A 55,253-nucleotide genomic window follows, 5' to 3' on the forward strand; every position below is an offset into this window, starting at 1 on the left:
TTCGGCAGCGCCTTGAACTGTTCGTACGTCAGGCCCAGGGCGTTGCCCGAGCAGGTCAGGGCCACGGTCCACATGCCGGCGCTGCGGCCTTCGAGGATGCCCGGCCAGGTGTCGTCCACCTTCACGCAGGCGGCGACGTCGTCGATGCCGAGGGCGATCACGTTGGCCAGAGACTGGGCCGGGTACGGACGGCCGTTGGGCACTTCGTCGGTCGCCACCACGTGGTCCGGCGTGTAGCCGTTCTCGCGGGCCAGTTCCACCACCTTGGCCATCACCACCGCCGGGTAGCCGGAGCAGGTACCGATCTTCAGGCCCTTGCCGCGCAGGGTGGCGATGGCGTCGAGGGCGCCGGGGATCAGGGCCGAGTGCAGGCCGATCTTCTCGATCTGCAGCGGCATGAAGCGTTCGTAGATGGCGGTGACGTCATCGTCCGTCGGCAGGCGGCCGAAGGCAGCGCGGTAGCGTTCGCCGATCGCCGGCACGTCGCAGAGGGTGCGGATGTGGTCCCACTTGCCCATGCCCATCGGGCCGCGGGCTTCTTCCAGGGAGACGGCGACGCCGAACTCACCGAAGGCCTCGACGAAGATCTGGGTCGGCGCGAAGGAACCGAAGTCGACGACGGTACCGGCCCAGTCGAGGATTGCGGCTTTCAGTTGGGTGGGTTGCTTGTAATGCATGGTGAGGACTCCAGCGGATTGCAGGTTGAGTAAGGGAATTCAGGTTCTGGCCCCGGCGATTGCCGGTTGACCGTTGGCCGGGAGGTTTTCCGGCGCTTTCAGGGTTTGCGGGCGGCTGTTCCAGAAGGGCACCAGCATCAGGCTGGCCAGCAGCGCCGCGGCGGTGAACACCAGGAAGACGGTGTTGGTGTCGAAGTAGCCCGGCAGCAGGCCGCCGAGGATGGCGCCGACCGAGCCGCAGCCGTTGACGAAGCCCGCGGCGGTACCGGCGGCTTCTTGGGTGCCGAAGTCGATGGCGGCGGAGCTGCTGATCATCGAATCCGGTCCGTAGAGGGTCATGCCCATCATGAACAGCAGGCCGACCACCAGGTACAGGCTGCCGCTCTGCATGGCCGGGACGAACAGCGCCAGGCAGACGGTGAGGGCGATCAGGCTGAACACGCAGGCCGGCATGCGGCGGGCGCCGAAGAGCTTGTCCGAGGCGATGCCGATGAGGATCGGACCCACCAGACCGGCCAGCTCGAAGGCAGTGGGAACGATGGCCGACGCGACCTTGCCGATGGCGGGCATGCGTTCGTAGACGATCACCGGGCCCCACAGGAGGATGGCGTAGCGGGCGGGCTTGAGCAGGAAGTAGGCCAGGCCCAGGACCAGCACGGTGCGGTTCTTGACCACCTTGCGCAGTGCATTCCAGTGGCTTTCACGCGGACCGCTGCTGGCAGTTTCCACTTCAACCGGGGCGTGGCCCACGTCTTCCGGCTTGTTGCGCTGCAGGAAGAAGAACAGCACGGCAACGGTGCCAACCACCAGGGCGGAGGAAATGAACGCCATGCGCCAGTCCTGGAACACGTCGTAGGCCCACCAGCCAGCGAAGGGCGTGGCCACCAGTCCGCCGAAGGCGTAGCAGGTGCTCCAGTAACCCAGCACACGGCCACGTTCGCGGGTGGCGAAGAAACTGCCGATGTTCTTGCACAGCCCCGACCAACCGGTGGACTGGGCCAGGCCCTGGACCACCATGCAGGTGGCGAAGATCGGCAAGGTGGCGAAGGTGCCCATGACGACGGCCACCAGGGCCGAAATCACCAGGCCGCCGAGCACCACGACACGTGGGCCGAAACGGTCGGCGAAGATGCCCCAGGTGAACTGGCCTACGGCGTAGGCGGCGAGGTAGAGGGCGTCGAGGTTGGCCATCGCGGCCTTGTCGAGGTCGAAGCTCGGGTCTTCGCCGATGCCGAGCTTGGCGACGGAGAAGGCTTTCCGGGTGAAGTAGAAGGCGGCGTAGGCCAGCCAGGTGATGAGGAATATCTGGACACGCCAGCGCTGGAGGGATTTCCAGCCGCTGTGCAAGGCGCCTGCGTTGTTGTTCATGGTTTTCTGACCCCGTGTGGGTATGCCGGACAGTGCAAATAGGGAGGTTGTTGTTGTTTTGCTGCTGGGCTGTCTAAACGCACGACCTTGGTCAGATGGCAGCGGTCGTGGCGTCAGGCTGGTGAATGAGATTCGGCGTTGGTCTTGGCTCCTGCCCGGCGTGGCCGAGCGGTCGGTCTACTACGGAAATGTTTCAGAAAAAGGTCACCGCACCACGGCCCCGCTACCCGCAGCGGGAACCGTCTCAGGACGGTGGGTGACCGGAATGGGGCTGCCTGTCGACTCAGGCAGACCGTTTACTTCATGTCCACGCCCATCGCTTCCAGCGAGTCGGTGATGGCGCGCAGCAGTTGGCGGACGATGTGCTCGTCGATCTGCCCGATGCAGCCGATGCGGAAGCTCTCGGCGACGGTCAGCTTGCCGGGGTAGATGATGAAGTTGCGGGCCTTCAGTTCCTCGTAGAAGCGCTTGAACTCGAAGTTCGGGTGCTCCGGGCTGAAGAAGGTGGTGATGATCGGCGACAGCCACTGGTCTTCCAGCAGGGTCTTGAAACCGATCTCGCGCATGCCGGCGACCAGTACGTCGCGGTTGCGGCTGTAGCGTGCCAGGCGGCCCGGTACGCCACCCTCGGCGGCGTGCTGTTCCAGCGCCGTGCGGAAGGCGACCACGCTGTGGGTCGGCGGGGTGAAGCGCCACTGGCCGGTGCGCTCCATGTAGAGCCACTGCTCGTAGATATCCAGGGCCAGGGAGTGGGCGCGGCCCTTGGCTGCTTCCAGCACCGAGCGACGGATGATCACGAAGCCGAAGCCTGGGATGCCTTCGATGCATTTGTTGGCGGAAGACACCAGCACGTCGAAGGCGATTTCATTCACGGTCAGCGGTACGGCGCCGAAGGAGCTCATGGCGTCGACGATCAGGCTCTTGCCGTGGGCCTTCACCACGTCGGCGATTTCGCGCAGCGGGTTGAGGATGCCGGAGCTGGTTTCGCAGTGGACCAGGAAGACGTTGGTCACGTCCGGGTGGGCCTTCAGCAGGGCGTCGACTTCATCCGGTTGCGGCGGCAGGTAGTCGCCCTTGTCCAGGGTGATGTAGGCGCGGCCGAGGTAGTCCAGGGTCTTGGCGGCGCGCTGGCCGTAGGCACCGTTCATCAGGATCAGGCACTTGCCGTCGCGGGGGATGGCGGTGGCGAGGGCGGCTTCCACCGAGAAGCTGCCGCTGCCTTGCAGGGGAACGCAGGCGAAGCTGTCGTCTTGCACGCCGGCCATCGACAGCAGTTCCTGGCGCACTTCGGCGGTCACCAGGTTGAAGGCGCCATCCCACGAGCCCCAGTCACGCAGCATGGCTTCCTTGGTGGCCTTGGAGGTGGTCAGCGGGCCGGGTGTCAGCAGGTAGGGCTCGCCGAGGGCGGGGGTCGCCAGCGGTTGGGTGTTGGTGGGGAATTCGGCTTTGGTCATGGTCGTCTCCAGCGTTGTTCTGGTGAGGGCGCGTTGCGATGGAGAGATAAAACCAATTCCCTAGAAATAAAAAAAATCGATTTATAGTATTTCAAAAATAAGTTGAGCTTATTTATCGAGGAGCAGGCGAATGGCGGTTTCCCAGGCACAGCTGAAGGCCTTCCACGCCGTGGCGGTGCACGGCAACTTCACCCGCGCGGCGGAGGCGCTTTTCCTCAGCCAGCCGGCGGTTTCCGACCAGGTGCGCAAGCTGGAGGAGCGCTTCGGCATCCTGCTGTTCCACCGCAACAAGCGCTCGGTGCAACTGACCGACCTTGGCGAGCGTTTGCTGACCATCACCCAGCGGCTGTTCGCGGCGGAGTCCGAAGCGCAGGAGCTGTTGTCCACTTCGCGCGCCCTGGAGACTGGCAGCCTGACCCTGGCGGTGGACTCGCCGGTGCACCTGCTGGGGCATATCGCGCGCTTCTGCGAGCGCTATCCGGGCATTCGCGTCAGCCTGGTCACCGGCAACAGCGACGAGTGCCTGCGCCGGTTGCAGGAGTACAAGGCGGACTTCGCGCTGCTGGGGCGCGTGGTGGAGGACGACAGCCTGATCACCCATGTACTCAGCGCCGACCCGCTGGTGGCCTTCGTGGCACATTCGCACCCCTGGGCGGCGCGTGAGTCGATCGTCCTCGCCGACCTGGAGGACATGCCGATGGTGCTGCGCGAGCGCGGTTCCATGACCCGGCAGATACTCGAAGAGGAGATGCGCCGCGCTGGCATCGCCATCCGTCCGGCCATCGAGGTAGAAGGCCGCGAGGCCACCTTCGAGATGGTCGCCGCGGGCCTTGGCGTCGGCCTGGTGTCTGCGGCCGAGGTGGGCGCCAGCGCCAACGTCCATGTGCTACCGATCCGCGATTGCCTGCAGCGCATGACGGAGACGCTGGTGTGCCTGCGGGAGCAGGGTTCGCGGCGCATCATCGAGACCTTTTTCGCCATTGTGAGGTCGAACGGCGGCTAGCCGGTTCGCTTCATCCTTGTAGGGGCGAATTCATTCGCCAAGGACCGCGTAGCGGTCCCTAGGTCGTGCATGGCAGGCCGTTGGCCTGTTGGCGAATGAATTCGCCCCTACACCAGTCTTCTGGGGCTGCCGGGGAGGCCGCTGTGCTAACCTGCGACAAGTTTTTTCCGGGCCGGGGCGGCCCGTTTCAGAGGTCATCCATGCATATCCATATCCTCGGCATCTGCGGCACCTTCATGGGTTCGCTGGCGGTGCTGGCCAAGGAACTTGGCCACCGTGTCACCGGCTCCGACGCCAACGTCTACCCGCCCATGAGCACCCAGTTGGAGGCCCAGGGCATCGAGTTGATGCAGGGGTACGAACCGGCCCATCTGGAGCCCGCTCCGGATCTCGTGGTGGTCGGCAACGCGCTGTCCCGTGGTAACCCTGCTGTGGAATACGTGCTGAACAAGGGCCTGCCCTATGTCTCCGGCCCGCAGTGGCTGGCCGATCATGTGCTGCAAGGCCGTTGGGTGCTGGCAGTGGCCGGTACCCACGGCAAGACCACCACCACCAGCATGCTGGCCTGGGTGCTGGAGCATGCCGGCATGAGCCCGGGCTTCCTGATCGGCGGCGTTCCGCAGAACTTCGGTGTGTCGGCCCGTCTGGGCGGCACGCCTTTCTTCGTGGTGGAGGCCGACGAGTACGACAGCGCCTTCTTCGACAAGCGCTCCAAGTTCGTCCACTACCGCCCGCGCACTGCCATCCTCAATAACCTCGAGTTCGATCACGCGGATATCTTCCCCGACCTCGCCGCCATCGAGCGCCAGTTCCACCATCTGGTGCGGACCATCCCCGGCGAGGGGCTGGTCATCCACCCGACCTCCGAAATCGCCCTCAAGCGCGTGCTGGACATGGGCTGCTGGACCCCGGTGCAGACCACCGGCGAAGGCGGTCAATGGCAGGCGCGCCTGCTGGCCGAAGACGGCTCGCATTTCGAAGTGCTGTTCGAAGGCCAGGTCGCCGGCACCGTCGACTGGGAGCTGACCGGCCAGCACAACGTCGCCAACGCCCTGGCCACCCTGGCTGCCGCCCGCCATGTGGGCGTGGTGCCGGAACTGGGCGTCGCCGCGCTGTCCGCCTTCAAGAGCGTCAAGCGGCGCATGGAGAAGGTGGCTGAAGTGAACGGCGTGACCATATACGATGACTTCGCCCACCATCCCACCGCCATCGCCACCACCCTCGACGGCCTGCGCAAGCGCGTGGGCGATGCCTCGGTGATCGCGGTGATCGAACCGCGCTCCAACTCCATGAAGCTCGGTGCCCACCGTGACGGCCTGCCGGACTCGGTGAAGCTGGCAGACCAGGTGTTCTGGTACGCACCGCCGAATCTTGGCTGGGATCTGGCGGCCACAGTCGCCGGCTCCACTGTGCCGACCCAGGTGTGCGAATCCCTGGAGTCCATCATCGAGGGGGTGAAGGCCATCGCCGCGCCCGGCACCCAGGTGGTGATCATGAGCAATGGCGGTTTCGGCGGCCTGCACGGCAAGCTGGCCTCGGCCCTGGCGGAGTGAGGCCATGAACGGACCGTCCCGCATCACCCTGGCGATGACTGGCGCATCCGGCGCCCAGTACGGCTTGCGCCTGCTGGACTGCCTGATCCAGGAAGACCGCGAAGTGCACTTCCTGATTTCCAAGGCGGCGCAGTTGGTAATGGCCACGGAAACCGACGTCACCCTGCCGGCCAAGCCCCAGGCCATGCAGGCCTTCCTCAGCGAATACACCGGCGCCGCGCCGGGACAGATTCGCTGCTACGGCAAGGAAGACTGGATGTCCCCGGTGGCGTCCGGCTCGGGCGCGCCGGCGGCCATGGTGGTGGTGCCCTGTTCCACCGGCACGCTTTCGGCCATCGCCACCGGCGCCTGCAACAACCTGATCGAGCGCGCTGCCGACGTGACCCTGAAGGAGCGCCGCCAGCTGATTCTGGTGCCGCGCGAGGCGCCGTACTCCAGCATCCACCTGGAGAACATGCTCAAGCTGTCCAACCTGGGCGCGGTGATCGTGCCGGCCTCGCCGGGCTTCTATCACCAGCCGCAGACCATCGATGACCTGGTGGACTTCGTGGTCGCGCGCATCCTCAACCTGCTGGATATCCCCCAGGACATGCTGCCGCGCTGGGGCGAACACCATCAGGGCGTCGATGACTAAGCGTCTCTCGCTGGCCGTGCTGGCGCTGGCCCTGCTGCAGGGCTGCGCCAGTGTCGGCACCCTCAACGCTGCCAAGCCCGGGGCGCCGATCATCTATTCCGGCACCCGCCTGGACTGGTATTCGCTCAATGGCGGCTGTTGCCCGACGGACCGTTTCGGCGTCGAGCCGCCGGCCTATCCGGCCCTGGACCTGCCGGCCAGCGCCCTGATGGACACGCTGCTGTTGCCGTTCGCGGTGGCGGCGGAGATGGGTGTGAGCCTGGGGGTAACGGGCGGGTATTGAACCGGTCCGGGAGCCTTGTAGGAGCTAGCTAGCTTGCTAGTTAGTAGGATGTGGTGGAGCGAAGCGATACCCATCGGCTCTACAGAACAGCATGGGTATCGCAGGCTCAACCCATCCTACGTTGCTGTAGGAGCTAGCTTGCTAGCGAAAAGGGGCTATTCGCTGGCAAGCCAGCTCCTACAGGGCACTGCAGCTACTTGCGACACTTCAAGCGGGCTCCTGGCAGACATCCACCCACTTCGCTTCCACCAGCTCAGCCATGTAGTCCGGGGCGATGCGTACGGCGCTGTGCACGGCGCCGGCCGCCGGCACCACTTCATCGAATGCCTGCAGGGAACGGTCGCAGTAGACCGGCAGCGGGGTTGCCAGCCCGAACGGGCAGACGCCGCCCACTGGGTGACTGGTCAGGGACTCCACCGTCTCGGCATCCAGCATCTTGGCCTTGGCGCCGAAGGTTTCCTTGAACTTGCGGTTGTCGATCCGCGCGTCGCCACGGGCCACCACCAGCACGGCGTCCTCACCGACGCGGAAGGCCAGGGTCTTGGCGATGCGGCCAGGCTCGACGCCATGGGCTTCAGCGGCCAGTGCCACGGTGGCGGTGCTGGTATGCAGTTCGATGATGTCGATTTCCGGCGCCTTCCCGGCAAAGAAGGCGCGGACCGATTCAAGGCTCATGGGCGATCTCTTCTGGTAAAGGTACGAATCCTTGTGCAGGCGCAGGGCCGGCGTCAATCCAGATTCAGCGGCCCAGGCGGCGCAGGTCGTCCGACTCGATAATGCGAATGCCATCTTCCTCTTCCAGCGCCAGTCGCCAGAGCGCGCGGGCCAGGGTGCAGACGTCGATGCCCCGGTACTTGCCCGGCAGCCAGCGCATGAAGGCGGCAGCGAGGCGTTCGCCGAAGCGGAACTCGCTGCGCGGCCCCATCAGCAGGGAGGGGCGGGCGATGGTCAGCTGCGGCCAGTCCATGGCTTTCAGGGCTTCTTCCATCTCGCCCTTCACCTTGTTGTAGAAGATCGGCGACGCCTGGCTGGCGCCAAGAGCACTGATCACGATGAAGTGCCGTGCCCCCAGTTCGCGGGCGCGCCGGGCAGCGGCCAGGACCAGGTCCAGGTCGACGGCGCGGAAGGCTTCCTGGGAGCCGGCCTGGCGGATGGTGCTGCCCAGGCAGCAGAAGGCGACATCTATCCGGCCTTCCAGTTGCGGCAGCATTTCGACCAGGGGGCCGACGGGATTTTGCAGGTGCGGGTGCTCGGCCAGAGGGCGACGGGTCGGCGCCAGGACCCTGGCGACGGTGGGTTCGTTGAGCAGGCGGTCGAGCAGGTGCTCGCCGGTCAGTCCAGTGGCGCCGGCGAGCAGTATGTGCTGGGGCGTCAGATGCATATTGTGTCTCCGCTGATACACGCTGAGCTTAGTGGTTGCGCGCGGTTTTGTCGGCGTTCGCGCTGCTCTGCGCGGTCAGGGCCTGCTCCGCCTGGTGTTCCCGCAGCGCACGCCAGCGGGCGGTGACGGCCTTTGGCGCCCAGATCTGCGGTTCCGACGCTTCGAAATCGTCGGCTTTCTCTCGCTCGGCGACTTTCTCCTGGGCGATGCCGAAGGCGCGTTCCAGGTCATCGGTCTCGCTGAAGGCGTCGGCGAACAGGGCGCGACCGAAGTAGGTGAAGTCGTTCTCTTCGGAGCAACCGAAGGACACGCGATCGGAGCGGGCGGCGGTCATGATCAGGGTCTTCTCATCCTTCAGGGGTGGAATGAAACCACCGGAGTAACAGGCGGAAATCACCAGCACCTTGTACCTGTCCTTGAGGGGCGCGAGCAGGCTCGCGAATTCCTGTGCCGGCAGGTGGCCCAGTTGCAGGCCGGGTTGCTCCAGGGCCAGTTCGTGGGTTGGCGAGCCGTGGCTGGTGAGGTAGATGAACACCAGGTCTTCTGGACCGCTGCGCCGGGCAACCGCCTGGATGGCCCGGGCAAGGCTTTCGCGGGTGGCCAGGGGGCGGTCGGCCATGTGCTCGCGGTGGTTGACCAGGGTGATCTGGCCGTGGGCGCCGAAGCGTTCGGCCAGGAGCTTGGAAACATAGTCTGCTTCGCGCAGGAACACGCTCTGGCGTCCGTCGCCGGCGAGGCTGATGGAGTAGAGCTCCACGTCCGGGGTGGAGGCCGGTACGGCGTCGATGGCCTGTTGGAGCAGGTCGCCCTGGGCCAGCAGGCCAATTTCCAGGGGATCGGGCAGGGCCTTGCCCTGTTCGTCACGAATGCGTGTGCCGTCCTGCCAGACGCCTCCTTCATGCTTGCCGTCCACCAGCGTCAGCTTGCCGGTGCCGCTGTAGAGGCCGTCGTTGAAGTGCCCCTGGTAGCGGCTGCCGTCGGCCAGGGATAGCTTGCCTTCACCCTGGTAGCGCCAGTGCTTGAAGTGGCCCTGGTAATGACTGCCGTCGGCGCCGATGAATTCGCCTTCGCCAACCAGATTGCCTTCCTTGAACCGGCCGCTCCAGACATCGCCGTCGCCACTGCTGAAACGGCCCTTGCCATCGAACAGGCTGTCCTTGAACTCGCCGATGTAGTGGGAGCCGTCTTCGCCCTGATAGGCGCCCTGGCCCTGGAGTTGGCCGCGCTTGAATCTTCCGCTGAAGCGGTTGCCGGCCTCGTCGGTGCGGACCCCTTCGCCGTCCGGCGTGCCGGCACTGAAGAGGCCCTGATAATTGCTGCCATCGGGCCACTCAAGGCTTCCGAAGCCCTGGTACTTGTCATTGCGGAACTGACCGCGATAGGTGACGTCGCCCTGGCGCAGGGTGCCTTCGCCATCGAACTGGTTATGGGCGAAGCCGCCCTCGTAGGTGGTGCCATTGCCGTAGGCGAGGCGTCCCTGGCCGTGGAACAGGCCGGCCTTGAATTCGCCGCTGTAGACCAGGCCATTGGGGCCGTGCCATTCGCCCTGGCCATCCGGTTGGCCATCCTTGAACTGACCTTCGAACCAGGTGCCGTTGTTGTAGTCCAGGCGCCCCGGACCTTGCAGCAGGCCGTCGACCAGATCGCCGCGATAGCGGGAGCCGTCCGGCAGGCGAGCGTCTGGCGGGGTCAGGGGTTCTCCTTCGCCGCAGGCCGCAAGAAGCAGTGCGAGCGTGAGGGGCAGAAGCGGCTTCATCGGGTGTCCTTTTCCTTGCATCTGCCCTTCAGTTTGGCGCAAAAAAGCCCGCTGCTGCGGGCTTTTTTGTGGCCTGGCTACGGCTTAGACGAAGCAGAGGCTCAGGGATTCGGCGATGTAGGCGGGCTTCTGCTGGCCTTCGATTTCCAGGGTGCAGAGGGCCTTGATCAGCCATTGGCCGGGGTTCTTCTCGTTGACGTCGATGACCTTCACGGCCAGGCGCACGCGGGAATCCACCTTCACCGGCTGGATGAAGCGCACGCTGTCGAGGCCGTAGTTGACGACCATCTTCGCGCCTTCAGGCAGAACCAGCAGGCCGTCGATCAGTTTCGGAATCAGCGACAGGCTGAGGAAGCCGTGGGCGATGGTGGAACCGAAGGGGGTCTGCTTGGCGCGCTCAGGGTCGACGTGGATGAACTGGTGGTCTTCGGTGCATTCGGCGAACTGGTTGATGCGGTTCTGGTCGATGCTGATCCAGTCCGAGTGGCCCAATTCCTTGCCAACGTAATTCTTCAGTTCCGCTACTGGTACGTACGCCATACGTCATCCTCCGTGGATGCAGTGTTGTAATTTTTCTGGTCCGGGGGGCTTGGCCCCTCGTTTGCGTGCCCGGCGTAGATCAACACGCCGGAGGAGGACGGTCAAGACGGCATGCCCCCTGCGAATGGCGGGTTATAGCGCGGCGGCGGGCAAGCCTATAATGCCCCCCGTCCCGGCCGAGGCTCGCCTGGCCGGACCTGACCCGTGGAGAACCTCATGCTGTTGCGCGGACTGACCTGGCTGGTGCTGTTCCAGCTGATCGGTAGCGGGCTCAATGCCCTGTTCCTGTCCATGCTGCCCGGGCCCATCATCGGCCTGGTGCTGCTCTTCCTCTATCTGCTGGTGCACGGCGAAGTGAGCGAGCCGCTGAGCCTGGCCGCCAGCAGCCTGCTGCGCTACCTGCCGCTGCTGCTGGTGCCGCCAGCGGTAGGTGTGATGGTCTACGCCCAGGCCATCTGGGCGGACTTCTGGGCCATTGTCGGGGCGCTGGTGCTGTCCCTGCTGACCGCTTTCCTTTTCTGTGGCTGGCTGATGCAGAAGCTCATCGATCGTCAGGCGCGCCGCAAGGAGGATGCATGAACCTCGACTGGCAAGCCGCCGTGCAGGCGATGGTGCATCACCCTCTGTTCGGCTTCGGCGTGACCCTGGCGGCCTACCAGTTGGCCCTGGCCGCCTACGAGAAGACCCGCTGGGTGTTCCTGCAGCCGGTGCTGCTGTCCATGTTGCTGCTGATCGGCGTATTGCTGGCGTTTGGCATCACCTACCAGGAGTACCGCCAGAGTACCCAGCTGCTGACGGTGTTCCTCGGCCCGGCGACGGTGGCGCTGGCGGTGCCGCTGTTCCTCAACCTGCGGCGGATTCGCCAACTGTTCTGGCCCACCCTGCTGACGCTGGTGTTCGGCGGGCTCTTCGCTACGCTGTCGGTAGCGGCGCTGGGCTGGTGGTTCGGCACTGAGCACATGGTGCTGATGACCCTCTTGCCGAAGTCGGTGACCTCGCCCATCGCCATGCTGGTGGCCGAGCAGCTCGGTGGGGTGGCCGCCCTGGCGGCGGTGTTCGTGCTGATCACCGGCGTGCTCGGCGCCATACTCGGGCCTGAGCTGCTACGCCGTTGTGGTGTGCACCATCCGGCCGCCCAGGGCATGGCCCTGGGGCTCACCGCCCACGCGGTAGGTACTGCGCGGGCGTTGCAGGAAGGCGAGGAGTGCGGTGCCTTCGCCGCCCTGGCGATGAGCCTGATGGGCGTTGCCACCGCGGTACTGCTGCCGCTCGCCGTTGCCATGATTGCCTGAGGTCGATGCATGAAGCTGCCGCTGTTTCCGCTCAACACCGTGTTGTTTCCGGGCTGCACCCTGGATCTGCAGATCTTCGAGGCGCGCTACCTGGACATGATCGGACGCTGCATGAAGCAGGGCGAAGGCTTTGGTGTGGTGTGCATCCTTGAAGGCCAGGAAGTGGGCGAGGCCGCCAGCCGCTTCGCCGCCATCGGCTGTGAGGCGCTGGTCCGCGATTGGCAGCAGCGTCCCAACGGATTGCTGGGCATTCGCGTGGAGGGCGGCCGGCGCTTCCATGTGAGCAAGGCGGAAGTGCTGCGCGACCAGTTGACCCTGGCCGAAGTAGAGTGGCTGGATGATGAACCCGAGCGCCCGTTGCGCCCGGAACACGCCGACCTCGCGGCCCTGCTCAATGCCCTGGCCGAGCATCCGATGGTCCAGGGGCTGGGCATGGGTGGCGTGGTGCACGGGCAGCAGGCGCTGGCTAATCAGCTGTCCTATCTGCTGCCCTTCCATATCAAGGAAAAGATTCACCTGCTGACCCTGAGCGATCCGGACGAACGCCTGGATTTCCTCCAGGGGTTGCTGGATCAGCTGCAGGGCGAATCCATCGCCTGATGTGGGATTCAGCAGGTCAGTAGCTGTAGCGCGCCAGGGCCTCGGGCAGCGCCCAGACAGCGGCACCGCCCAACAGGGCCAGGCAGGCCGGCAGTACCACCAACCAGATACGCGGCGCCATTGCAGTGAGTGGTGCGGCACGCTGCATCAGCGCCAGGCCCGCCGCTGCGATGCCACCCGCCAGCAGGGCGCCGGCGAGGATGTCGGTGGGCCAGTGCACGCCGAGGTAAACCCGCGATAGCGCGATGGCCAGGGCCGGCAGGCAAGCCAGCAGCAGCCAGGTCAGGCGCAGGCGTCCTGGCTGCCCGCGACCGGCAAGAATCCCCAGTACCAGGAAGAAGGCGAAGGCCGCCGAGCTGTGCCCGCTGGGGAAGCTGAACGTGGTCAGGGGCTCGGCGAGCACTTCTGGCCGCGCCCGCGCGAAGAGCTGCTTGAGTCCGGTATTGGCCAGCGCGGTCGCCACCAGGGTGCCGATGGCGAAGCAGGCGGGGCGCCACTGGCGCAGCAGCAACAGCAGACCGCCGAGCAGGGCGCCGGCGAGGAGCTGGGTCGTGAAGTCGCCTAGGCGGGTGACCAGCACCATCAACTGGTCGAGGCTGGCGTGGCGCTGTTCCTGAACCAGCGCCATCAGGCCCTGGTCCAGAGCCTGAAGGTGCGGCCAGCCAACCAGCAGGGCGCCCAGCGCTATCAGGCTCAGGCCTGCCGCCAACGGGTTGGCCCAGCGTTTCTCACGTAGCGTGCTGTGGACGATCAGGCCGAGCATGGCCACCACCGTCACGATCACCACCCCGGCTTCGCCCCAGAAACCTTCCGGCAGCGGCAGGCGCAAGGCAGCACCGGTGGCCCAGCCGGGTACCAGGTAGGCCACGGCCCAGCCGGCGGCGGCCAGCATGCTTACGGCGACAAAACGCGGGAAGGGCATGTCCAGCATGCCGGCGACCATCGGCAGCATGGGCCGCAGCGGGCCGATGTAGCGGCCCACCAGCAGGCTGGCGACGCCATAGCGCTGGAAGTAGTTCTCGGCGCCGCTGATCCATTCCGGGTGGTCCCGCAGCAGTGGCAGGTTGCGGATGTTCTGGTGGAAGCGACGGCCCAGGCCGTAGGAGATCATGTCGCCCAGCAGTCCGCCGGTGTAGGCCAGCAGCAGGGTTTCCCAGAGCTCCAGCGCGCCGCTGCCGGCCATCACGCCAACGGCGAACAGCAGGGCGACGCCCGGTACCACGATGCCGGCGATGGCCAGGCATTCGATGCAGGCGATCAGGAAGATGGCCAGGCCCAGCCATTCCGGATTGGCGCCGAGCCAGGCGGTGACCTGGTCGAACCATTGACTCATGGGTGAATGTCCTCGATCAGCGTGAAGTCGCGTCCTTCGACTTGCCCGCGGCGCAACGGATTGCGCGTGCAGTGGCGGGCGTAGGCGGCGTCGACGAAGCGGTAGGGCAGGTGTTCGTCGCGGCCGTGGGGAATTCCCAGGCGCGCGGTCTGGATGATGGTGGCGGGGCGCTCGTCGACGTCTTCGACGAACAGGCGCTGCCAGTCGAAGCGCTGACCGTCCCAGTCGGGCACCTTGAGGCCGAGGGAGCGGCACAGCAGGGTCTGGCCAGCGCAGAGGCGTTCGGCCGGGCGCGGCCCGCCCTGGGCGTCGGGGTTGTTGCCTTGCATGGCGGCCAGCGCGTCGGTGGGGGAGATGTCGTCCACCCAGGGGTGGCCGGACTTGATCAGTACTGCGTTACCGGCCCCGTGGGCGCTGAAGTTGAGCGAGTCGCCGCCCCGGGCGTAGTACATATAGATGTGCCCACCATCGAGAAAGAGTGCGCGGCGCTTGTGGGTGTAACCGAGGGAAGCATGGCTGCCCTTGTCCACCAGGTAGTAGGCCTCGGTCTCGATGATGCGCGCGGACAGCCAGCGACCGTCGACCCGGTGGCGGATGACCTTGCCCAGCAGCTCGCGGGCCACTTGCTGGGCGTCGCGGTCGAAAAAGGCATCGGTCAGCGGGCGGGCACCAGGCCAGGGCAAACTAAGGATGGGATCGCAGGACATGGGGCTGTCGCAGGGTTACGGGTCGGAATAGGCTCGCGATTATACGGAAGCACGCTGAGCCGAAGCTGAATGCCGGCGTCGGAATCGTCACGCAAAATAACAAGAGCCCGTTGCCATGTCCCGAGCCGCCCGCGTCGACAGTGCCCACATCACCCCCAGTGCGCACTACACCGGTTATGTCTGGTATCGCCACCAGCTCGCCGAGGAGCCCTTCGTCACCCCCTTCGGACGCTTCGCCCACGGCGTGCTGGCGCCGGTCAGTTGGGGCGCGCGCGTGGCCTTTGGCCTGGATGTGGAGCGCTTCCTGCTGCAGCGCCACCTGCTGATCGACGCCCTGTTACGCGAGGCCATCGAACAGCGCGGGGTGCGCCAGGTGGTGGAAATCGCTTGCGGCCTGTCGCCTCGGGGGCGGCGTTTCTGTTCCCGTTACCCGCAATTGCGCTACCTGGAAGCCGACCTGCCGCCCATGGCCGCGCGCAAGCGGCTGCTGCTGCATGAAGAGGGCTGGCTGAATGCGCGGCATCAGGTTCGTCCTGTGGATATCCTCGCCGAGCAGTGCACGAACGACCTGCAGGCACTGTTCTCCGGGCTGGACCGGGAAGAGCCGGTGCTGGTGATCACCGAAGGGCTGGTGAACTACTTCGAGCTACCGGTAATAGAAGGCTTCTGGGCTCGCCTTGCGGCGCAATTGCGCCAATTCCCGTCCGCCACCTACCTCACTGATCTCTATCCCGACCTGCGCGAGCACCCGCGCTACCGGCAATTGCGCTGGGGCATTGACCTCGTGGGCCGATTGACCCGTGGCCGCTATTACCTGCACTACCGGGGCGACGACGCCATTGTCGCGGGCTTCGAAGGTTGCGGCTTCGGCGAAGTCCGGGTGCATGACCCGAAGGAGTTGGAGGCAGCGCCGGCGGATGCCTGGCCGGCGCTGGTGCGGGTGGTGGAGGGGAGGATCTGAGGCGTCAATCAGGGGCGACCCCACAAAAGAAGCGCGCCGCGTCAGGCGCAGGACAGAGCGCGGGTTTCCGTCTGGACCACCTGCGCCGCCAGCGCCTCACTGGCCGCCGCGTCGGTATGGGGGAAGACCAGCGCCAGGCTGTCGCCGTCGTGGCGCAGCGCGAGTACATCCAGTGCTGGCAAGTCGCCTGCCTGTAGGCGCCAGCCTCGGGATGGCAGGTCGGCCGGCAGCGCGCCCTGCACCAGGCCGCCGAAGAATCCCAGTTCGCTGACATCCACCGACCATTCGCCCGCTTCAGCGTGCAGCAGCCGGCCTCGTCGGTTCAGCGGGGCCACGCGCGGTTCCTGGCGCCGCTCCAGGCGGTCCAGGCGATTGCGTGCCAGACGCGTGGCACCGGGGCTGGCCAGGGGCAGGGCGGTGCCCTGGAGGAAGGGCCGATAGAAGCTGGCGCAGGCTTCGCGCTGCTCGAACTGGGCCAGGTGATCGCCGTTGTGGATAAGCGCGCAATCGGCATCGGCACAGGCGGCGGCGAAGCCCGCGTGCTCCCAGGGCTGGGTGAAATGGTCGTATTCGCCGGCCAGGACCAGGGTCGGGCAGGTCGGATGACGGGTGAATCCCGGGAAGTCGAGCAAGCGGCGGCTATTTTGCAGGTATCGCTCGACTTCTTGCGGGGAAAGTCGCTGCATCTGTCGCAGAAGTGCCTTGCGAAAGATCAGCGAGACGCCGGTTTCGTCCAGGCGCAGGGGATTGATCAGTCCGGTCAGGGCGCCCTGGGCGAAGCGCAGGACCTGGCCCTCAGCCAGCAGGTCCAGGCCTTCCTCCAGCATGCGCCGGGCGCCGGGGCGGCCGAAGGCGGTGATCCCGGCCAGCAGCAGGCGTGCGCAGCGCTGCGGGTGGCGTACGGCGAACAGGGCCGCCAGGGCCGAGCCGTAGGACAGGCCGATGGGCATCAACGGTGGCAGGCGGAACTCTTCGGCGAACGCGGCGATCAGGTCGGCCAGCTGTTCGAGCGAGAGCTCAGGCGCCAGTTGCAGGTTTGCGCCCTGGCTTGGCAGGTCGAGGAGGATCACCGGGTGGTGGGGCAGCAGTTCCTGCACCTCCGCGCCGAATGAGCGAAAGCTCTGGAAGGCACCACCTAGCATCAGGACCGGCTCGCGATTGTCCTCGGCGTGTCGGGAGAATGCCTGGTAATGCAGGGTCCAGGCGCCGAGCTGGACGACGCGGGGCGCATCGTTCAGGTGCTGTGGGGCGAAGTCGGTCTGGTAACGCATGGCGGGTTCTCCGGCGCCTGGGCGCTTCTTGTTCTTCTGCGACGACTGCAATTTGAAGGTAAACAGCGCGGCCACTTTTGTTTACCCAACCTTCGGGCGGGCGCTCGGGGCGGGTGTCACCGTCCCCGCTGCGGCCCGCCTGGGACTAGGCCCGTGCCGTTACCGGCGGCGCCTGTGGAATGGGCTGTCTACCATCCGCCCGGCGCCGCTGGGCGCGGACGAGCGCGGTCGCTATAATCAGCCGCTTTCCCTTCGCCAGAACACGAGACCATGACCGAGTCCGTTCTCGATTACATGACCCGCCTTGGCCGCGCCGCTCGCGCCGCCTCGCGCGTGGCCGCCCGTGCCAGCACCGCGCAGAAGAACCGCGCCCTGCTGGCTGCCGCCGATGCCCTGGACGCAGCTCGTGCCGAGCTGACCGCCGCCAACGAGCAGGACCTGGCCAATGGCCGGGCCAATGGCCTGGAGCCAGCCATGCTCGATCGCCTGGCGCTGACCCCAGCGCGCATCGACGACATGATCGAGGGCCTGCGTCAGGTCGCCACCCTGCCGGACCCCATCGGCGAAATCCGCGACATGCGCTACCTGCCGTCCGGTATCCAGGTGGGCAAGATGCGCGTGCCGCTGGGCGTGATCGGCATCATCTACGAGTCGCGGCCGAACGTGACCATCGATGCAGCCAGCCTCTGCCTGAAATCCGGCAACGCCACCATCCTGCGTGGCGGTTCCGAGGCTATTCATTCCAATCAGGCCATCGCCGCCTGCATCCAGAAGGGCCTGTCCGACGCCGGCCTGCCCAGCGAACTGGTGCAAGTGGTGGAAACCACCGACCGCGCCGCCGTGGGTGCGCTGATCAGCATGCCGGAGTATGTGGACGTGATCGTCCCGCGCGGTGGCAAGGGCCTGATCGAACGCATCAGCCGCGAAGCCAAGGTGCCGGTGATCAAGCACCTGGACGGCATCTGCCACGTCTATATCGACGTCGCCGCCGATCTGGACAAGGCGATCCGCGTGGCAGACAACGCCAAGACACAGCGTTACGCGCCCTGCAACACCATGGAAACCCTGCTGGTGCACGAGGGCATTGCCGCTCGTGTACTGCCGCCGCTGGCCGCCATCTACCGCGACAAGGGCGTAGAACTGCGCGGCGACGCCGCTACCCGTGCCCTGCTGGGCGCCGATGTGCTGGAGGCGACCGAAGAAGACTGGCGCACCGAGTACAACGCGCCGATCCTCTCGATCCGCATCGTCGACGGCCTGGAACAGGCCATCGAGCACATCAACGCCTACGGCTCGCAGCACACCGACGCCATCATCACCGAGAACTTCAGTGATGCGCGGCGTTTCCTCACCGAAGTGGATTCCGCCTCGGTGATGGTCAATGCCTCGACCCGCTTCGCCGATGGCTTTGAATACGGCCTTGGGGCGGAGATCGGCATTTCCACCGACAAGCTGCACGCCCGCGGCCCAGTCGGTCTGGAAGGCCTGACCAGCGAGAAGTACGTGGTCTTCGGCGACGGTCACGTACGTACCTGATGGGCAAGCGCATCGGCCTCTTCGGCGGCACCTTCGATCCCGTGCATATCGGCCACTTGCGAGGTGCCCTCGAGGTGGCCGAGCAGTTCGGCTTCGATGAGCTGCGCCTGATCCCCAGCGCGCGCCCGCCGCACCGCGAAACCCCGCGGGTTTCGGCGGCTCAGCGTCTGGAAATGGTGCAACTGGCGGTGGCCGGAGTTGCGCCGCTGATGGTGGACGATCGCGAACTCAAGCGCGAGCGGCCGTCCTGGACCATCGAAACGCTGGAGTCCCTGCGGACCGAGCTGGATGCCGATGACCAGTTGTTCCTGCTGGTCGGCTGGGACGCTTTCTGCGGCCTGCCGAGCTGGCACCGCTGGAGCGAGCTGCTGGACCATTGCCACATCCTGGTCCTGCAGCGTCCGGATGCCGACAGCGAGGCACCGGAAGACCTGCGCGATCTGTTGGCGGCGCGCAGCGCGGTCGATCCGCAATCGCTGCAGGGGCCGTCCGGGCAGATTGCTTTCGTCTGGCAGACGCCCCTGGCGATTTCCGCCACCCAGATCCGCCAATTGCTGGGGGAGGGGCGCTCGGTGCGCTTTCTCGTGCCCGATGCCGTATTGGCCTATATCCATGCGCACGATCTGTACCGTGCGCCGAACTGATTCACTGAGGTAGTTGAACCCGATGCAAAACGAAGAACTCGTCAAGGTCGCCATCGCGGCCCTGGAAGACCTGAAAGGTCAGGAAATCACCACCATCGACGTACGTGGCAAGACCAGCATCACCGATTTCATGGTGATCGCCAGCGGCACCTCCAGCCGTCACGTCAAGTCCCTGGCCGAGAACGTTCTGGAAAAGACCAAGGAACAAGGCGTGCGCGCCCTGGGCAGCGAAGGCCTGGACGGTGGCGAGTGGGCCCTGCTGGACCTGGGCGATGTGGTGGTGCATGTGATGCAGGTCGCCACCCGCCAGTTCTATGACCTGGAGCGCCTGTGGCAAGGCGCCGAGCAGAGCCGCGCGCACCACAGCCACGAGTAAGCGGGGCTTCCCTTGCGTCTACGTCTGATCGCCGTTGGCACTCGGATGCCGCGTTGGGTGGAAGAGGGCTGGCACGAGTACGTCAAGCGCCTGCCTTCCGAGCTCAGCCTGGAACTGGTGGAAATTCCCCTGACCACGCGCGGCAAGAACGCCGACGTGGCGCGGATGATCCGCCAGGAGGGCGAGGCCATGCTGGCCAAGGTCCAGCCGGGGGAACGCATCGTCACCCTGGAAGTCCAAGGTCGGCCCTGGAGCACCGAGCAACTGGCGGCCGAACTGGACCGCTGGCGCCTGGATTCGCGCACCGTCAACCTCATGGTCGGTGGCCCGGAAGGGCTGGCGCCGGAGGTCTGTGCCCGTAGCGAGCAGCGCTGGTCGCTGTCGCCTCTGACGCTGCCACACCCGTTGGTCCGCATCCTCATTGGCGAACAGATCTACCGCGCCTGGACGGTGTTGTCCGGCCACCCCTACCACAAGTAAGCCCCGTCCATGCCGCAACCGATTCGCCTCAAAGATCACGAGAAGGACGCCCGTCTGGTACGCCGGCGCGTGATCGTGGGCGCGGCAGCGGTGTTGATGCTGACCTGCGTGCTGATCGCCCGCCTCTATTACCTGCAGGTGATCCAGTACGACTACCACTCGACCCTGTCCGAGAACAATCGCGTCCATGTGCAGCCGATTCCGCCCACCCGAGGGCTGATCTTTGACCGCAATGGCGTGATCATTGCCGACAACCGGCCCAGCTTCAGCCTGAGCGTGACCCGCGAGCGCGCCGGCGACTGGGAGCAGACCCTCGATGTGATAGTCGAAGTGCTGCAGCTGACTCCCGATGATCGTGCGTTGTTCGAAAAACGCATGAAACAGGGGCGGCGCCCGTTCGAGCCAGTGCCCATCCTCTTCGAGCTGACCGAGGAGCAGATCGCCCGCATCGCGGTGAACCAGTTCCGCCTGCCCGGCGTCGAGGTGGTGGCACAGCTGGTGCGGCACTATCCGCAGGGCGCGCATTTCGCCCATTCCGTGGGTTATGTCGGCCGGATCAACGAGAAGGAACTCAAGCAGCTCGATCCGGTTAACTACAGCGGCACCCATCACATCGGCAAGACCGGTATCGAGCGCTTCTACGAAGACCAGTTGCACGGCGAGGTGGGTTACGAGGAAGTCGAGACCAACGCCCGTGGCCGCGTATTGCGTGTGCTCAAACGTACCGACCCGAAACCCGGCAAGGATCTGGTGCTGACCCTCGACGTGCGCTTGCAGGAGGCCGCCGAACAGGCCCTGGCCGGCCGTCGTGGTGCCATCGTCGCTATCGAGCCGTCCAGCGGTGATGTGCTGGCCATGGTCAGTCAGCCGAGCTTCGACCCCAACCCCTTCGTTACCGGCATCAGCTTCAAGGCCTATGCCGAGCTGCGCGATTCCATCGACCGGCCGCTGTACAACCGCGTATTGCGCGGCCTGTATCCGCCGGGTTCGACCATCAAACCGATGGTGGCCGTGTCCGGCCTGGATTCCGGTGTGGTGACGCCGGCCTCGCGGGTCTTCGATCCCGGCTTCTACCAACTACCCAATTACGATCACAAGTACCGCAACTGGAACCGTTCCGGTGACGGCTGGGTGAACATGGAAACCGCGATCATGCGGTCAAATGACACCTACTTCTACGATCTTGCCCACAAGATGGGCATTGATCGTCTTCATGACTACATGAGCCGCTTCGGCTTCGGTCAGCGCGTGGCCCTGGACATGTTCGAGGAGTCCTCCGGACTGATGCCGTCTCGCGAGTGGAAGCGCGCGCGCTACCGTCAGGCCTGGTTCCCGGGGGAAACGCTGATCCTCGGTATCGGCCAGGGCTACATGCAGGCCACCCCGCTGCAACTCGCCCAGGCGGTTGCGCTCATGGCCAACCGTGGCAAGTGGATTCGCCCGCACCTGGCCAAGACCATCGAAGGCCAGCCGCCGCTGGACCCGAACCCGATGCCGGACATCGTCCTGCGTGACCCGAAATACTGGGATGCGGGCCGTAACGGCATGGAGCAGGTGGTCCACGGTGCCCGGGGTACGGCGCACAAGGTCGGTGCGAGCTCCGTCTACCGTATCGCCGGCAAGTCCGGTACCGCCCAGGTGGTGGCCATCAAGCAGGGCGAGAAGTACGACCGCTCAAAAGTGCAGGAGCGCCACCGTGACCATGCCCTGTTCGTCGCCTTCGCCCCGGCGGAAGACCCGAAGATCGCCGTAGCGGTGATGGTGGAGAACGGCGAATCCGGTTCGGGCGTTGCCGCGCCGGTGGTCAAGCAGGTCATGGATGCCTGGCTGCTCGGTGAAGACGGCCAGCTGAAACCCGAGTTCCGACCGCCGCAGCCGCTGGCGGAACAGCAGAGCGCCAATCGATGAACAGCAACTTCGACCGCACCATCTCCCAGGAGGACGTGCTCAAGCGCCGCGCCACGCTGCTGCAGCGCTTGCACATCGACGGCTGGCTGCTGCTGATCATCCTGATGCTGGCCGCCGGCAGCCTGTTCGTCCTTTATTCGGCGAGCGGCAAGCACTGGGACCTGCTGATGAAGCAGGCCAGCTCCTTCGGTCTGGGCATCGGCGCTATGATCGTCATCGCCCAGTTCGAGCCGCGCTTCATGGCGCGCTGGGTGCCGCTCGCCTACGTGGTCGGGGTGGCGTTGCTGATGGTCGTGGAGATCATGGGTCACACGGCCATGGGCGCGACCCGCTGGATCAATATTCCCGGGGTGATCCGCTTCCAGCCCTCGGAGTTCATGAAAATCATCATGCCGGCGACCATCGCCTGGTACCTGTCGCGGCACAACCTGCCGCCGAAACTCAAGCACATCGCCATCAGCCTGGTGCTGATCCTCGTGCCCTTCGTGCTGATCCTGAAGCAGCCCGACCTCGGCACCGCGCTGCTGATCCTGGCCTCCGGCGCCTTCGTGCTGTTCATGGCCGGCCTGCAATGGCGCTGGATCCTCGGTGCGGTGGCGGCCGTCGTGCCCGTGGCGGTAGCCATGTGGTACTTCGTGCTGCACGACTACCAAAAGCAGCGGGTTCTGACCTTCCTCGACCCGGAAAGCGACCCGCTGGGCACGGGCTGGAACATCATCCAGTCCAAGGCGGCCATCGGTTCGGGCGGGGTGTTCGGCAAGGGCTGGCTGCTGGGCACTCAGTCGCACCTGGATTTTTTGCCCGAAAGCCACACGGACTTTATCATTGCGGTCCTCGGCGAAGAGTTCGGCCTGGTGGGCGCCTGCCTGCTGCTGTTGGTCTACCTGCTCCTGATCGGCCGCGGCCTGGTGATTACCGCCCAGGCCCAGACCCTGTTCGGCAAGCTGCTGGCGGGCAGTCTGACCATGACCTTCTTCGTGTACGTGTTCGTCAATATCGGCATGGTCAGTGGACTCTTGCCGGTCGTGGGGGTGCCCCTGCCCTTCATTAGTTACGGCGGAACCCATCTGGTGACGCTGCTGTCTGGGTTTGGGGTGTTGATGGCGATCCATACCCATCGCAAGTGGATCGCCCAGGTTTGAAACGAGTGAGAGATTTGAAAGCACTGCGCACTTGGATGCGGTTGGGTGCCTCTGGGGCTGCCCTGGTCGGACTGCTGGGAGCAGCCGCACCGGCGCTGTCGGGGGATTACGAGGGATCGCCGCAGGTGGCCGAATTCGTCGCCGAGATGACCCGCGACTACGGCTTCGCCGGCGAGCAATTGGTGGATCTGTTCCGTGAGGTGGAGCGCAAGCAGTCCATTCTCGACGCCATCTCCCGCCCCGCCGAGCGGGTCAAGCCGTGGAAGGAATACCGGCCGATCTTCATCACGCCGGCACGCATCCAGAAAGGCGTGACCTTCTGGAACCAGCACGCCGATGCACTGGCCCGCGCCGAGAAAGAGTACGGCGTACCGGCCCAGGTGATCGTCGCGATCATCGGTGTCGAGACCTTCTACGGCGGCAATACCGGCAACTTCCGTGTGATCGATGCCCTGTCCACCCTGGGCTTCGATTACCCGCCGCGTGCCGACTTCTTCCGCAAGCAGCTCAAGGAATTCCTCCTGCTGGCCCGTGAGGAGCAGGTCGATCCGCTGATGCTCAAGGGCTCCTATGCCGGCGCCATGGGCCTGCCGCAGTTCATGCCGAGCAGCTTCCGCGCCTATGCGGTGGATTTTGACGGCGACGGCCACATCGACATCTGGAGTAACCCGGTGGATGCCATCGGCAGCGTCGCCAGCTACTTCAAGCGCCACGGCTGGGTGCATGGCGCCCCGGTGGTCAGCCGTGCCCAGGTTCGCGGTGAACGAATCGACGAAGGGTTGACCCAGGGACTGGACCCGGTGAAGAACGTCGGCGATCTTAGGACGCTGGGCTGGGCAAGCGGTGATGCACTGCGCGATGATGTGCCGGTTACGGCCTTCAGGCTGGAGGGTGATGAGGGGGCGGAGTACTGGATGGGACTGCCGAACTTCTACGTCATTACCCGCTACAATCGCAGCGCGATGTACGCCATGGCCGTGCATCAGCTTTCCGAACTGCTGGTCAACGCAAGGGGCGGGCGTTAACCGATGCCACAACCGATAAGAGTCGCCGTCTACGGCGCCGTAGCATTGTTGCTGGCCAGCTGCTCGAGCAGCCGCGCGCCGGAACCGATCCAGCCCGGCGGGCCGATCTCAGGCCCCGGCGACTACTCGCGTCCGCACAGGGACGGGGCTCCCTGGTGGGATGTCGACGTCTCGCGCATTCCCGATGCCGTACCCATGCCGCACTACGGCTCGGTGAAAGCCAACCCCTACACCGTGCTGGGCAAGACCTACTACCCGATGAACGATGCGCGCCGTTACCAGGCGGTGGGCACCGCGTCCTGGTATGGCACCAAGTTCCACGGCCAGGCTACCGCCAACGGCGAGGCCTATGACCTCTACGGCATGACCGCCGCGCACAAGACCTTGCCGCTGCCGAGCTACGTCCGGGTGACCAACCTGGACAACGGCCGTAGCGTGATCCTGCGGGTCAACGACCGTGGCCCGTTCTATTCCGACCGTATCATCGACCTCTCCTTCGCCGCGGCGAAGAAGCTCGGCTATGCCGAGTCCGGCACCGCCCGGGTCAAGGTCGAGGGTATCGATCCCCATGAGTGGTGGGCGGCCCAGGGCCGTCCGGTGCCCATGGTCCTGGCGCAGCCGAAGATGGCCGCCCAGCCGCAACCCAAGCCCCAGCCAGTCGCCCAGGTGGCCAGCGCGCCGATCGAGCAGTACACCCCGCCGCCGCAGCAACATGCCGCCGCCGTGCTGCCTGTGCAGATCGACGCAAAAAAAAACGATTCACTCGCAGCGTCTGGCCTGTATCTCCAGGTGGGCGCCTTCGCCAATCCGGACGCTGCGGAACTCCTCAAGGCCAAGCTGAGCGAGACGGTGACTGCCCCGGTCTTCATCAGCTCGGTCGTGCGCAACCAGCAGATACTGCACCGGGTACGCCTGGGGCCGATCGGAACTCAGGGTGAAGCCCAGCAGGTGCAGAACTCGGTTCGCCTGGCCAATCTCGGCCAACCCACCCTCGTGAAGCCGGACTGACGGCTTCGTTTTTGCCCGCAAGGGCCTGTTAGACCATTAGTTACATAGAGAGACGGATGAACATCTTCAGCTTCGCCAAACGCCTTCTACTGCCCGCAGCCCTGCTCATCGTCGCGCCGGTCTCCATGGCGGCCCAGCAGATCATCCCGTCGCCGCCGCAACTGGCCGCCAAGTCCTATGTGCTGATGGACGCCCAGAGCGGCCAGGTGCTGGTGGAAAACAACGGCGATCAGCGCCTGCCTCCGGCAAGTCTGACCAAGCTGATGACCGCCTACATCGCCACCCTGGAAATCCGCAAGGGCCAGATCGGCGAGACCGATCCGGTGACCATCAGTGAGCACGCCTGGCGTACCGGCGGTTCGCGCATGTTCGTCCAGGTCAACACCCAGGTGGTCCTGAGCGACCTGCTGCACGGCATCATCATCCAGTCCGGCAACGACGCCAGCGTAGCGGTGGCCGAGCACATCGCCGGCAGCGAAGACGCCTTCGCCGACATGATGAACACCACTGCCGAGAAACTGGGCATGACCGGCAGCCACTTCATGAACGCCACTGGCCTGCCCAACCCGGAGCACTACTCCACCGCTCACGACATGGCGACCCTGGCACGCGCGATCATCTACGAAGATCCGACCCACTACGCCATCTACTCCCAGAAGGAATTCTTCTGGAACAACATCAAGCAGCCCAACCGCAACCTGCTGCTGTGGCGCGACAAGACCGTCGACGGCCTGAAGACCGGCCACACCGACGAGGCCGGCTACTGCCTGGTAGCTTCTGCTGTGCGTGACAACATGCGCCTGATCGCCGTGGTATTCGGCACCAACAGCGAACAGGCCCGCGCCGCCGAAACCCAGAAGCTGCTGACCTACGGCTTCCGCTTCTTCGAAACCCAGACCTTCTACCAGAAGGGCGCGGAGCTGGCCAAAGCCCAGGTTTGGAAGGGCTCGGCCCGTGAGATCAAGGCTGGCCTCGGCCAGGACCTGACCATGACCCTGCCGAAGGGCCAGATCAAGAAGCTGCAGGCCAACATGACCTTGAATCCGCAGCTGATCGCCCCCATCAAGCAAGGCGACGTGATCGGCAAGGTGGAAGTCAAGCTGGAAGACCAGGTAGTCCACAGCGCCGACCTGATCGCCCTGGAGACCGTTGAGGAAGGTGGCTTCTTCCGCCGCCTGTGGGATAGCATCCGACTGTTCTTCTTCGGCCTGTTCAACTGACCTTCTGAGCCGATGCCTCGCGCCTTGCCTGGGCGCGGGGCGTCCGCCTCGCGGATCACGAGTCCGCCGCTGCCATGACTGATACTCCTGACGTACAACCCCCGAAAATCGAATTCCCCTGCGAGCGCTACCCGATCAAGGTGATCGGCGATTCCTTCGATGGTTTCGCCGACCTGGTGATCGAAATCATCCAGCGCCACGCTCCCGATCTCGACGCCAGCACCCTGGTAGTGCGCGACAGCCGCAACGGCCGCTTCCTTTCGGTCCAAGTGCTGATTACCGCTACCGGCGTCGACCAGTTGCAGGCCATCCATGTGGACCTGCGCGCTACTGGCCGCGTGCACATGGTGCTCTAGTGGCACCTGCCGAGCTCATCGTGCGCCATCTGGGGTTGGTGGATTACCTGCCGACCCTTGAGGCGATGCGCCGCCTGACCGTCGAGCGCGACGAAAGGACCCCAGACGAAATCTGGTTGCTGCAGCATCCCCGGGTGTTCACCCAGGGCCAGGCCGGCAAGGCCGAGCATCTGCTGGCGCCGGGGGACATCCCGGTGATCCAGGTGGAGCGCGGCGGCCAGGTGACCTACCACGGCCCCGGCCAACTGGTGGCCTATCTCATGCTGGATCTGCGCCGCCTCGGATTGGGCGTGCGCGATCTGGTCACGGCCATGGAGCAAAGCCTGGTCGATGTGATGGCCACCTATGGTGTCGAGGCCGCGCCCAAGGCAGATGCTCCCGGTGTCTATGTCGATGGCGACAAGATCGCCTCGCTGGGACTGCGGGTCAGCCGCGGCTGCTCCTTCCACGGCCTGGCACTCAATGTGGACATGGACATGTCGCCCTTCTGGCGGATCAATCCCTGCGGCTACGCCGGGCTGAAGATGGTTCAGCTCAAGGATCTGATCGAGACACCGCCTCAGCTCGATGAGGTGGCGCAGCGCCTGGAGCAGGCTCTGCGTCAGCGGCTGGGCTACACGCAGTAAAGAGACGATCCGGAAAAACGACGGCCCCCTCTCCCATCGGGAGAGGGGGCCGTTTTGTTTAGTCAGATCGCGTCTGGTTGCCCGCTGCAATCACCCCAGCCCTCTCCCTCGGGAGCGGGCTGGGCAATTCCTGCTCAACCCAGGTTGAGTGTCGGAATGATGCTCGAGTCGACGGGCTGTCCCGGTACCGGAACCGGTGCGGCCAGGCCCAGGTTGTTCTTCTCGAACACGCGGTCGGCCCTGTAGCTGGAGCGCACCAGCGGACCGGCTGCCACTTCCATGAAGCCTTTCTCAAGGCCGATATCGCGGAAGCGGTTGAATTCCTCCGGGCTGACCCAGCGCTTCACCGGCAGGTGGTTGCGGGTGGGCTGCAAGTACTGGCCGAGGGTGAGGATATCGACACCAATAGCGCGTAGATCGTCCATGGTTTCGATGATTTCCTCGTCAGTCTCGCCCAGGCCCAGCATCAGGCTGGTCTTGGTCAGGACGGCCGGGCGGTGGCGCTTGGCGTGCTCCAGTACGCGCAGGGTCTTCTCATAGCCTGCGCGCGGGTCGCGTACGACATGGGTCAGGCGCTTGACCGTCTCGACGTTCTGCGCGAACACCTCAAGGCCGGAGTCCACTACCCGTTCGATGGCTGCGTGGTCGCCGTTGAAGTCGGGCGTCAGGGCTTCCACGACTACCTGGGGAGTGTTCTCCTTGATGGCGCGCACGCAAGCGGCGTAGTGGCTGGCACCGCCATCGTCCAGGTCGTCGCGATCGACGGAGGTCAGCACGATATAGCGCAGAGCCATGAGCTCGACCGACTTGGCGGTGTTCTGCGGCTCTTCCAGATCCAGCCAACCGTTGGGGTTGCCGGTGTCCACGGCGCAGAAGCGGCAGGCGCGGGTGCACACCGAGCCCATCAGCATGATGGTGGCGGTGCCGTTGGACCAGCACTCACCCATGTTCGGGCAGTGGGATTCCTGGCACACGGTGCTCAGGCGATGTTCGCCGACGTTGCGCTTGACCGCATCGAAGCGGCTGCCGCCCGGTGCCTTGACCCGCAGCCACTTGGGCTTGGGCTCGAACACCTGGGGTTCGGCAGAATTGCGGCGCTTCTGGCCATCCTTGATCGCGGTGATGCCCTGCGCAGTACGGAACTTTTCGCCGCTGGCGACGTGTTTGGACGAGTCGATATCGGACATCGGAAATCTGGCTCCGCTGGTGGCTCCGTTGGCTGCCGCAGGGGCAAAAAGGGGTGGCGCAGTTTATCACAAAGGCGTTTGCACGAACCGGCGGCCGTCTGGAGGCGTGAGCCTGGGACGACCGCCGTGCAGGCGGGACTCAGCGTCCTTCACGCAACTGCTCGAGCAGCTTCACATTGGGGTAGCCGTCTGCTGGCCAGCCGAGGCGCTGTTGATAACCACGGATCGCCTTGCGGGTGTTGGCACCGATGATGCCGTCCGCCGTACCCGGGTTGTAGCCGGCCGCTGTCAGGGACTCCTGCAGCTCAACCCGCTCGGTACGGCTCAGCGGGCGCTCGTCGCGTGGCCAGCTTCCGGTGAGCTGGCCACCGCCGTCGAAGCGTTCGCCCAGCAGGCTGACCGCCAGGGCGTAGGACGAGGAGTTGTTGTACTTGAGGATGGCGCGGAAGTTATCCAGCACCAGGAACGCCGGGCCGCGATGGCCGGCCGGCAGCAGCAGGGACGCGGAGTCGTTGGCGAGGCTCGCGGCCTGAGGCCCGGCTTGCACGCCCATGGCCTGCCACTGAGCTACGGATTTGCGGATATCCCCGTCGGCATGGGCATAGTCGAAGCCGTCGGGCAGCTGGACCTGGATTGCTGCAGGTTGTCCCTTGCGCCAGCCGGAGGCCTGCAGGTAGTGGGCGGCCGAAGCCAGCGCGTCGGCTGAGGAGTTCCAGATGTCGCGGCGGCCGTCGCCGTCGAAGTCCACTGCGTGGGTGTTGTAGGTGGTGGGGATGAACTGGGTCTGGCCCATCGCACCGGCCCAGGAACCGAGCATGCTGCCCGGCTGGATGTCGCCGTGCTGGAGGATCTGCAGGGCGGCCAGCAATTGCGCGTGGGCGAATTCGGGGCGTCGGCCTTCGTAGGCCAGGGTGGCCAGGGAGCGGATAACCGATTTGTCGCCCATGAACTGGCCGAAGCTGCTTTCCATGCCCCAGATGGCCACCAGGGGCTCACGGTCCACACCGAAGCGCTGCTCGATGGCGTCCAGGGTTGTCGCGTTTTCCCCGATCAGGGCCTGGCCCTTGCGCACCCGGTAGGGCGAGATGGCGCCTTCCAGGTATTCCCACACCGGTCGGGTGAATTCGGGCTGGCTGCGATCAGCGGTGATCACGCTGGCGTCGGGCGTTACGCCGGCGAAGGCTTGGTCGAAGAGGCTGGCGTCTATGCCTTGGGCCAGGGCCTCGCGGCGGAAACCGTCGCGCCACGCGCTGAAGCTGATGGTGGGCATCTGCACAGGAATCTGCGCGGGCGTTGCAGCGGGTTTACTGGCGGGCTGGGTCGCCTGAGGCAGGGGCGCGGTGGAGGGTTTCTGCGCAGGAGCGTCGGCGCAGGAGCTGAGCAGGGTGAGGGCGGAGGCCACGGCCAGGCTGCGGAACATCGGGCCGGGGGCGGGGGCATCGAACATACGCGAGTCTCGAGGCAGACGAATCGAGTCGCGACCTTAACACGTTCGAGCCTTTTCACGCCGCCATAAGCGACGAAGCCTCCCAATCGTGGGAGGCTTCGCGGCGGTAACTTCCTTTGCCTTTCTGGGGCTTCTCCTGGCGGCAGCGGAAGAGGGGTTGGGCTACCAGGGATTTGGCGCGGTTGGGCGCGCCTTGTTTGTGTTTCTTGGCCATGGCCGATCCTCGATTGGCGCCCGCACCAGCGCGGGCGGGCGCATCATCGGCTTGTGCTCAGAAATTGTCCAGTTATTCGGCGGACAACGGCAGGCGCTGGCCGGCCAGCAGCAGGGCAAGGCGTGCGAGGCCATTCCAGGGATCGCCCGGAGCCTGGCCCTTGATTTGCGCGTCGATGCGCTGGGCATCCTGCAGCAACTGGTTCCAGCGCGACGCCGGATGGCGTTGCAGCGCGCGAGTAACCAGCGGACGACGCTTGTCCCAGACCGGCGGGCGGGCTGCGGCAAAGGCCTTTTCCAGTGGCACGCCCTGGCTGTACTGCTGGGCCAGGCCGGCCAGCAGGCGCAGTTCCCTTGCCAGTGCCCAGAGGATCACCGGCGGTTCCACGCCTTCGCCGCGCAGGCCTTCCAGGGTGCGCAGGGTGTGGGCGGGTTCACCGTTGAGGGCGGCGTCGATCAGGCCGAAAACGTCGAAGCGGGCGCTGTCGGCCACCGCTGCCTGGACGGTCGCGGCATCCACCTGACCACCTTCGGCCAGCAGCTTGAGCTTCTCGATCTCCTGGGCGGCGGCCAACAGGTTGCCTTCGACCCGGGCGGCGATCAGGTCCACCGCTTCCTGGTTGGCGGCCAGGCCAGCCTGGGACAGGCGCTGGCGAATCCATTGCGGCAGGTTGTGGGACTCGATGGGCCAGATCTGGATGAACTGTGCATCCGCCCCATCGATCAGTGCCTTGGCCCACTTGGTTTTCTGGGTGCTGCCGTCGAGCTTGGGCAGGCTCAGCAGCAGTACTGTGTCTTCAGGCGGGCGGGAGAGGTATTCGAGCAGCGCGGCAGCGCCCTTGTCCCCCGGCTTTCCAGAAGGCAGGCGCACTTCCAGCAGACGCTTCTCGGCGAACAGCGACAAGCTCGCGCCGGCTTCCAGCAGCAGGCCCCAATCGAAGTTGGTTTCGGCGTTGAACACCTGGCGCTCGCTGAAATCCCGCGCGCGGGCGCTGGCACGAATGGCGTCGCAGGCTTCCTGGCAGAGCAGAGGCTCGTCGCCACTGACGACGTAGACCGGTGCCAGAGGTCCCTGCAGGTGTTTACCCAGTTGTGCGGGGTTGAGTTTCATAGGCGGAAATGACTGGGGCCGCTGTGCGGCCCCGAGTGCTTACTGGATGGGCAGTTGCAGCGGCGACTGCTGCGGTTGCTGGGCCTTCTCGGCCTGGCGCGCGGCTTCCAGCGCTTCGGCTTCGGCCTTGGCCTTGGCTTCGGCGGTCTGTTGCAGCTGGTCGAGCTGGGCCGGGGTGATCAGCTGCAGGCGCATGATCATCTGCTGGACCATTTCCTGACGCATCTCCTGGCGCAGCTGGGCCGCTTCCTGGTCGGAGCCGATCAGGTTGTTGCTGTCATGCACGTAGTACTTCTGCACGCTCAGCTTGTCGTTCATCAACATCAGGTTGTTGTTGCCGCGGATTTCGTACTGCAGGGTCTGGGTCAGCTCGTACTCGGCGCTGCGCGCACCAGTGGTATAGCTGGCAGTGCGCTGGGTTTCGTCTTCGCGGGCCAGGACCAGCGTGTAAGGCGCGCCGGCATGGACGTTCACGCCATTGTCCACCAGGGCCTGGCGGACGGATTTGACGGTCTGGCCGTACAGGTTACGGGCAGTCACGTCCATTTCGGTCAGGGCGAACTTGGCTTCGCCGGTGCCGCGCAGGTGAAAACCGCACGCGCTCAGCAGCACGGTGAGGCCCAGGACCAGCAGATTCCGTTTCATCATTTCTTGCTTTCCCCTTGCAAACAGTCCGGCGCCACTCCCGGAGGAGGGCGCCGGCTTCGATCAGTTGGCGACGATATTGACCAGTTTGCCTGGCACCACGATGACCTTGCGGATGGTCAGGCCGTCGGTGAAGCGCAGCACGTTCTCGTTGGCGCGTGCGGTGGCTTCCACTGCTTCGCGGCTGGCATCGGCCGGCACTTCGATATGACCGCGCAGCTTGCCGTTGACCTGTACCACCAGTTGCAGGCTGTCCTGCACCAGGGCGGCTTCGTCCACGGCCGGCCAGGCGGCGTCGATGATGGCGCCGGAATGGCCCAGCTCGCTCCACAGCACATGGCTGATGTGCGGGGTGATGGGGGCCAGCAGCAGGGCCACGGCTTCCAGGCCTTCCTGCAGCAGTGCACGGTCCTCGGCGGTGGCCTGCGGGGCCTTCTCCAGGACGTTCATCAGGGTCATCACGGCAGCGATGGCGGTGTTGAACTTGTGGTACTGGCCGACATCCTGGCTGGCCTGCTTGATGGCCAGGTGGATGGAACGGTGCACAGCCTTCTGCTCGTCGTTCAGCGCGCTGCGGTCCAGGGCTGCCGGCAGACCGGCGGCGACGTGGGCCTGGGCGAGGCGCCAGACGCGGCGGAGGAAGCGGCTGGCACCCTCGACGCCGGAGTCGGACCACTCGAGGCTCATGTCCGGCGGTGAGGCGAACATCATGAACAGACGGCAGGTGTCGGCGCCGTAGGCGTCGATCATGGCCTGCGGGTCGACGCCGTTGTTCTTGGACTTCGACATCTTCTCGGTGCCGCCGATTTCCACCGGCAGGCCGTCGGTCTTCAGGCGGGCGCCGATGACTTTGGCCTTGGCGTCACGCTCGACTTCGACGTCGGCCGGGTTGAACCAGTCCTTGCCGCCATTGGCTGCAACGCGGTAGTAGGTTTCGGCGACCACCATGCCCTGGGTGAGCAGGTTCTTGAACGGCTCGTCGGAGCTGACCAGGCCTTCGTCACGCATCAGTTTGTGGAAGAAGCGCGCGTAGAGCAGGTGCAGGATCGCGTGTTCGATACCGCCGATGTACTGATCCACCGGCAGCCAGTGGTTGGCTGCAGCCGGGTCGACCATGCCCTGGTCGTAGTTCGGCGAGGCGTAGCGGGCGAAGTACCAGGAACTCTCCACGAAGGTGTCCATGGTGTCGGTTTCGCGCTTGGCCGCGGTGCCGCACTTCGGGCAGGTGCAGGAGTAGAACTCGGGCATCTTCGCCAGCGGGCTACCGGCGCCATCCGGCACCACGTCTTCGGGCAGGACGACCGGCAGTTGGTCTTCCGGCACCGGCACGTCGCCGCAGCTCGGGCAGTGGATGATCGGGATCGGGCAGCCCCAGTAGCGCTGGCGGCTGATGCCCCAGTCGCGCAGGCGGAACTGGGTGCGGGCCTGGCCCAGGCCTTTCTTCTGCAGGGTCACTTCGATGGCGTCGAAGGCGCCCTGGTAGTCCAGGCCGTCGAATTCGCCGGAGTTGATCAGTTGGCCATGCTCACCGTAGGCGTCCTGCCACGGGGCAGGGGTTTCGTCGCCAGCAGAGGTGCGGACCACTGCCTTCATCGGCAGGTCGTACTTGTGGGCGAAGGCGAAGTCGCGCTCGTCGTGGGCCGGCACGGCCATCACAGCGCCTTCGCCGTAGTTCATCAGCACGTAGTTGGCGACCCAGACAGGGAGCTTGTCGCCGGTCAGCGGGTGCTCGACGAACAGGGGAGTGGGCAGGCCCTTCTTCTCCTGGGTGGCGATGTCGGCTTCGGCGACGCCGCCGCGCTTGCATTCGTCGATGAAGGCCTGCAGTTCAGCAGCCTTGTCAGCCGGCAGCTTCTGCACCGCGAGGGTCGCCAGCGGGTGCTCGGCTGCGACGGCCACGTAAGTGGCACCCATCAGGGTATCCGGACGGGTGGTGAAGACCTTCATTGCGCCGGCCTGGCCGATGCTGGCCTGGTCGTAGGGGAAGCTGACTTCCATGCCGCGGGATTTGCCGATCCAGTTGCGCTGCATGGTCTTGACCTGCTCGGGCCAGCCGTCCAGGTCGTCGAGGCTGCTCAAGAGTTCATCCGCGTAGGCGGTGATCTTGAAGTAGTACATCGGGATTTCGCGCTTCTCAACCAGCGCACCGGAGCGCCAGCCGCGGCCGTCGATGACCTGCTCGTTGGCGAGGACGGTCTGGTCCGCCGGGTCCCAGTTGACGGTGCCGTTCTTGCGGTAGATCACGCCCTTTTCGAAAAGCTTGGTGAACAGCCACTGCTCCCAGCGGTAGTAGTCGGGCTTGCAGGTGGTGACTTCACGGGACCAGTCGATGGCAAGGCCCAGGCTCTTCAGCTGGGTCTTCATGTAGTCGATGTTCTCGTAGGTCCACTTGGCCGGCGCGACGTTGTTCTTCATCGCGGCGTTTTCCGCCGGCATGCCGAAGGCGTCCCAGCCCATGGGCTGCAGCACGTTCTTGCCGAGCATGCGCTGGTAGCGGGCGATCACGTCGCCGATGGTGTAGTTGCGCACGTGCCCCATGTGTAGCTTGCCGCTCGGGTAGGGGAACATCGACAGGCAATAGAAGGTGTCCTTGCCGGGCTGCTCACTCACTTCAAAGGATTTATGCGCGTCCCAGTGGGCTTGCGCGGCGGCTTCGATTTCGCGGGGCTGATACTGTTCGTGCATGGCTACTGGCGCTGGAAGATGGAGTTCCTTGGAGCTGGCAACGCTGGCCTCGGCTGCGCTGTCGGACCCTTGAGGAAACGGAAATTCAAGCGCCGTAGCATACATGACCCCCATCGGCCTAGGGAAACCCTGATTGCGCGGGCGGGCGTCCGTCGGCTATCCCGCCACCGTTTGTCGCAGGCACCTTGCAGCAGGGAAGCGAACGCTAAGCTTTTCATAAGCAACGCAAGCGTTTACGTGGTTCGAGGTGTTGGATGGGTGAGTTGCGGCGGACGGATTCAGGGAACGGGCTTTACGAGCGGTTATTGCATCGGCTGGCCCTGGCGCTGGATGAAGCGGATACGGCGGTTCGCTTGCGCGACGAGGAGCCGCTCGAATTGGAGCTCAAGGGATTGACCCCTGCCGAGATGGAGTTGATTCGCGCCTATCTGGACCGCGATACGCGCTGGCTGCGGGGTTGGCACGCTGCCGCCGAGGAACTGGCCGCCATCGAGGCGCTGCCCCGGCGCTCGCTTCGTGGCGAAAGCGGCCCACCCAAGACCTTCGCCCTCAAGCCCAAGCCCACGTTCAAGCGCCGTCCGCAGCTTTGCTGCGCCATGTGCGGGACACCGGCCATCTGGCAACGCGGCCAGGGTGTGCAGGCGTGCATGTCTTGTGGTTCTCAGCTTTTCCGCACGTCGAATCCCCGCTAGGCTCCGGGCACCCTGGAGGTGCCCATGCCGATTCGCTACATCATCAAACAATTCCTGCTGCCGCCTGGCGGCCTGCTGCTGTTGCTCCTGCTCGGGTGGTGGCTGCGCCGGCGCATGCCGCGATTGTCCGCAACCTGCTTCGTGGCCGGGCTCGGTGGCCTGTGGTTGATGAGCCTGCCCATCGTCGTCGAATGGTCGGCCAAGGTGCTGGAGCGCGAGCCGCCCCTGGCCGAAGCCGAGTGGACGCAACTGGCCGGGCGGGTGGACGTGATCGTGGTGCTGGGCGGAGGCCGGGACCGTGATGATCCAGCCTGGGGGGCGGATCAGCCTTCCACTATGGCCCTGGAGCGGCTTCGCTATGCCGCACGCCTGGCGCGTGCCAGCGGCCTGCCGCTGCTGACCAGTGGCGGCCTGCACTTTGGTGAGCCTCCGTCCGAGGCGAAGATCATGGCCGATACGCTCAAGCGCGATTTCGGCGTGGACGTGCGCTGGCAGGAAGGGGAGAGCCGAACCACCTGGGAAAACGCCACCTTCAGTGCGAAGTTGCTCGAGCCGGCAGGCGTCCGTCGCGTGCTGCTGGTGACCCAGGCGTCCCACATGCCTCGGGCCCGCTGGTGTTTCGAGCGGGCCGGATTCGAGGTGGTGGCGGCTCCCATGGGCTATCTCGGCGTACCCAATGGCCGGCCGGCGGGCGGCTGGTTGCCGGAGGCCAAGGCGGTTTGGCAGAGCGGGATGCTGCTCAATGAAGCGATCGGCCTGGTGGCCTATCCGTTGGCGTATGACTGAACGTTTCCTGTAGGAGCGAGCTTGCTCGCGATCATTTCACGAGCAAGCTCGCTCCTACACGGGGCTTACACCGTCTTGGCGATTCGGCTGGCCATCAGCGCCCAGGCGAAGAGCAATCCGCAGAGGATTACCAGCGGCCAGGCACGCCACTGCAGGTAGGGCGTCAGGCCCTGCATGGGCAGCACTTCGCCGTAGAGCACGCCCTGCTGGAATTGCGGGATGCCCTCGGTGATTTGGCCGAACGGGTCGATCAGCACAGTCACGCCGTTATTGGTGGCGCGAATCATCCAGCGACCGGCTTCCAGGGCGCGCATCTGCGCCATCTGCAGGTGCTGCAGCGGGCCGATGGATGTGCCGAACCAGGTGTCGTTGCTCACCGTCAGGAGGATGTCGCTCTGGGCGGCCAGGCTGGCGGCGAACTCGGGGTAGACCACCTCGTAGCAGATGTATGGGGCGATGCGGTAACCCTTGGCCATCAGCGGGCCCTGGTCGGAACCACCGCGGGCGAAGTCGGACATGGGCAGGTCGAAGAAGGCGATCAGCCCGCGCAGCACTTCCTGTAGCGGCACGTACTCGCCGAAGGGCACCAGTTTTTGCTTGAGGTAGGTGCCTTCGCCTTGGCCGACCACGGTGATGCCGTTGTAGTAGCGCTTCTCGCCGCGCTCATTGTTCTGCCGGATCGGCACGCCGGTAATCAGCGCGGACTGGCGATCATTGGCGAAGCGGTTCATCACGCCGAGGTAGCCGTCGACGAACTCCTTGAGCACCGGCACGGCAGTTTCCGGCCAGACGATCAGGTCAGCCTTCTGCGCGGTGAAGGTCATGTCGCGATAAAGCGCGAGCTGGGCGTTGAGCTGCTCCGGGTCCCACTTCAGATTCTGGTGGACGTTGCCTTGCATGGCCGCGACTTTCAGTGGCGCGCCGGCGGGCTGGGTCCAGGCGTGGCCCTTGAGTGCCAGGCCGATGGCCCAGGGGGCGATCAGCAGGACGACGCCGGCGCCGAGGAAGGCTGGGCGACTACGCAGGCGTGCGAGGTTCACCAGCAGGGCGGCGGTGAGCGCCAGGGCGAAGGACACCAGCCAGACGCCGCCCACTGGTGCCAGTCCAGCCAGGGGGCCGTCGAGCTGGCTGTAGCCGGCGTAGAGCCAGGGGAAGCCGGTGAGGAACCAGCCGCGGAACGCCTCCTGGGCGAGCCACAGTGCGGCGAAGGCCAGGGTGTCGGCCAGGGCTGCTTCGCTGCGGCGTATCCAGCGCGCCCAGACCAGTGCGGGCAAGGCGAAGAACAACGCCACGCCGGCACTGAAACCGACGGTGAGGAAGGCGGCCAGGGGCACTGATGCCGCGCCGTAGTCGTGGATGCTGACGTAGATCCAGCTGGTGCCGGTCAGGAACAGGCCGAGGCCGTACCACCAGCCGCGCCAGAACGCGGCCTTGGGCGCCAGGTCGCGCAGGCCCAGGTAGAAGAGGGCGAGGGACAGCAGTTCCAGGGGCCAGAAATCGAAGGGGGCGAAGGCCAGGGGCGTCAGGGCGCCGGCGGCCAGGGCCAGCAGGTTGCCCGGCCAGCCGGGGCGGGTGATCCAGTTCATGCTCGGTCCTTGGGCGGATAGGGAGCTGGAGTAGCGTGCGAGGCGAGCCTTTTGTTGCCCGCTCGGGGCGCGATTATCCACGGGCGCCCCTCCGCTGGGGAGGGGCGCGCGGCCATCAATGGGATAGCGGAGAGAGACGCAGCAGGTGGATGCGGCGGCTGTCGGCATTGAGCACGCGGAAGCGGAACTCGCCGATCTGAGTAGTCTCGTTGCGCTTGGGCAGGTGGCCGAAGGCACCCATGACCAGGCCGCCGACGGTGTCGAACTCGTCCTCGGAGAAGTCAGTCTCGAAGAACTCGTTGAAGGCATCCACGGGGGTCAGCGCCTTGACGATGAAGTCGCCGCTGGGGAGCGGCTTGATATAGCTGTCTTCCTCGACATCGTGCTCGTCCTCGATGTCGCCGACGATCTGCTCCAGCACGTCCTCGATGGTCACCAGACCAGCTACGCCGCCGTATTCGTCTATGACCACGGCCATGTGGTTGTGGTTGGCGCGGAACTCGCGCAGCAGCACGTTGAGGCGCTTGGACTCGGGCACGAAGGTGGCAGGGCGCAGCAGGTCCTTGATGTTGAACGGCTGGGCGCTGTCATGGAGGATCAGCGGCAGCAGGTCCTTGGCCAGGAGAATGCCCATGACGTCGTCGAGGCTTTCGCCGATGACCGGATAGCGGGAGTGGGCGGCGTCGATGATCGCCGGGAGGAACTCCTTCGGCGTCTGGGTGGCCTTGATGCTGATCATTTGCGAGCGCGGCACCATGATGTCGCGTACTTGCAGGTCGGCGACCTGGATCGCACCTTCGACGATCGACAGTGCTTCGCTGTCGAGCAGCTTGTTCTGGTGGGCTTCGCGCAGCAGCTCAAGGAGCTCCTGGCGGCTTTTCGGCTCATGGGCAAAGGCCTGGGTCAGCTTTTCCAGCCAGGACCTGTGCCCGTTGCTCGATCGATCTTCGCTCATATGTCCTTTGCTCGGTGCCTCTTATTGGTCTTCGTCGTCACGGTAAGGGTCGGGGTGGCCAAGTTCAGCCAGCAATTCCCGTTCCAGGGCTTCCATTTCCTCGGCTTCCTCATCCTCGATGTGGTCGTAGCCGAGCAGGTGCAAACAACCGTGGATCACCAGGTGCGCCCAGTGCGCCTCCAGGGCCTTGCCCTGTTCGACGGCTTCCCGTTCTACCACCGGTGCGCAGATCACCAGGTCGCCGAGCAGCGGGATGTCCAGCAGCTCGTCCGGCACGTCCGCGGGGAAGGAGAGCACGTTGGTAGCGTAGTCCTTGTGTCGCCAGGTGCGGTTCAGTTCGCGCCCTTCGGGCTCGTCCACCAGTCGGATGGTCAGCTCGGAGTCGGCGCTACGCTGGCGCAGGGCCAGTTCGCACCAGCGACGGAAGTCCGCCTCGCTCGGCAGGCCCAGGGCCGTGCTGGCGAGTTGCAGGTCAAGTTCAAGCATTGTCGTCTATGGCGCCTGGATCGTTGTCGGCGGGCTTCGCCTTCGGCTGCTGCTGTTGGCTGTCGAAGCGGTCGTAGGCTTCGACTATGCGCTGGACCAGCGGGTGGCGCACCACGTCATGGGACTTGAAGTGGGTGAAGCTGATGCCCGGTACGTCGCGCAGTACGTCGATCACGTGGGTCAGGCCCGAACGGGTGCCGCGCGGCAGGTCGATCTGGGTGATGTCACCGGTGATGACGGCAGTGGAGCCGAAGCCGATACGGGTCAGGAACATCTTCATCTGCTCGACGGTAGTGTTCTGACTTTCGTCGAGAATGATGAAGCTGTTGTTAAGGGTGCGACCGCGCATGTAGGCGAGCGGGGCGACCTCGATCACCTGCTTCTCGATGAGCTTGGCTACGTGGTCGAAGCCGAGCATCTCGTAGAGCGCGTCGTAGAGCGGGCGCAGGTAGGGGTCGATCTTCTGGGACAGGTCGCCCGGGAGGAAGCCGAGCTTCTCGCCGGCTTCGACCGCCGGGCGCACCAGCAGAATGCGGCGCACCTGCTCGCGCTCCAGGGCGTCCACGGCGCAGGCCACCGCCAGGTAGGTCTTGCCAGTGCCCGCCGGGCCGATACCGAAGTTGATGTCGTGGTCGAGGATCGACTTCACATAGCGCTGCTGGTTGGCGCCGCGCGGGCGAATGTTGCCCTTGCGAGTGCGCAGGCTGACCGCTTCGGCCTTGGGGTTGACCTCGTCCATGCCGGTTTCACGCAGGAACAGGTGAACCATGTCCGGCGACAACTCGCTGGCTTCGGTTTCGCGGTAGAGGCGGTGCAGGAGGTTTTCCGTGGTGCGGGTGCGTTGCGGGTCGCCGACCAGTTCGAACTGGTTGCCACGGTTGCGGATCTCGATGCCCATGCGCTGTTCGATCAGGCGAAGGTGCTCGTCGAATTGGCCGCACAGATTGGCGAAGCGGCGGGCTTCAAAGGGTTCCAGGGTGAAGCGGTGAAGATCCAGTGAGGCGTTCAATGTCGTGTGTTCGCCCTTGGGCGGAAAGGAAGGGATGACAGAAAGAATAACTCCGAGGGCCCGCCTGGAAAAGCACGGGCCCGGAGGTTTGTCAGTGCAGGGCCCCTTCGATCAGGGTGCCGCGCAGCGAGTGGGGCAGGGCGTCGTCGATGTGCACGTCGACGAACTGGCCGATCAACTGCGGGTTGGCGCTGCGGAAGTTGACGATGCGGTTGTTCTCGGTACGGCCCTGGAGCATGCCCGGGTCCTTCTTGGAGAAGTCGCTGACGAGGATGCGCTGGACGCTGCCGACCATTCGTCGGCTGATCTCGAAGCCCTGCTGGTGGATGCGGCCCTGGAGGATCTGCAGGCGCTGCTTCTTCACCTCTTCCGGGGTGTCATCCACCAGGTCGGCCGCCGGGGTGCCGGGACGCGAGCTGTAGATGAAGGAGAAGGAGAAGTCGAAGCCGACGTCTTCCACCAGTTTCATGGTGGCCTCGAAGTCCTTGTCGGTTTCGCCGGGGAAACCAACGATGAAGTCCGAGCTGATGCAGATATCCGGCACAGCGGCCTTCAGCTTGCGGATGCGCGACTTGTATTCGAGCGCGGTGTGGTTGCGCTTCATGGCCGCGAGGATGCGGTCGGAGCCGGCCTGCACCGGCAGGTGGACGAACTTCACCAGTTCCGGCACTTCAGCGTGGGCCTGGATCAGTGCGTCGGAGAATTCCAGCGGGTGCGAGGTGGTGTAGCGGATGCGGTCGATGCCATCGACGGCGGCGACCACCCGGATCAGCTCGGCGAAATCGGCGATGCGGCCGTCATGGGTCTGGCCACGGTAACCGTTCACGTTCTGGCCCAGCAGGGTCACTTCGCGGACGCCGTTTTCGGCCAGGTGGATGACTTCGGCCAGGACGTCGTCGAACGGGCGGCTGACTTCTTCGCCGCGGGTGTAGGGCACGACGCAGAAGGTGCAGTACTTGCTGCAGCCTTCCATCACCGAGACGAAGGCGCTGGGGCCGTCGACGCGCGGCTCGGGCAGGCGGTCGAACTTCTCGATCTCGGGGAAGCTGATGTCCACCTGGGGTTTGCGGGTGGCGCGGGCGGCGTCGATCATTTCCGGCAGGCGGTGCAGGGTCTGAGGACCGAACACCACGTCCACGTACGGCGCGCGCTCACGGATGGCGGCACCTTCCTGGCTGGCCACGCAACCACCGACGCCGATCACCAGCTGCGGGTTCTGCTGCTTCAGCTCGCGCCAGCGGCCAAGTTGCGAAAACACCTTCTCCTGCGCCTTCTCGCGGATCGAGCAGGTATTGAGCAGGATCACGTCGGCTTCTTCTGCGCGATCGGTGACCTCAAGTGCCTGATGTTCGCCGAGCAGGTCGACCATGCGCGAGCTGTCGTACTCGTTCATCTGGCAGCCGTGGGTTTCGATATAGAGCTTCTTGGCCATGCACTTAGGAATCAGGTGGTTCGAAGAACCGCGCATTATAGTCGCCATCCCCCGGTGTTCCTAGCGCCGACTGCTTGGCGGCTATGCTATGATTTGCGCCCTTCGAAATTCCCCCCAGACGGCCCGTCAATTCCCCATGAGCAAGTCCGACCCCATCTACAAGGTGATCTTCCTGAACCAGGGCCAGGTGTACGAGATGTACGCCAAGCAGATCTACCAGAGCGATCTGTGGGGCTTCCTGGAAGTGGAAGAGTTCGTCTTCGGCGAGCGCACCCAAGTGGTGGTCGATCCCAGCGAAGAGAAGCTCAAGGCCCAGTTCGAAGGCGTGGTGCGCAGTTTCCTGCCGATGCATTCGATCATCCGCATCGACGAAGTGGAGCGTCTGGGCACGCCGAAGATCAGCGAAGCCAAGGGCGGCGGTAACGTGATGCCCTTCCCGCTGCCGATGCCCGAGAAGTAAGGCCGGTTGGAAGCCTCTGCCGTCAGGGCAGGGGCGAGAAGGGCGAGCCGCCGTCGGCGGCCTGCAGTTCCAGCAGGTAGTTGCGGAAGATCTGGCCCAGCACCTGGGTGGCGATTTCCAGCTCATCACTACGCATTTGCGCAGCTACCAGGTCGGCGCTGTCCATCGCTTCGTCCGAACCGTTCACCGCAGCCATTTTCAGCACGATGTAGGCCTGCACATTGTTGGCCGGTACGCCTTCGCCCCGGAAGAACATGTTGCCCAGGCGCAATTGGGCCTGGGCATGACCTTTCAGGGAGGCTTGCTCGAACCATTGCAGGGCCTGGGCCAGGTCGCGCGGGGTGCGTTTGCCGTCGTAGTAGAACTCGCCGAGCTCGTACTGGGCTTCGGCGTCGCCGCCCTTGGCGGCCTGTTGGCAGGCGGAAACGGCTTCCGAGAGGTTTTCCGGCAGGCTGTTCAGGTTGCAGCGGCCGGTTGCAGGGATCAGCAAGGAGTTGCCGCCGGCATTGGCCAGCAGTGGCAGGAAAAGCAACAGGCTGCCCAGGATCAGGGTTCGGCCGGTGCGGTTCATGGGGATCACAGCGCCTCGGAAGCAATGCGGGCATCATGCCCGGCCGGCGAGAAACGCGCCGACCGTCACATTATGAAATAAGCCGGGGCGATCTTACAAAGCCTTTACTTTGTTTGCGTTCGGCTCGGTGCCGTGAAGGTGCAGGAGCAGCCAGGTCATCAGCGGGTAGGCGGGGGTGAGCAGGGCGTGGAACAGGTCGACGCGGCGCAAAGGGCCGATAGAACCATCGGTTCCCACCACCAGTCCGGCAACGAGGAACAGGCCGATGATCGCCAGGGCCGCCAGCAGCGGCAGGGGCTGCTCCGGCAGCCTGCCCAGGCCTGCCAGCAGGATCAGCAGGAAGGCGGCGAGACTCAGCAGCAGCCGGTGCTCGGTCGTCACGCCAAAGCGCCGCGCCAGTTCGAAGAACACACACAAACCAATCACCAGACGGCCCCAGCCGGCGCGGCTCCAGGTCGTGCCACGGGCGAAGGCGAAAATGGCCAGGGCGACCAGCGGTAGGGCAAGGAAGGTCCCGGCCTGGCTGAGCAGGTTGTGGATTTCGCGCCAGGAAGGATCGAGGGAGAAGCGCACCACCCCGCACAGGGCTGCCGCCGCCGGGATCAGCAGCCCGAGCAGGGCGCAGAACCAGGCCGGCCGCTCCGTTTCGGCGAACGCCTTGCCCGCCCGGACCAGCGCAAAGGCGCTGACCAGGCAGGCGAGGGCGAGGATGCCGTCGGAGAGGGCGGTGCTGTATTGCATCAAGCCTGTTTGAGCTTGGCGAAGGCGCGCTCGGCTGCATCCAGGGTGATCACCAGCTCCTTGTCGCCGTGGGCGATGGAGGTGAAGCCAGCCTCGTAGGCGCTCGGCGCTAGGTACACGCCGCCTTCCAGCATCAGGTGGAAGAAGCGCTTGAAGCGCTCGGCATCGCTGGCCATCACGTCCTGGAAGGTGACGATGTCGTCCGCGCCGCTGAAGTACAGACCGAACATGCCGCCCGCCTGGGTGGTGACGAAAGGAATGCCAGCGGCATCGGCGCGCTGCTGCAGGCCGTCGAGCATGCGGGTGGTGTAGTCGGTCAGCTCGGCGTGGAAGCCCGGGCGGCTGATCAGCTTCAGGGTGGTCAGGCCAGCGGCCATCGCCAGCGGGTTACCGGACAGGGTGCCCGCTTGGTAGACCGGGCCCAGCGGGGCGATGTGCGACATGATCTCGCGCTTGCCACCGAAGCAGCCGACCGGCATGCCGCCGCCGATGATCTTGCCGAAGGTGGAAAGGTCGGGGGTGATGCTGTAGTAAGCCTGGGCGCCGCCGAGGGCTACGCGGAAACCGGTCATCACTTCGTCGAAGATCAGCACCACGCCGTGCTTGTCACACAGGCTGCGCAGGCCTTCGAGGAAGCCTGGAGCCGGCGGTACGCAGTTCATGTTGCCGGCCACCGGCTCGACGATGATGCAGGCGACTTCGTTGCCCACGTCGGCCAGGGTCTTCTCCACGGCGTCGATGTCGTTGAACGGCAGGGTCAGGGTGTGCTGGGCGAAGGCCGCCGGCACGCCCGGGGAGCTGGGTACGCCCAGGGTCAGGGCGCCAGAACCGGCTTTCACCAGCAGGGAGTCGGAGTGGCCGTGGTAGCAGCCTTCGAATTTGATGATGCTGTCGCGGCCGGTGTAGCCACGGGCCAGGCGGATGGCGCTCATGGTGGCTTCGGTGCCGGAGCTGACCATGCGCACCATCTCCATGGACGGCACCAGGGAGCAGACCAGGTCGGCCATTTCCACTTCCAGCGCGGTCGGTGCGCCGTAGGACAGGCCGTGGTCCAGTTGCTTGCGCACCGCGTCCAGCACGTCCGGATGGCTGTGGCCGAGGATCATCGGACCCCAGGAGCCCACGTAGTCCACGTAGCGCTTGTCGTCCTCGTCCGTCACGTAGGCGCCTTCCGCGTGTTTGAAGAACAGCGGGGTGCCGCCGACGCTCTTGAAGGCGCGGACCGGCGAGTTGACGCCACCGGGGATGTGTTTCTGGGCGTTGGCGAACAGAGTTTCGGAACGGGACATGGCAGGTCTCTCTTTCAAGCGAATTCGGGGTCAGGCGGCGTCGAACAGGGCGCTGAAGGCTCGGGCGCGGCGTTCTACCTCGGCGGCCGAGTCGGCGCCGAACAGGGCATGGATCACCGCCACCATGCTGGCGCCACGGGCGATCAGCTCCGGGGCGTTTTCCAGGGTCACGCCGCCAATGGCGACGATCGGCGACTGGAAGCGCTGTTTGGCCTGCTCCAGCAGGTCCAGGGTGGCGGCGGGTGCGCCCGGCTTGGTTTGGGAATTGTAGAAGCGGCCGAAGGCGATATAACTGGCGCCTTCCTTGATTGCCGCGGCAGCCAGGTCGAGGCTGGCGTGGCAGGTGCCACCGATGATGGCCTGGCGGCCGAGCAGGGCGCGTGCGGCAGCCAGGGAGCCGTCGCCCTGGCCCAGGTGCAGGCCGACGCCGAGGCGCGCGGCCAGTTCGGCGTCATCGTTGATGATCAGTTGGGCGCCATAACGGGTGCACAACTCACCAAGGGCTTCGGCTTCGCGCAGGCGTCGAGCCTCGTCGCTGGACTTGTCGCGGTACTGCAGCAGCTTGGCGCCGCCCTTCAGGGCCGCTTCGACGTAGGGCAGCAACTTGCCGCCGGCCAGCAACTGGCTATCGGTAATGGCATAGAGGCCGCGCAGTTTCATTGGCAGAAGTCCAGCGGCAGGCGGCGCGGCACGTATTGGCCGTGACCGGGTTGTTCGGCGTCGCGCAGGGTGCGCCAGGTGTAGTCGAGGGCGCTACGCACCGCGCTGGATAGCTCTTCGCCCAAGGCGAGGCGGCCGGCAAGGGCGCTGGCCAGGGTGCAGCCCGAACCGTGGTAGCTACCGGGCAGCCGCTGGCAGGTGTAGGTGAAGCGCCCGCCGTCCTGGGTGTACAGGCGGTTGTGCACCTCGGTCTCGTCGCCGTGGCCGCCGGTGATCAGCAGGTTGCGGCAGAAGGGCAGGAGCTTTTCCGCGCACTCGTCCGGGGTGCCTTCCGGCAGTTCGGCGAGGATGCGTGCTTCCGGCAGGTTCGGGGTGGCGATGGCGGCTACCGGGAGCAGGCGCTCACGGATTGCGTAACCCACTTCATCCTTGCCCAGGGCACCGCCGCCGCCGGCGCGCAGTACCGGGTCGCAGACCAGCGGTATGCCCGGCAGGGACTGCATTATCTCCAGCACGGTTTCGACCATCTGCACCGATCCGAGCATGCCCAGCTTGACGGCGGCCACCGGCAAGTCAGCGATCACGGCATTGGCCTGAGCCAGCACCCATTCGCGATCGAGGACGCGGAAGTCGGAAACGTTGACGGTATCCTGCACGGTCAGGGCGGTCACTGCCGGGGCGGCGTGGCAACCTTGTGCGATCAGGGCTTCGATATCCGCCTGGAGGCCGGCGCCACCACTGGGGTCGTGGCCGGAAAGGCAGAGGACTACGGGGCGAGAGTTGGTCGTTTTCATGGTCGGCGAGCTTACCACTAATCACCTCGCCGGGCCGCACCGGCGGCGCTATGCCTCAGGGGTGCTGGAAGTGGCGTCGAAAGATGGGCTGTAATGCCCGGAATAGAGCCATCCTGGCGTGATGGCAATGTGCAGCTTTCAGCCGCCTTGCGCTGTGCTAGAGTGCACTTTTCGAACAACCTGGCTCTGCATGGCGCGTCGGATAAGGAGGTGGGGCTCCGGGACGCGGTCAAGAGGCCATTGCGGGGCTGCATGCGTATCCTCCTTTTCCTAACCCTTTGCCTGCTCGCGGGCCTGGCCAATGCCGTGGAGTTCGACGAGCAGTTGCGCAGCCTTTCGCTGGGCCAGCACATGGACGTATTCGAAGACGTTCGTGGCGATGCCGAGATCGACGACATCACCTCTCCCGCCCTGGACAGCAGCTTCCGCCGTAATGAAAAGCCCGTGCTCAATGCCGGCTATTCGCGCTCGGTCTTCTGGCTGCGCGTCGATCTGGACTACCGTCCGCGTAACCTCGGTGGACAGCAGGACTGGCTGCTGGAGCTGGCTTACCCGCCTCTGGATCACCTCGACCTCTACCTGCCCGATGGCCAGGGCGGCTTCCGACTCGCCCAGCGCACGGGAGATTCGCTGCCCTTCGACAGCCGGCAGATCAAACAGAACAACTATGTCTTCAGCGTCGACCTGCAACCCAACCAGCCCACTCGCATCTACCTGCGCATGCAGAGCGAGGGTTCGATACAGGCACCGCTGACCCTCTGGTCGCCCCGAGCCTTCCTCGAGGAGCAGCCGGAACGTGTCTACGTGCTCGGCATCATCTATGGCGTGCTGCTGGTGATGCTGGTCTACAACCTGTTCATCTATCTCAGCGTCCGCGACACCAGCTACCTCTATTACATCCTCTATATAGGCTCGTTCGGGCTGTACCAGATTTCGGTCAACGGCGCCGGAATCCAGTACCTCTGGCCGGACAACCCCTGGTGGGCCAACGCGGCGACGCCCTTCCTGATCGGGTCGGCGGCGTTGTTCGGCTGCCAGTTCGCGCGCAGCTTCCTGCATACGGCCGACCACAGCCCCTGGGTCGACCGCGCCCTGCTCGGCCTGATGGCCCTGGGCGGGCTGGCGATGGTCCTGGCGCTGACCGCCAGCTACGGCCTGGCCCTGCGCCTGGCCACCTCGCTGGCGCTGATCTTCACCGTGGTGATCTTTTCCGCCGGCGTGCTGGCCTGGCTGCGCGGCATGCGTGTGGCGCGCTACTTCATCATCGCCTGGAGCGCGTTCCTCCTCGGCGGCGCCATCAACACCCTGATGGTGCTGGGCTATCTGCCGAATATCTTCTTCACGATGTACGCCAGCCAGATCGGCTCGGCGCTGGAAGTGGGGCTGCTGTCCCTGGCCCTGGCCGACCGCATCAACGCCATGAAGGAAGAGCGCGCGCGAATCCTCCAGGATGCCGGACGCAAGCTGGAAGCGCTCAACCAGGAACTGGCCAACAGCAACCGCCTGAAGGACGAGTTCCTCGCCACCGTCACCCACGAGCTGCGCACCCCGATGAATGGTGTCATCGGCTCGCTGGAACTGATGCAGACCCTGCCGCTGCACGAAGAACTGGAGCAGTACCAGCGCACGGCGTCCGGCTCGGCGCGGGACATGATGCGGCTGGTCAACGACATCCTCGCGATGACCGAACTGCAGGCCGGCAAGCTTTATCCGCGACGGGAGCCGTTCAGTCTTCGTGGCCTGGCGGACAGCCTGCGGGTGCAGTACGGCCCGCGCGCGGAGGAGAAAGGGCTGGCTTTCGATCTGGAGCTCGACCATCACCTGCCGGATACCCTGGAGGGTGACGCTGGCAAGCTGGCCCAGACCCTGGGCTACCTGCTGGACAACGCCATCAAGTTCACCAGCCGCGGCAGCGTCGGCGTGAAGATCAGCGGCCAGGAACCCGTCGATGGCAACCTGGCGCTGCGCATCGAGGTTACGGACACCGGCATCGGCTTTTCCGCCCCGCCGGACGGGCTGATCTATCGGCGCTTCTATCAGCTCGACGGTTCCATGACCCGCGAGTACGGCGGCCTCGGTATCGGGCTCGCCCTCAGCCAGCAACTGGTCGCGCTGCTCGGCGGCAAGCTTTCCCACCAGTCCCAGCCTGGCCGTGGCAGCACCTTTATCCTGGAGCTGGATGTTTCCTTGCCGGCCCAGGCCCAGGTCGTGCCCATGCGCCGCCCCGGCGGCCAGCCCCTTCGTCGACCGGAGCAGTGCACCGTGCTGGTGGTGGAAGACAACGCGATCAACCAGCTGGTGACACGCGGCATGCTGCTCAAGCTTGGCTACCGCGTGCGTACGGCTGACAACGGCGCCGAAGCGCTGGAGCAGATTCGCCGCGAGCCCATCGATGCCGTGCTGCTGGACTGCCAGATGCCGGTGATGGACGGTTTCGCCACCTGCCGTGCCCTGCGTGCCATGCCCGGTTGCGCCGACCTGCCGGTGCTGGCCATCACCGCCCACAGCCACAGCGGCGACCGCGAACGTTGCCTGGCTGCGGGCATGAGCGACTACATGGCCAAGCCGGTGAAGTTCGAAGAACTGCGCGCCTTGCTCCACGACTGGCTGCTATGCAAACCGGTCGAGTCCATCCGCTCAGTAACCTGAACGCCTCCCGCGCAGCTGGTTCGCCGCTGATCCGCGACGCAAATGCCATCAGGCGCGGCATATATCCCGCTTTCTGCAAGGTCTGAATCCTGATTCACTGAATGAAGTGAATCAGGATTCAGACCATGGCCTACCGCACCACCGCTTCCCGAATCGACCGTGACCAGGCGCTACGCAGCCGCATCCTGGCCTGCGCCCATGCGCGGGTGGTGGAGGGTGGGTTCGCGGCGCTGACCATGCAGGCCCTGGCCGAGGACGCCGGTATCGCCACCGGCAGCCTGTACCGCCACTTCGGCAACAAGGGCGAGTTGGCGGCGGAGGTCTTCGCCCGCGCCAGCCAGTTGGAAGTGGACAGCCTGGCCGAGGTGCTGCGTGGTGAAGGTTCCGCCGCTGAACGCCTGGCTCGCGGCTTGCGCCAGTTCGCCGCGCGCGCCTGGCATAGCCGGCGGCTGGCATTCGCCCTGATCGCCGAACCGGTGGACCCTGAAGTCGACGAGCAGCGCCTGCTCTACCGCGAAGCCTACGCCGAACTGTTCTGCCGCCTGCTGGAGGACGGCCGCGCCCGTGGCGAATTCCAGGTCCACTCGATTTCCCTGACCGCAGCCTGCCTGGTCGGCGCCATCGCCGAATCCCTGGTGGGGCCGCTGTCGCCCCCGGCCCGCGCCCTGCGTGAGGCCGGTCAAGGGCCGGACGACCTCGAAACCGTCTGCGCCAACCTCACTACTTTCTGCCTGCGCGCCCTGGGCGCCAGCCGACCTGCCCTGGAGACCTGAGATGAGCCTGCACGAGTTCGCCGAAACCCATGAAGTCATCAACCAGGTGCCGCCATTGGATGGCGCCAACCTCTATCGCGTCGACCTGCCGCTGCAGGAGTGGGTGCGCCGTTACCAGGGCGGCTGGGCCGAAGGCCGCCTGGACAGCTACGGTGCGCTGGCTGGCGGGCCGCTGATGGCGGCAGGCTTCCTCGCCAATGAGAACAAACCGGTGTTCAAGAGCCATGACCGATATGGGCACCGCATCGACCTGGTGGAGTTCCACCCGGCGTACCACGAGCTGATGCGCGCCTCCATCGAGAACGGCATCCCGTCCATGCCCTGGACCGATCCGCGCGCCGGTGCCCAGGTGGCCCGCGCCGGCCTCAGCTACCTGCACAGCCAGGCCGAAGCCGGTACCGGCTGCCCGCTGACCATGACCTTCGCCAGCGTGCCGGCCCTGCGCCTGCAGCCGGATATCGCCGAGAAATGGCTGCCGAAGATCCTTTCCACCGAGTACGACCCGCGCAACCTGCCCATGGAGCAGAAGACCGGCCTGACCATCGGCATGGCCATGACCGAGAAGCAGGGCGGCACCGACGTGCGCGCCAACACCACCCGCGCCCATCCGGTGGGTGTTCCGGGGCCGGGGCAGGCCTACGAACTGGTCGGCCATAAATGGTTCTGCTCGGCGCCCATGTGCGACGCCTTCCTCACGCTGGCCTACACCGACAAGGGCCTTTCCTGCTTCCTGCTGCCGCGCCACCGCCCGGATGGCAGCCGCAACGAGTTCTATATCCAGCGCCTGAAGAACAAGCTGGGCAACTGGTCCAACGCCTCCAGCGAGGTGGAGTACCGCGGCGCCCTGGCCTGGATGGTGGGCGAGGAGGGGCGTGGCGTACCGACCATCATCGAGATGGTTGCGCTCACCCGCTTCGATTGCATGATCGGCTCCAGCGCGCTGATGCGTCAGGCGTTGACCCAGGCCGCTCACCACTGTGCCTATCGCAAGGTCGGCGGGCGTGTGCTGGCCGAGCAACCGCTGATGCAGAACGTGCTGGCCGACCTGGCCCTGGAAAGCGAAGCCGCGCTGGCGCTGACCATGCGCATGGGCCGCGCGCTGGACAACGCCCACGACGAGCAGGAAGACAAGTTCGCCCGTCTGGTCACCGCCGTCGGCAAGTACTGGATCTGCAAGCGCGCCCCCGCAATGATCAACGAGGCCGCCGAGTGCCTGGGCGGTGCCGGTTATGTCGAAGACACCATTCTCCCGCGCCTCTACCGCGAGGCGCCGGTGAACTCCACCTGGGAAGGTTCAGGCAACGTGCAGTGCCTGGACGTTCTGCGGGCCCTGTCCAAGGAACCGGGCGTGCTGGATGTCCTCTTCGCCGAGCTGGGGGATGGCCATGGCGATGCACGTCTGGCGTCCTTCATCGGCAACCTGAAGAAAGGCTTTGCCGACACCGCCGACATCCAGTTCCGCGCCCGTCAGCTCACCGAAGACGTGGCTGTGGCGCTGCAGGCCAAGCTGCTTTTGGAGGCCGGCAACGCTACTGTTTCCGACGCCTTCATCGACAGTCGCCTGGCCGGTCATGGCCGTGTCTACGGCACCCTGCCGCGTGGCGCGGATGCCGAGGCGCTGTTGGCGCGCAGCACCCCGCACCTGGCCTGAGAGCCTTGCTGCGTTGAAAGCAGGCTCTGTGAACGGGCTCTGCGTCAGGCGGCGCGGGTGACGTAGCGGCGACCACTGGTCAGCGCGGTCACCACGAACAGGGCTGCTGCCAGGCACAACGCCAGCGGCAGCCCGTTCGGGCCGAGCCCCATCAGCGCACCGCTGAACAGCGGGCCGACCAGGCTGCCAATGCCCCAGAGCATGCCCACGCAGGCATTGGCGGTGACCAGGTCCTGGCCGCTGAAACGTTCTCCGATCAGCACCAGGGCCAGGGTATAGACGCCGCCCGCCACCGCGCCGAGCATCACCAGCGCCGGCCAGAGCAAGCCGGGAACCTCCATCAGCCAGGGCAGCGCCACGCCGATGGCCAGTGCAGCCACGCCGCAGCACAGGTGCAGGCGGCTGCGCTCGGTCCGGTCGGAAAGCCAGCCCAGCGGCACCTGGCAGACCATGTCTCCCAGCAGAATCACCGTGACCATGAAGGCGGCGATGCCCACGCCGTAACCGTGGGCGCTGGCGTACACGGGAAACAGCGACAGCACCACCGCATCGAAGAAGGCAAAGAACAGCACGCCGGTGCAGAGCGCCGGGGCGACCCGCAGGAAGCCGGCCAGGGAAAAGGTTCGCACGTCATCCTCGGCGGCCTGCGCCCAGTCGTTCGGCAGGCTGTGCCAGACGAGTGCCAGGGCCGCCAGATTGGCCAGAGTCACGATCATCACCAGCCATGGGCCCTGGGTGCCGATCAGGCCGATCAGCGCCGGGCCACCCAATTGGCAGCCGGTGAAGCAGGCGGCGTAGAACGCCACCACCTGACCGCGCTTGTTCTCATCGCACAGTTCATTGACCCAGGATTCGCCGAGGATCACCGCCACCCCCATGCCGACACCCAGCACCAGGCGCGCCAGGGCCAGCAGGGTTCGCGATTCCGGCAGCCACTCCAGGGCGCTGGCGCTGAGGGTGCAGAGGACGAAACAGGCGAGATAAAGGGCTCGGCCGGAGAAGCGTCGGCACAACGGATGGACCAGGAAGGCGGCGAGGATCATGCCAGCCGCCGGCATGGCGCTGAGGACGCCGATTTCCAGCGTGGAGGCGCCGGCGTCCAGCAGGCGCAGGGAAACCAGCGGCAGGGTGGCGCCCATGCCGAGGCCAATGACCGACACGGCGAAGATCAGGACGCCCAGCAACCAACGATTGTTCATTCTCGACTCCTGCCCGAATTGAACGGCCCGGGCCTGGCCAGAAAGCAAGGAAGACACCCGCGTGCGGACGGGGCGTCAGGGGATTCAGCGAAGGACGAGCCGCAGGAAACGACTCAGGCGCGGAGGGCGGGAGGCGAGAAGGTGAAGGCGAAGAGCACGCTGCGGCGGCGCTTGAGTTTCGCGTCACGCGGCCAGGTGCGCGCCGACAGCGCCGGATCGGGCTGGACGGGACGGAGCTGGGGGACGGGCGGGAACATCAAGTGAGCTTCGGTAGACAACGCGAGGGCGCGCAGTCTAAGTAGCCCGTCGCTCCCGGTCAACGCGGGACGGACGTGCTGCCGGCCGTCGTTGCGGCTCTATCTGGCACCTGGCCATAGGGGAAAAGCGCCTCAGTCCGCTCGGGACAATGGTTGAAACCGAGGCTGGCTGACTTTCACATCCATGGAGCAAGATAGGGCCGAGTTCCCTGCCAGGAAGCAGACCGTGAGCAGCCCGTCGTTCAATGAATTCATCGTCGCCGCCACCGCCGAAGAGGCCGTTACCCGCCTCTCGGCCTACTACCATCGCGCTACCGATGCGCTGAGTCAGGCACTGAAGCGCTATCTCAAGGAACGAACCTTGCCCAGCGCCGCCGAGCGCGAACTGTTCCGCTATCCCGAACTGCGTGTCACCTACCACTGCCAGGGCGAGGTGCCGAGCACCGTGCGCGCCTACGCCAAGGTGCAGGTGCCCGGCACCTACAGCGTCACCGTGACCCAGCCGGAAGACTTCCGTGGCTACCTGCTGGACCAGTTGGGACCCCTCATGGAGGATTTCACCGTCACCGTCGAGGTGGGGGTGAGCCAGCAGAACATTCCCTATCCCTACGTGGTCGAGCAGGGCGATGAACTGGCCGGTTCCGGCGTCACCGCCGCCGAGCTGGCGCGGGTCTTCCCCAGCACCGACCTGTCCGCCGCCAGCGATGGCGTGGCCGATGGCCTGCACGACTGGGACAATTTCGATCACATGCCGTTGGCGCTGTTCGATGCGGCGCGGGTGGATTTCTCCCTGCGCCGCCTGGTGCATTACACCGGCAGTGACTGGCGCCACGTGCAGCCGTGGATCCTGCTGACCAACTATCACCGTTACGTCGACCAGTTCATCCGCTACGGCATCGACCTGCTGCATGAAGACTCGCGCTACGTGCGTATGGTGCTGCCGGGCAACGTCGTGGTGGAGCGCGGCATGGACGAGGGCGAGATGCAGGCCATCGTCGACGGCGTGGTCTGGCACCGCTACCAGATGCCGGCCTACCACCTGATCGCCGCCAACGGCCACGGCGTCACCCTGGTGAACATCGGTGTCGGCCCGTCCAATGCAAAGAACATCACCGATCACCTGGCCGTGCTGCGCCCGCACTGCTGGCTGATGATTGGCCACTGTGGCGGACTGCGGCAGTCGCAGACTATCGGCGACTACGTGCTGGCCCACGCCTACATGCGCCGCGACGGCATCCTCGACCGGGTGCTACCGCCGAACATTCCCTTGCCGGCGTTGGCCGAAGTGCAGCAGGCGCTGCAGGAAGCCGCCGCCCAGGTCACCGGCGAGCGTGGCGAAGACCTCAAGCGCCGCCTGCGTACCGGCACCGTGCTCACCTACGACGACCGCAACTGGGAACTGCGCTGGGCCCAGGAGCGACCGCTGATCAACCTGTCGCGGGCGGTGGCGGTGGACATGGAAAGCGGCACCGTGGCCGCCCAGGGCTACCGCTTGCGGGTTCCCTACGGCACCTTGCTGTGCGTTTCCGACAAGCCTCTGCACAGCGAGATCAAGCTGCCCGGCTCGGCCAGTGCCTTCTACCAGCGCGCCGTCAGCCAGCACCTGCGCATCGGCATCGCCGCCCTGGACCTGCTGCGTTCCCAGCTCAACGCATTGCACTCGCGCAAGCTGCGCAGCTTCGACGAGCCGCCGTTCCGCTGATCGTGCGAGCTTCATGTGGGGGCGAATTCATTCGCCAAGGGCAGCGCGGCTGCCCCGTAGGTTGGTCCGAGCCCCGCGAGGCCCAACGATCGTCGTCTACCCGCGGCCTCGAAGGGCAGGCCTTCGGCCTGCCTGGCGATTGAAATCGCCCCCACAAGGAATCGCGCCCGGGATGGACCCAGGCGGCATGCCGGACCTCGATTGGTTCGCTACCGCGTCATCGGCGGAATCACCCACTGATACCCCGGCGTCGGCACGCGGAAATCGTCCGCATCCACCTGCCAGTCCGTCAGCGCCTTGGCCAGGTCGCGGGGCGGGGCGAACTGGCCTTCGTCGGTGAGGTTGAAGGTGCCGAAATGGATGGCCAGGCTGTGCGCGGATTCCAGTTGCTTGTGGGCCTGGACCGCATCGTCCGGGTTCATGTGGTTGTCGCGCATGAACCAGCGCGGCGCGTAGGCACCGATGGGTAGCGCGGCGAAACGCATGGGGCCGAAGCGCTCGCGGATCAGACGGAACTCCGGCCCCAGGCCGGTATCGCCGGGAAACAGGAAGGGGCCGTCCGGCGACTCGATCACGAAGCCCATCCACAAGGTTTCGTTGGTGTCGCTGCGGGTTCTTGCCGACCAATGCTGCACCGGTACTGAGTGCAGCTTCAGGCCGCCTTCCAGTGGCAGCTCCTGCCACCAGTCCAGCTCGACGACGTTCTTGAAGCCGGTTTCGCGGATCAGCATGGCATTGCCCAGCCCGCTGACCACCCTGGCCAGCGGAAAGCGCTCGGCCAGGCCGCGCAGGCTTTCCAGGTCCAGGTGGTCGTAGTGGTTGTGGCTGACCAGGATCAGGTCGATGGGGGGCAACTGGTCCAGTTCCAGGCCCGGCGGATGATGGCGCCGGGGGCCGACAAAACTGAACGGACTGACCCGCTGCGACCAGACCGGGTCGGTGACGATGTTCAGCCCCCGATGCTGGATCAGCAGGCTGGCGTGATTGATGTAGGTGATCCGCAGTTCGTCGCCTTCCACGCGTGTGGGCACCTCGGGTGGGGCGGCCGGGCCAGGCTGGTCGAGCCAGTCCGCCTGTTTCTCGCGGCTGAACTGCCAGCGCAGGAAGGAACGCAGGTCCTTGTGCGGCTTGGGTTCAAT

At 65.5% G+C, this 55,253-nt stretch carries 54 protein-coding genes (1 of these 54 running past the window's edge); 26 read left to right on the top strand and 28 right to left on the bottom strand.

Annotated features, from left to right (window positions below):
• The 3 genes from phnX to E8F06_RS10185 form a co-directional block, all read right to left on the bottom strand.
• Window positions 1-677, bottom strand: a 677-nt coding sequence (gene phnX / locus E8F06_RS10175) for a phosphonoacetaldehyde hydrolase (RefSeq protein ID WP_280366638.1), incomplete at its 3' end; no start/stop codon positions are given.
• A gap of 39 nt (window positions 678-716) precedes the next feature.
• The gene (locus E8F06_RS10180; RefSeq protein WP_280366640.1) at window positions 717-2,045 is read right to left on the bottom strand and encodes an MFS transporter; all 1,329 of its coding nucleotides are present in this window, start codon (window positions 2,043-2,045) and stop codon (window positions 717-719) included.
• A gap of 296 nt (window positions 2,046-2,341) precedes the next feature.
• Complete coding sequence (locus E8F06_RS10185; protein ID WP_280366642.1) at window positions 2,342-3,499, bottom strand: 2-aminoethylphosphonate--pyruvate transaminase; 1,158 nt, start codon at window positions 3,497-3,499, stop codon at window positions 2,342-2,344.
• A 130-nt stretch (window positions 3,500-3,629) separates the two neighbouring features.
• Here E8F06_RS10185 and E8F06_RS10190 point away from each other — a divergent pair, with 130 nt between their 5' ends.
• The 4 genes from E8F06_RS10190 to E8F06_RS10205 all read left to right on the top strand — a co-directional run bounded on the left by E8F06_RS10190 (window position 3,630) and on the right by E8F06_RS10205 (window position 6,972).
• On the top strand, window positions 3,630-4,502 hold the full coding sequence (locus tag E8F06_RS10190; protein ID WP_280366644.1) for a LysR substrate-binding domain-containing protein: 873 nt from the start codon (window positions 3,630-3,632) through the stop codon (window positions 4,500-4,502).
• A gap of 200 nt (window positions 4,503-4,702) precedes the next feature.
• The gene (gene mpl / locus E8F06_RS10195; RefSeq protein WP_280366647.1) at window positions 4,703-6,055 is read left to right on the top strand and encodes a UDP-N-acetylmuramate:L-alanyl-gamma-D-glutamyl-meso-diaminopimelate ligase; all 1,353 of its coding nucleotides are present in this window, start codon (window positions 4,703-4,705) and stop codon (window positions 6,053-6,055) included.
• Window positions 6,056-6,059: 4 nt separating this feature from the next.
• Window positions 6,060-6,689 (top strand): flavin prenyltransferase UbiX, encoded by a 630-nt coding sequence (ubiX, locus tag E8F06_RS10200; RefSeq protein WP_016490716.1) that lies wholly within the window; start codon window positions 6,060-6,062, stop codon window positions 6,687-6,689.
• Window positions 6,682-6,972: a YceK/YidQ family lipoprotein gene (locus E8F06_RS10205; protein ID WP_280366649.1), complete on the top strand. Its 291-nt coding sequence runs from the start codon at window positions 6,682-6,684 to the stop codon at window positions 6,970-6,972. Before ubiX ends, E8F06_RS10205 begins: the two co-directional genes overlap by 8 nt.
• Window positions 6,973-7,179: 207 nt before the next feature.
• Here the strand turns inward: E8F06_RS10205 and E8F06_RS10210 are convergent, their stop codons facing one another.
• The 4 genes from E8F06_RS10210 to E8F06_RS10225 form a co-directional block, all read right to left on the bottom strand.
• A complete protein-coding gene (locus E8F06_RS10210; protein WP_280366651.1) occupies window positions 7,180-7,647 on the bottom strand; it encodes a YbaK/EbsC family protein in 468 nt (155 codons plus the stop codon).
• Window positions 7,648-7,711: 64 nt separating this feature from the next.
• Complete coding sequence (locus E8F06_RS10215; protein WP_280366653.1) at window positions 7,712-8,353, bottom strand: oxidoreductase; 642 nt, start codon at window positions 8,351-8,353, stop codon at window positions 7,712-7,714.
• Window positions 8,354-8,381: 28 nt separating this feature from the next.
• On the bottom strand, window positions 8,382-10,109 hold the full coding sequence (locus E8F06_RS10220; protein WP_280366656.1) for a C13 family peptidase: 1,728 nt from the start codon (window positions 10,107-10,109) through the stop codon (window positions 8,382-8,384).
• A gap of 84 nt (window positions 10,110-10,193) precedes the next feature.
• Window positions 10,194-10,649 carry a MaoC family dehydratase gene (locus E8F06_RS10225; protein WP_151131679.1) on the bottom strand — a complete coding sequence of 152 codons (456 nt, stop codon included), beginning with the start codon at window positions 10,647-10,649 and terminating at the stop codon, window positions 10,194-10,196.
• A 216-nt stretch (window positions 10,650-10,865) separates the two neighbouring features.
• On the opposite strand from E8F06_RS10225, the gene E8F06_RS10230 reads away from it, so the two are divergent.
• From E8F06_RS10230 to E8F06_RS10240, 3 genes are read left to right on the top strand one after another with little or no spacing between them, the layout of a single operon-like run.
• Window positions 10,866-11,228 carry a CidA/LrgA family protein gene (locus E8F06_RS10230; RefSeq protein WP_280366659.1) on the top strand — a complete coding sequence of 121 codons (363 nt, stop codon included), beginning with the start codon at window positions 10,866-10,868 and terminating at the stop codon, window positions 11,226-11,228.
• On the top strand, window positions 11,225-11,941 hold the full coding sequence (locus E8F06_RS10235; protein WP_280366661.1) for an LrgB family protein: 717 nt from the start codon (window positions 11,225-11,227) through the stop codon (window positions 11,939-11,941). The genes E8F06_RS10230 and E8F06_RS10235 overlap by 4 nt, the downstream gene beginning before the upstream one ends.
• Before the next feature lie 9 nt (window positions 11,942-11,950).
• On the top strand, window positions 11,951-12,541 hold the full coding sequence (locus tag E8F06_RS10240; RefSeq protein WP_280366663.1) for an LON peptidase substrate-binding domain-containing protein: 591 nt from the start codon (window positions 11,951-11,953) through the stop codon (window positions 12,539-12,541).
• Between the two features lie 16 nt (window positions 12,542-12,557).
• On the opposite strand, the gene E8F06_RS10245 is transcribed toward E8F06_RS10240, so the two are convergent.
• Together E8F06_RS10245 and E8F06_RS10250 are read right to left on the bottom strand one after the other, a co-directional pair.
• Window positions 12,558-13,874 (bottom strand): bifunctional DedA family/phosphatase PAP2 family protein, encoded by a 1,317-nt coding sequence (locus E8F06_RS10245; protein ID WP_280366666.1) that lies wholly within the window; start codon window positions 13,872-13,874, stop codon window positions 12,558-12,560.
• A complete protein-coding gene (locus E8F06_RS10250; RefSeq protein WP_280366668.1) occupies window positions 13,871-14,581 on the bottom strand; it encodes a DNA-3-methyladenine glycosylase in 711 nt (236 codons plus the stop codon). The genes E8F06_RS10245 and E8F06_RS10250 overlap by 4 nt, the downstream gene beginning before the upstream one ends.
• A 115-nt stretch (window positions 14,582-14,696) precedes the next feature.
• On the opposite strand from E8F06_RS10250, the gene E8F06_RS10255 reads away from it, so the two are divergent.
• On the top strand, window positions 14,697-15,542 hold the full coding sequence (locus E8F06_RS10255; protein ID WP_280366671.1) for a class I SAM-dependent methyltransferase: 846 nt from the start codon (window positions 14,697-14,699) through the stop codon (window positions 15,540-15,542).
• Window positions 15,543-15,583: 41 nt separating this feature from the next.
• Here E8F06_RS10255 and E8F06_RS10260 read toward each other — a convergent pair whose 3' ends face one another.
• Window positions 15,584-16,813, bottom strand: a complete 1,230-nt coding sequence (locus tag E8F06_RS10260; RefSeq protein ID WP_280366673.1) for an alpha/beta hydrolase — start codon at window positions 16,811-16,813, stop codon at window positions 15,584-15,586.
• A gap of 270 nt (window positions 16,814-17,083) precedes the next feature.
• Between E8F06_RS10260 and E8F06_RS10265 the strand changes: the two genes are divergently transcribed.
• The 11 genes from E8F06_RS10265 to lipB all read left to right on the top strand — a co-directional run bounded on the left by E8F06_RS10265 (window position 17,084) and on the right by lipB (window position 27,134).
• Window positions 17,084-18,349 (top strand): glutamate-5-semialdehyde dehydrogenase, encoded by a 1,266-nt coding sequence (locus tag E8F06_RS10265; protein ID WP_280366675.1) that lies wholly within the window; start codon window positions 17,084-17,086, stop codon window positions 18,347-18,349.
• Window positions 18,349-18,993: a nicotinate-nucleotide adenylyltransferase gene (gene nadD, locus E8F06_RS10270; protein ID WP_280366678.1), complete on the top strand. Its 645-nt coding sequence runs from the start codon at window positions 18,349-18,351 to the stop codon at window positions 18,991-18,993. The genes E8F06_RS10265 and nadD overlap by 1 nt, the downstream gene beginning before the upstream one ends.
• A gap of 22 nt (window positions 18,994-19,015) precedes the next feature.
• Window positions 19,016-19,369 carry a ribosome silencing factor gene (rsfS, locus tag E8F06_RS10275; protein ID WP_280366681.1) on the top strand — a complete coding sequence of 118 codons (354 nt, stop codon included), beginning with the start codon at window positions 19,016-19,018 and terminating at the stop codon, window positions 19,367-19,369.
• A gap of 12 nt (window positions 19,370-19,381) precedes the next feature.
• A complete protein-coding gene (gene rlmH, locus E8F06_RS10280; protein WP_044872302.1) occupies window positions 19,382-19,849 on the top strand; it encodes a 23S rRNA (pseudouridine(1915)-N(3))-methyltransferase RlmH in 468 nt (155 codons plus the stop codon).
• A 9-nt stretch (window positions 19,850-19,858) separates the two neighbouring features.
• Window positions 19,859-21,757: a penicillin-binding protein 2 gene (gene mrdA / locus E8F06_RS10285; RefSeq protein ID WP_280366683.1), complete on the top strand. Its 1,899-nt coding sequence runs from the start codon at window positions 19,859-19,861 to the stop codon at window positions 21,755-21,757.
• Window positions 21,754-22,899, top strand: coding sequence for a rod shape-determining protein RodA (rodA, locus tag E8F06_RS10290; protein ID WP_271470062.1), 1,146 nt, complete (start codon window positions 21,754-21,756; stop codon window positions 22,897-22,899). The genes mrdA and rodA overlap by 4 nt, the downstream gene beginning before the upstream one ends.
• 35 nt (window positions 22,900-22,934) lie before the next feature.
• Window positions 22,935-23,924, top strand: coding sequence for a lytic murein transglycosylase B (mltB, locus tag E8F06_RS10295; protein ID WP_280367348.1), 990 nt, complete (start codon window positions 22,935-22,937; stop codon window positions 23,922-23,924).
• A gap of 3 nt (window positions 23,925-23,927) precedes the next feature.
• Entirely contained in the window at window positions 23,928-24,932 is a 1,005-nt protein-coding gene (locus E8F06_RS10300; RefSeq protein ID WP_280366689.1) for a septal ring lytic transglycosylase RlpA family protein, read from the top strand.
• Window positions 24,933-24,988: 56 nt separating this feature from the next.
• On the top strand, window positions 24,989-26,152 hold the full coding sequence (locus tag E8F06_RS10305) for a D-alanyl-D-alanine carboxypeptidase family protein (RefSeq protein WP_280366691.1): 1,164 nt from the start codon (window positions 24,989-24,991) through the stop codon (window positions 26,150-26,152).
• 74 nt (window positions 26,153-26,226) lie between these two features.
• Entirely contained in the window at window positions 26,227-26,508 is a 282-nt protein-coding gene (locus E8F06_RS10310; RefSeq protein WP_280366694.1) for a DUF493 domain-containing protein, read from the top strand.
• Window positions 26,508-27,134, top strand: a complete 627-nt coding sequence (gene lipB, locus E8F06_RS10315) for a lipoyl(octanoyl) transferase LipB (protein WP_280366697.1) — start codon at window positions 26,508-26,510, stop codon at window positions 27,132-27,134. Before E8F06_RS10310 ends, lipB begins: the two co-directional genes overlap by 1 nt.
• 134 nt (window positions 27,135-27,268) lie before the next feature.
• On the opposite strand, the gene lipA is transcribed toward lipB, so the two are convergent.
• The 6 genes from lipA to leuS form a co-directional block, all read right to left on the bottom strand.
• Window positions 27,269-28,321, bottom strand: coding sequence for a lipoyl synthase (lipA, locus tag E8F06_RS10320; protein ID WP_280366699.1), 1,053 nt, complete (start codon window positions 28,319-28,321; stop codon window positions 27,269-27,271).
• 139 nt (window positions 28,322-28,460) lie between these two features.
• Complete coding sequence (locus E8F06_RS10325) at window positions 28,461-29,768, bottom strand: lytic murein transglycosylase (RefSeq protein WP_280366702.1); 1,308 nt, start codon at window positions 29,766-29,768, stop codon at window positions 28,461-28,463.
• Between the two features lie 55 nt (window positions 29,769-29,823).
• Window positions 29,824-29,982 (bottom strand): alternative ribosome rescue factor ArfA, encoded by a 159-nt coding sequence (arfA, locus tag E8F06_RS10330; protein WP_271470059.1) that lies wholly within the window; start codon window positions 29,980-29,982, stop codon window positions 29,824-29,826.
• A 72-nt stretch (window positions 29,983-30,054) separates the two neighbouring features.
• The gene (holA, locus tag E8F06_RS10335; protein WP_280366704.1) at window positions 30,055-31,092 is read right to left on the bottom strand and encodes a DNA polymerase III subunit delta; all 1,038 of its coding nucleotides are present in this window, start codon (window positions 31,090-31,092) and stop codon (window positions 30,055-30,057) included.
• A 39-nt stretch (window positions 31,093-31,131) separates the two neighbouring features.
• Window positions 31,132-31,740 (bottom strand): LPS assembly lipoprotein LptE, encoded by a 609-nt coding sequence (gene lptE, locus E8F06_RS10340; protein WP_280366706.1) that lies wholly within the window; start codon window positions 31,738-31,740, stop codon window positions 31,132-31,134.
• 60 nt (window positions 31,741-31,800) lie between these two features.
• A complete protein-coding gene (gene leuS, locus E8F06_RS10345; RefSeq protein WP_280366708.1) occupies window positions 31,801-34,422 on the bottom strand; it encodes a leucine--tRNA ligase in 2,622 nt (873 codons plus the stop codon).
• A 254-nt stretch (window positions 34,423-34,676) separates the two neighbouring features.
• Between leuS and E8F06_RS10350 the strand changes: the two genes are divergently transcribed.
• Both E8F06_RS10350 and E8F06_RS10355 read left to right on the top strand, forming a co-directional pair.
• Window positions 34,677-35,114, top strand: a complete 438-nt coding sequence (locus E8F06_RS10350) for a hypothetical protein (RefSeq protein ID WP_280366711.1) — start codon at window positions 34,677-34,679, stop codon at window positions 35,112-35,114.
• A 24-nt stretch (window positions 35,115-35,138) separates the two neighbouring features.
• The gene (locus E8F06_RS10355; RefSeq protein ID WP_280366714.1) at window positions 35,139-35,900 is read left to right on the top strand and encodes a YdcF family protein; all 762 of its coding nucleotides are present in this window, start codon (window positions 35,139-35,141) and stop codon (window positions 35,898-35,900) included.
• Window positions 35,901-35,965: 65 nt separating this feature from the next.
• Here E8F06_RS10355 and lnt read toward each other — a convergent pair whose 3' ends face one another.
• From lnt to miaB, 5 genes are all read right to left on the bottom strand, one after another.
• Window positions 35,966-37,486 (bottom strand): apolipoprotein N-acyltransferase, encoded by a 1,521-nt coding sequence (lnt, locus tag E8F06_RS10360; RefSeq protein WP_280366715.1) that lies wholly within the window; start codon window positions 37,484-37,486, stop codon window positions 35,966-35,968.
• A 115-nt stretch (window positions 37,487-37,601) separates the two neighbouring features.
• Window positions 37,602-38,441: an HlyC/CorC family transporter gene (locus tag E8F06_RS10365; protein WP_280366717.1), complete on the bottom strand. Its 840-nt coding sequence runs from the start codon at window positions 38,439-38,441 to the stop codon at window positions 37,602-37,604.
• A 21-nt stretch (window positions 38,442-38,462) separates the two neighbouring features.
• On the bottom strand, window positions 38,463-38,927 hold the full coding sequence (gene ybeY, locus E8F06_RS10370) for an rRNA maturation RNase YbeY (RefSeq protein ID WP_190826803.1): 465 nt from the start codon (window positions 38,925-38,927) through the stop codon (window positions 38,463-38,465).
• Complete coding sequence (locus E8F06_RS10375; protein ID WP_280366721.1) at window positions 38,920-39,936, bottom strand: PhoH family protein; 1,017 nt, start codon at window positions 39,934-39,936, stop codon at window positions 38,920-38,922. The genes ybeY and E8F06_RS10375 overlap by 8 nt, the downstream gene beginning before the upstream one ends.
• A 91-nt stretch (window positions 39,937-40,027) precedes the next feature.
• Window positions 40,028-41,368 (bottom strand): tRNA (N6-isopentenyl adenosine(37)-C2)-methylthiotransferase MiaB, encoded by a 1,341-nt coding sequence (gene miaB, locus E8F06_RS10380; RefSeq protein WP_280367350.1) that lies wholly within the window; start codon window positions 41,366-41,368, stop codon window positions 40,028-40,030.
• A 136-nt stretch (window positions 41,369-41,504) separates the two neighbouring features.
• On the opposite strand from miaB, the gene E8F06_RS10385 reads away from it, so the two are divergent.
• The gene (locus E8F06_RS10385; protein ID WP_151131710.1) at window positions 41,505-41,828 is read left to right on the top strand and encodes a DUF1820 family protein; all 324 of its coding nucleotides are present in this window, start codon (window positions 41,505-41,507) and stop codon (window positions 41,826-41,828) included.
• A gap of 22 nt (window positions 41,829-41,850) precedes the next feature.
• Here the strand turns inward: E8F06_RS10385 and E8F06_RS10390 are convergent, their stop codons facing one another.
• The 5 genes from E8F06_RS10390 to E8F06_RS10410 all read right to left on the bottom strand — a co-directional run bounded on the left by E8F06_RS10390 (window position 41,851) and on the right by E8F06_RS10410 (window position 45,883).
• A complete protein-coding gene (locus E8F06_RS10390) occupies window positions 41,851-42,399 on the bottom strand; it encodes a tetratricopeptide repeat protein (RefSeq protein ID WP_151131711.1) in 549 nt (182 codons plus the stop codon).
• A 93-nt stretch (window positions 42,400-42,492) separates the two neighbouring features.
• Window positions 42,493-43,140 (bottom strand): hypothetical protein, encoded by a 648-nt coding sequence (locus tag E8F06_RS10395; protein WP_280366724.1) that lies wholly within the window; start codon window positions 43,138-43,140, stop codon window positions 42,493-42,495.
• The gene (hemL, locus tag E8F06_RS10400) at window positions 43,140-44,429 is read right to left on the bottom strand and encodes a glutamate-1-semialdehyde 2,1-aminomutase (RefSeq protein ID WP_280366726.1); all 1,290 of its coding nucleotides are present in this window, start codon (window positions 44,427-44,429) and stop codon (window positions 43,140-43,142) included. Before hemL ends, E8F06_RS10395 begins: the two co-directional genes overlap by 1 nt.
• 30 nt (window positions 44,430-44,459) lie before the next feature.
• Entirely contained in the window at window positions 44,460-45,089 is a 630-nt protein-coding gene (gene thiE / locus E8F06_RS10405; RefSeq protein ID WP_280366728.1) for a thiamine phosphate synthase, read from the bottom strand.
• Complete coding sequence (locus E8F06_RS10410; protein WP_280366731.1) at window positions 45,086-45,883, bottom strand: hydroxymethylpyrimidine/phosphomethylpyrimidine kinase; 798 nt, start codon at window positions 45,881-45,883, stop codon at window positions 45,086-45,088. Before E8F06_RS10410 ends, thiE begins: the two co-directional genes overlap by 4 nt.
• A gap of 252 nt (window positions 45,884-46,135) precedes the next feature.
• Here E8F06_RS10410 and E8F06_RS10415 point away from each other — a divergent pair, with 252 nt between their 5' ends.
• The 3 genes from E8F06_RS10415 (at window position 46,136) to E8F06_RS10425 (ending at window position 50,956) form a co-directional block, all read left to right on the top strand.
• Window positions 46,136-48,532 carry a hybrid sensor histidine kinase/response regulator gene (locus E8F06_RS10415; protein WP_280366733.1) on the top strand — a complete coding sequence of 799 codons (2,397 nt, stop codon included), beginning with the start codon at window positions 46,136-46,138 and terminating at the stop codon, window positions 48,530-48,532.
• 125 nt (window positions 48,533-48,657) lie between these two features.
• Entirely contained in the window at window positions 48,658-49,305 is a 648-nt protein-coding gene (locus tag E8F06_RS10420) for a TetR/AcrR family transcriptional regulator (protein WP_280366735.1), read from the top strand.
• Window position 49,306: 1 nt separating this feature from the next.
• The gene (locus E8F06_RS10425; RefSeq protein WP_280366738.1) at window positions 49,307-50,956 is read left to right on the top strand and encodes an acyl-CoA dehydrogenase family protein; all 1,650 of its coding nucleotides are present in this window, start codon (window positions 49,307-49,309) and stop codon (window positions 50,954-50,956) included.
• 44 nt (window positions 50,957-51,000) lie between these two features.
• Here E8F06_RS10425 and E8F06_RS10430 read toward each other — a convergent pair whose 3' ends face one another.
• Window positions 51,001-52,155, bottom strand: coding sequence for an MFS transporter (locus E8F06_RS10430; RefSeq protein ID WP_280366740.1), 1,155 nt, complete (start codon window positions 52,153-52,155; stop codon window positions 51,001-51,003).
• 441 nt (window positions 52,156-52,596) lie between these two features.
• On the opposite strand from E8F06_RS10430, the gene amn reads away from it, so the two are divergent.
• Window positions 52,597-54,114: an AMP nucleosidase gene (gene amn, locus E8F06_RS10435; RefSeq protein ID WP_280366742.1), complete on the top strand. Its 1,518-nt coding sequence runs from the start codon at window positions 52,597-52,599 to the stop codon at window positions 54,112-54,114.
• A gap of 209 nt (window positions 54,115-54,323) precedes the next feature.
• On the opposite strand, the gene E8F06_RS10440 is transcribed toward amn, so the two are convergent.
• Window positions 54,324-55,253, bottom strand: partial view of an MBL fold metallo-hydrolase gene (locus E8F06_RS10440; RefSeq protein ID WP_280366744.1) — the 3' portion only. It continues 117 nt past the right edge of the window; the window shows 930 of its 1,047 coding nt (coding positions 118-1,047); the start codon falls outside the window, past its right edge; it ends in the stop codon at window positions 54,324-54,326.

It is taken from the genome of Pseudomonas sp. BN411 (assembly GCF_029871235.1).
Lineage (GTDB): Bacteria > Pseudomonadota > Gammaproteobacteria > Pseudomonadales > Pseudomonadaceae > Metapseudomonas.

Bases quoted from the DNA above. Each gene is read 5' to 3' on its own strand.
- E8F06_RS10180 (WP_280366640.1), bottom strand. From the start codon at position 2,045: ATGAACAACAACGCAGGCGCCTTGCACAGCGGCTGGAAATCCCTCCAG.
- E8F06_RS10185 (WP_280366642.1), bottom strand. From the start codon at position 3,499: ATGACCAAAGCCGAATTCCCCACCAACACCCAACCGCTGGCGACCCCC.
- E8F06_RS10190 (WP_280366644.1), top strand. From the start codon at position 3,630: ATGGCGGTTTCCCAGGCACAGCTGAAGGCCTTCCACGCCGTGGCGGTG.
- mpl (WP_280366647.1), top strand. From the start codon at position 4,703: ATGCATATCCATATCCTCGGCATCTGCGGCACCTTCATGGGTTCGCTG.
- ubiX (WP_016490716.1), top strand. From the start codon at position 6,060: ATGAACGGACCGTCCCGCATCACCCTGGCGATGACTGGCGCATCCGGC.
- E8F06_RS10205 (WP_280366649.1), top strand. From the start codon at position 6,682: ATGACTAAGCGTCTCTCGCTGGCCGTGCTGGCGCTGGCCCTGCTGCAG.
- E8F06_RS10210 (WP_280366651.1), bottom strand. From the start codon at position 7,647: ATGAGCCTTGAATCGGTCCGCGCCTTCTTTGCCGGGAAGGCGCCGGAA.
- E8F06_RS10215 (WP_280366653.1), bottom strand. From the start codon at position 8,353: ATGCATCTGACGCCCCAGCACATACTGCTCGCCGGCGCCACTGGACTG.
- E8F06_RS10220 (WP_280366656.1), bottom strand. From the start codon at position 10,109: ATGAAGCCGCTTCTGCCCCTCACGCTCGCACTGCTTCTTGCGGCCTGC.
- E8F06_RS10225 (WP_151131679.1), bottom strand. From the start codon at position 10,649: ATGGCGTACGTACCAGTAGCGGAACTGAAGAATTACGTTGGCAAGGAA.
- E8F06_RS10230 (WP_280366659.1), top strand. From the start codon at position 10,866: ATGCTGTTGCGCGGACTGACCTGGCTGGTGCTGTTCCAGCTGATCGGT.
- E8F06_RS10235 (WP_280366661.1), top strand. From the start codon at position 11,225: ATGAACCTCGACTGGCAAGCCGCCGTGCAGGCGATGGTGCATCACCCT.
- E8F06_RS10240 (WP_280366663.1), top strand. From the start codon at position 11,951: ATGAAGCTGCCGCTGTTTCCGCTCAACACCGTGTTGTTTCCGGGCTGC.
- E8F06_RS10245 (WP_280366666.1), bottom strand. From the start codon at position 13,874: ATGAGTCAATGGTTCGACCAGGTCACCGCCTGGCTCGGCGCCAATCCG.
- E8F06_RS10250 (WP_280366668.1), bottom strand. From the start codon at position 14,581: ATGTCCTGCGATCCCATCCTTAGTTTGCCCTGGCCTGGTGCCCGCCCG.
- E8F06_RS10255 (WP_280366671.1), top strand. From the start codon at position 14,697: ATGTCCCGAGCCGCCCGCGTCGACAGTGCCCACATCACCCCCAGTGCG.
- E8F06_RS10260 (WP_280366673.1), bottom strand. From the start codon at position 16,813: ATGCGTTACCAGACCGACTTCGCCCCACAGCACCTGAACGATGCGCCC.
- E8F06_RS10265 (WP_280366675.1), top strand. From the start codon at position 17,084: ATGACCGAGTCCGTTCTCGATTACATGACCCGCCTTGGCCGCGCCGCT.
- nadD (WP_280366678.1), top strand. From the start codon at position 18,349: ATGGGCAAGCGCATCGGCCTCTTCGGCGGCACCTTCGATCCCGTGCAT.
- rsfS (WP_280366681.1), top strand. From the start codon at position 19,016: ATGCAAAACGAAGAACTCGTCAAGGTCGCCATCGCGGCCCTGGAAGAC.
- mrdA (WP_280366683.1), top strand. From the start codon at position 19,859: ATGCCGCAACCGATTCGCCTCAAAGATCACGAGAAGGACGCCCGTCTG.
- rodA (WP_271470062.1), top strand. From the start codon at position 21,754: ATGAACAGCAACTTCGACCGCACCATCTCCCAGGAGGACGTGCTCAAG.
- mltB (WP_280367348.1), top strand. From the start codon at position 22,935: ATGCGGTTGGGTGCCTCTGGGGCTGCCCTGGTCGGACTGCTGGGAGCA.
- E8F06_RS10300 (WP_280366689.1), top strand. From the start codon at position 23,928: ATGCCACAACCGATAAGAGTCGCCGTCTACGGCGCCGTAGCATTGTTG.
- E8F06_RS10305 (WP_280366691.1), top strand. From the start codon at position 24,989: ATGAACATCTTCAGCTTCGCCAAACGCCTTCTACTGCCCGCAGCCCTG.
- E8F06_RS10310 (WP_280366694.1), top strand. From the start codon at position 26,227: ATGACTGATACTCCTGACGTACAACCCCCGAAAATCGAATTCCCCTGC.
- lipA (WP_280366699.1), bottom strand. From the start codon at position 28,321: ATGTCCGATATCGACTCGTCCAAACACGTCGCCAGCGGCGAAAAGTTC.
- E8F06_RS10325 (WP_280366702.1), bottom strand. From the start codon at position 29,768: ATGTTCGATGCCCCCGCCCCCGGCCCGATGTTCCGCAGCCTGGCCGTG.
- arfA (WP_271470059.1), bottom strand. From the start codon at position 29,982: ATGGCCAAGAAACACAAACAAGGCGCGCCCAACCGCGCCAAATCCCTG.
- holA (WP_280366704.1), bottom strand. From the start codon at position 31,092: ATGAAACTCAACCCCGCACAACTGGGTAAACACCTGCAGGGACCTCTG.
- lptE (WP_280366706.1), bottom strand. From the start codon at position 31,740: ATGATGAAACGGAATCTGCTGGTCCTGGGCCTCACCGTGCTGCTGAGC.
- leuS (WP_280366708.1), bottom strand. From the start codon at position 34,422: ATGCACGAACAGTATCAGCCCCGCGAAATCGAAGCCGCCGCGCAAGCC.
- E8F06_RS10350 (WP_280366711.1), top strand. From the start codon at position 34,677: ATGGGTGAGTTGCGGCGGACGGATTCAGGGAACGGGCTTTACGAGCGG.
- E8F06_RS10355 (WP_280366714.1), top strand. From the start codon at position 35,139: ATGCCGATTCGCTACATCATCAAACAATTCCTGCTGCCGCCTGGCGGC.
- lnt (WP_280366715.1), bottom strand. From the start codon at position 37,486: ATGAACTGGATCACCCGCCCCGGCTGGCCGGGCAACCTGCTGGCCCTG.
- E8F06_RS10365 (WP_280366717.1), bottom strand. From the start codon at position 38,441: ATGAGCGAAGATCGATCGAGCAACGGGCACAGGTCCTGGCTGGAAAAG.
- ybeY (WP_190826803.1), bottom strand. From the start codon at position 38,927: ATGCTTGAACTTGACCTGCAACTCGCCAGCACGGCCCTGGGCCTGCCG.
- miaB (WP_280367350.1), bottom strand. From the start codon at position 41,368: ATGGCCAAGAAGCTCTATATCGAAACCCACGGCTGCCAGATGAACGAG.
- E8F06_RS10385 (WP_151131710.1), top strand. From the start codon at position 41,505: ATGAGCAAGTCCGACCCCATCTACAAGGTGATCTTCCTGAACCAGGGC.
- E8F06_RS10390 (WP_151131711.1), bottom strand. From the start codon at position 42,399: ATGAACCGCACCGGCCGAACCCTGATCCTGGGCAGCCTGTTGCTTTTC.
- E8F06_RS10395 (WP_280366724.1), bottom strand. From the start codon at position 43,140: ATGCAATACAGCACCGCCCTCTCCGACGGCATCCTCGCCCTCGCCTGC.
- hemL (WP_280366726.1), bottom strand. From the start codon at position 44,429: ATGTCCCGTTCCGAAACTCTGTTCGCCAACGCCCAGAAACACATCCCC.
- thiE (WP_280366728.1), bottom strand. From the start codon at position 45,089: ATGAAACTGCGCGGCCTCTATGCCATTACCGATAGCCAGTTGCTGGCC.
- E8F06_RS10410 (WP_280366731.1), bottom strand. From the start codon at position 45,883: ATGAAAACGACCAACTCTCGCCCCGTAGTCCTCTGCCTTTCCGGCCAC.
- E8F06_RS10415 (WP_280366733.1), top strand. From the start codon at position 46,136: ATGCGTATCCTCCTTTTCCTAACCCTTTGCCTGCTCGCGGGCCTGGCC.
- E8F06_RS10420 (WP_280366735.1), top strand. From the start codon at position 48,658: ATGGCCTACCGCACCACCGCTTCCCGAATCGACCGTGACCAGGCGCTA.
- E8F06_RS10425 (WP_280366738.1), top strand. From the start codon at position 49,307: ATGAGCCTGCACGAGTTCGCCGAAACCCATGAAGTCATCAACCAGGTG.
- E8F06_RS10430 (WP_280366740.1), bottom strand. From the start codon at position 52,155: ATGAACAATCGTTGGTTGCTGGGCGTCCTGATCTTCGCCGTGTCGGTC.
- amn (WP_280366742.1), top strand. From the start codon at position 52,597: ATGGAGCAAGATAGGGCCGAGTTCCCTGCCAGGAAGCAGACCGTGAGC.